The 56,319-nt window shown below is 71.3% G+C and carries 50 protein-coding genes and 4 pseudogenes (1 of these 54 only partly in view); 23 read left to right on the top strand and 31 right to left on the bottom strand.

Annotated features, from left to right (window positions below; all coding sequences use genetic code 11):
• The 4 genes from ACWCXB_RS24580 to ACWCXB_RS24565 form a co-directional block, all read right to left on the bottom strand.
• A protein-coding gene (locus tag ACWCXB_RS24580; RefSeq protein ID WP_450725640.1) for a substrate-binding domain-containing protein crosses the window boundary here: on the bottom strand, window positions 1-776 show its 5' portion. The gene continues 271 nt to the left of window position 1, outside the view; 776 of the gene's 1,047 nt are visible here — the first part of the coding sequence; the start codon lies at window positions 774-776; the stop codon falls past the left edge of the window.
• A 69-nt stretch (window positions 777-845) separates the two neighbouring features.
• On the bottom strand, window positions 846-1,877 hold the full coding sequence (locus ACWCXB_RS24575; protein ID WP_450725639.1) for an ABC transporter permease: 1,032 nt from the start codon (window positions 1,875-1,877) through the stop codon (window positions 846-848).
• The gene (locus ACWCXB_RS24570; RefSeq protein ID WP_450725638.1) at window positions 1,874-3,409 is read right to left on the bottom strand and encodes a sugar ABC transporter ATP-binding protein; all 1,536 of its coding nucleotides are present in this window, start codon (window positions 3,407-3,409) and stop codon (window positions 1,874-1,876) included. Before ACWCXB_RS24570 ends, ACWCXB_RS24575 begins: the two co-directional genes overlap by 4 nt.
• A 100-nt stretch (window positions 3,410-3,509) precedes the next feature.
• On the bottom strand, window positions 3,510-4,691 hold the full coding sequence (locus tag ACWCXB_RS24565; protein WP_450725637.1) for an ROK family protein: 1,182 nt from the start codon (window positions 4,689-4,691) through the stop codon (window positions 3,510-3,512).
• Window positions 4,692-5,008: 317 nt separating this feature from the next.
• Here ACWCXB_RS24565 and ACWCXB_RS24560 point away from each other — a divergent pair, with 317 nt between their 5' ends.
• Window positions 5,009-6,196: a low temperature requirement protein A gene (locus tag ACWCXB_RS24560; protein ID WP_450725636.1), complete on the top strand. Its 1,188-nt coding sequence runs from the start codon at window positions 5,009-5,011 to the stop codon at window positions 6,194-6,196.
• Window positions 6,197-6,273: 77 nt separating this feature from the next.
• Complete coding sequence (locus tag ACWCXB_RS24555; RefSeq protein ID WP_450725635.1) at window positions 6,274-7,113, top strand: NAD(P)H-binding protein; 840 nt, start codon at window positions 6,274-6,276, stop codon at window positions 7,111-7,113.
• A gap of 36 nt (window positions 7,114-7,149) precedes the next feature.
• Here ACWCXB_RS24555 and ACWCXB_RS24550 read toward each other — a convergent pair whose 3' ends face one another.
• From ACWCXB_RS24550 to ACWCXB_RS24535, 4 genes are all read right to left on the bottom strand, one after another.
• Window positions 7,150-9,756, bottom strand: a complete 2,607-nt coding sequence (locus tag ACWCXB_RS24550; RefSeq protein ID WP_450725634.1) for a SpoIIE family protein phosphatase — start codon at window positions 9,754-9,756, stop codon at window positions 7,150-7,152.
• Between the two features lie 220 nt (window positions 9,757-9,976).
• The gene (locus ACWCXB_RS24545; protein WP_450725633.1) at window positions 9,977-10,651 is read right to left on the bottom strand and encodes a GntR family transcriptional regulator; all 675 of its coding nucleotides are present in this window, start codon (window positions 10,649-10,651) and stop codon (window positions 9,977-9,979) included.
• A 54-nt stretch (window positions 10,652-10,705) separates the two neighbouring features.
• Window positions 10,706-11,653 (bottom strand): beta-ketoacyl-ACP synthase III, encoded by a 948-nt coding sequence (locus tag ACWCXB_RS24540; protein ID WP_450725632.1) that lies wholly within the window; start codon window positions 11,651-11,653, stop codon window positions 10,706-10,708.
• 130 nt (window positions 11,654-11,783) lie between these two features.
• The gene (locus ACWCXB_RS24535; protein WP_450725631.1) at window positions 11,784-12,161 is read right to left on the bottom strand and encodes a VOC family protein; all 378 of its coding nucleotides are present in this window, start codon (window positions 12,159-12,161) and stop codon (window positions 11,784-11,786) included.
• A gap of 114 nt (window positions 12,162-12,275) precedes the next feature.
• Between ACWCXB_RS24535 and ACWCXB_RS24530 the strand changes: the two are divergent.
• A pseudogene (locus tag ACWCXB_RS24530) lies at window positions 12,276-12,395 on the top strand (2Fe-2S iron-sulfur cluster-binding protein); the annotation flags it as partial.
• A gap of 5 nt (window positions 12,396-12,400) precedes the next feature.
• Complete coding sequence (gene fdhD / locus ACWCXB_RS24525) at window positions 12,401-13,240, top strand: formate dehydrogenase accessory sulfurtransferase FdhD (RefSeq protein WP_450725630.1); 840 nt, start codon at window positions 12,401-12,403, stop codon at window positions 13,238-13,240.
• A 57-nt stretch (window positions 13,241-13,297) separates the two neighbouring features.
• Here fdhD and ACWCXB_RS24520 read toward each other — a convergent pair whose 3' ends face one another.
• The 4 genes from ACWCXB_RS24520 to ACWCXB_RS24505 form a co-directional block, all read right to left on the bottom strand.
• Window positions 13,298-15,004 carry a PHP domain-containing protein gene (locus ACWCXB_RS24520; protein WP_450725629.1) on the bottom strand — a complete coding sequence of 569 codons (1,707 nt, stop codon included), beginning with the start codon at window positions 15,002-15,004 and terminating at the stop codon, window positions 13,298-13,300.
• Window positions 15,005-15,034: 30 nt separating this feature from the next.
• Entirely contained in the window at window positions 15,035-16,915 is a 1,881-nt protein-coding gene (locus ACWCXB_RS24515) for a LamG-like jellyroll fold domain-containing protein (RefSeq protein ID WP_450725628.1), read from the bottom strand.
• Window positions 16,916-17,044: 129 nt separating this feature from the next.
• Window positions 17,045-17,446: a (2Fe-2S) ferredoxin domain-containing protein gene (locus ACWCXB_RS24510; RefSeq protein ID WP_450725627.1), complete on the bottom strand. Its 402-nt coding sequence runs from the start codon at window positions 17,444-17,446 to the stop codon at window positions 17,045-17,047.
• A gap of 391 nt (window positions 17,447-17,837) precedes the next feature.
• Complete coding sequence (locus ACWCXB_RS24505; RefSeq protein ID WP_450725626.1) at window positions 17,838-18,881, bottom strand: bile acid:sodium symporter family protein; 1,044 nt, start codon at window positions 18,879-18,881, stop codon at window positions 17,838-17,840.
• 124 nt (window positions 18,882-19,005) lie between these two features.
• Between ACWCXB_RS24505 and ACWCXB_RS24500 the strand changes: the two genes are divergently transcribed.
• The 5 genes from ACWCXB_RS24500 to ACWCXB_RS24480 all read left to right on the top strand — a co-directional run bounded on the left by ACWCXB_RS24500 (window position 19,006) and on the right by ACWCXB_RS24480 (window position 27,257).
• A complete protein-coding gene (locus ACWCXB_RS24500; RefSeq protein ID WP_450725625.1) occupies window positions 19,006-19,902 on the top strand; it encodes a LysR substrate-binding domain-containing protein in 897 nt (298 codons plus the stop codon).
• 283 nt (window positions 19,903-20,185) lie between these two features.
• Window positions 20,186-21,985, top strand: coding sequence for an AMP-dependent synthetase/ligase (locus ACWCXB_RS24495; protein ID WP_450725624.1), 1,800 nt, complete (start codon window positions 20,186-20,188; stop codon window positions 21,983-21,985).
• A gap of 143 nt (window positions 21,986-22,128) precedes the next feature.
• A complete protein-coding gene (locus ACWCXB_RS24490; RefSeq protein ID WP_450725623.1) occupies window positions 22,129-23,388 on the top strand; it encodes an ABC transporter substrate-binding protein in 1,260 nt (419 codons plus the stop codon).
• Between the two features lie 12 nt (window positions 23,389-23,400).
• A complete protein-coding gene (locus ACWCXB_RS24485) occupies window positions 23,401-26,526 on the top strand; it encodes an ABC transporter permease subunit (protein ID WP_450725622.1) in 3,126 nt (1,041 codons plus the stop codon).
• Window positions 26,523-27,257 (top strand): ABC transporter ATP-binding protein, encoded by a 735-nt coding sequence (locus tag ACWCXB_RS24480; RefSeq protein ID WP_450725621.1) that lies wholly within the window; start codon window positions 26,523-26,525, stop codon window positions 27,255-27,257. Before ACWCXB_RS24485 ends, ACWCXB_RS24480 begins: the two co-directional genes overlap by 4 nt.
• Window positions 27,258-27,268: 11 nt before the next feature.
• On the opposite strand, the gene ACWCXB_RS24475 is transcribed toward ACWCXB_RS24480, so the two are convergent.
• Window positions 27,269-28,123, bottom strand: coding sequence for a helix-turn-helix domain-containing protein (locus tag ACWCXB_RS24475; protein ID WP_450725620.1), 855 nt, complete (start codon window positions 28,121-28,123; stop codon window positions 27,269-27,271).
• Window positions 28,124-28,224: 101 nt separating this feature from the next.
• Here ACWCXB_RS24475 and ACWCXB_RS24470 point away from each other — a divergent pair, with 101 nt between their 5' ends.
• Window positions 28,225-28,827: an NADPH-dependent FMN reductase gene (locus ACWCXB_RS24470; protein ID WP_450725619.1), complete on the top strand. Its 603-nt coding sequence runs from the start codon at window positions 28,225-28,227 to the stop codon at window positions 28,825-28,827.
• A gap of 89 nt (window positions 28,828-28,916) precedes the next feature.
• Here the strand turns inward: ACWCXB_RS24470 and ACWCXB_RS24465 are convergent, their stop codons facing one another.
• From ACWCXB_RS24465 to pqqA, 6 genes are read right to left on the bottom strand one after another with little or no spacing between them, the layout of a single operon-like run.
• The gene (locus ACWCXB_RS24465; RefSeq protein ID WP_450725618.1) at window positions 28,917-29,720 is read right to left on the bottom strand and encodes a Tat pathway signal sequence domain protein; all 804 of its coding nucleotides are present in this window, start codon (window positions 29,718-29,720) and stop codon (window positions 28,917-28,919) included.
• A 37-nt stretch (window positions 29,721-29,757) separates the two neighbouring features.
• A complete protein-coding gene (gene pqqE, locus ACWCXB_RS24460; RefSeq protein ID WP_450725617.1) occupies window positions 29,758-30,885 on the bottom strand; it encodes a pyrroloquinoline quinone biosynthesis protein PqqE in 1,128 nt (375 codons plus the stop codon).
• Window positions 30,873-31,127 (bottom strand): pyrroloquinoline quinone biosynthesis peptide chaperone PqqD, encoded by a 255-nt coding sequence (gene pqqD / locus ACWCXB_RS24455; protein WP_450725616.1) that lies wholly within the window; start codon window positions 31,125-31,127, stop codon window positions 30,873-30,875. Before pqqD ends, pqqE begins: the two co-directional genes overlap by 13 nt.
• Complete coding sequence (pqqC, locus tag ACWCXB_RS24450; protein ID WP_450725615.1) at window positions 31,124-31,831, bottom strand: pyrroloquinoline-quinone synthase PqqC; 708 nt, start codon at window positions 31,829-31,831, stop codon at window positions 31,124-31,126. Before pqqC ends, pqqD begins: the two co-directional genes overlap by 4 nt.
• Window positions 31,828-32,721 carry a pyrroloquinoline quinone biosynthesis protein PqqB gene (gene pqqB / locus ACWCXB_RS24445; RefSeq protein WP_450725614.1) on the bottom strand — a complete coding sequence of 298 codons (894 nt, stop codon included), beginning with the start codon at window positions 32,719-32,721 and terminating at the stop codon, window positions 31,828-31,830. The genes pqqC and pqqB overlap by 4 nt, the downstream gene beginning before the upstream one ends.
• A gap of 11 nt (window positions 32,722-32,732) precedes the next feature.
• Window positions 32,733-32,843 carry a pyrroloquinoline quinone precursor peptide PqqA gene (gene pqqA / locus ACWCXB_RS24440; protein WP_450725613.1) on the bottom strand — a complete coding sequence of 37 codons (111 nt, stop codon included), beginning with the start codon at window positions 32,841-32,843 and terminating at the stop codon, window positions 32,733-32,735.
• 300 nt (window positions 32,844-33,143) lie between these two features.
• On the opposite strand from pqqA, the gene ACWCXB_RS24435 reads away from it, so the two are divergent.
• From ACWCXB_RS24435 to ACWCXB_RS24425, 3 genes are all read left to right on the top strand, one after another.
• Complete coding sequence (locus tag ACWCXB_RS24435; protein WP_450725612.1) at window positions 33,144-33,986, top strand: aldo/keto reductase; 843 nt, start codon at window positions 33,144-33,146, stop codon at window positions 33,984-33,986.
• A gap of 140 nt (window positions 33,987-34,126) precedes the next feature.
• A complete protein-coding gene (locus tag ACWCXB_RS24430) occupies window positions 34,127-34,849 on the top strand; it encodes a transporter substrate-binding domain-containing protein (RefSeq protein WP_450725611.1) in 723 nt (240 codons plus the stop codon).
• Between the two features lie 386 nt (window positions 34,850-35,235).
• Window positions 35,236-35,808 carry a hypothetical protein gene (locus ACWCXB_RS24425; protein ID WP_450725610.1) on the top strand — a complete coding sequence of 191 codons (573 nt, stop codon included), beginning with the start codon at window positions 35,236-35,238 and terminating at the stop codon, window positions 35,806-35,808.
• 25 nt (window positions 35,809-35,833) lie between these two features.
• On the opposite strand, the gene ACWCXB_RS24420 is transcribed toward ACWCXB_RS24425, so the two are convergent.
• Window positions 35,834-36,739 (bottom strand): LysR family transcriptional regulator, encoded by a 906-nt coding sequence (locus ACWCXB_RS24420; RefSeq protein WP_450725609.1) that lies wholly within the window; start codon window positions 36,737-36,739, stop codon window positions 35,834-35,836.
• Window positions 36,740-36,858: 119 nt separating this feature from the next.
• On the opposite strand from ACWCXB_RS24420, the gene ACWCXB_RS24415 reads away from it, so the two are divergent.
• The gene (locus ACWCXB_RS24415) at window positions 36,859-37,572 is read left to right on the top strand and encodes a type 1 glutamine amidotransferase domain-containing protein (RefSeq protein WP_450725608.1); all 714 of its coding nucleotides are present in this window, start codon (window positions 36,859-36,861) and stop codon (window positions 37,570-37,572) included.
• Window positions 37,573-37,776: 204 nt separating this feature from the next.
• Here ACWCXB_RS24415 and ACWCXB_RS24410 read toward each other — a convergent pair whose 3' ends face one another.
• Window positions 37,777-39,993, bottom strand: a complete 2,217-nt coding sequence (locus ACWCXB_RS24410) for a WD40/YVTN/BNR-like repeat-containing protein (RefSeq protein ID WP_450725607.1) — start codon at window positions 39,991-39,993, stop codon at window positions 37,777-37,779.
• Window positions 39,994-40,113: 120 nt separating this feature from the next.
• Here ACWCXB_RS24410 and ACWCXB_RS24405 point away from each other — a divergent pair, with 120 nt between their 5' ends.
• The 4 genes and pseudogenes from ACWCXB_RS24405 (at window position 40,114) to ACWCXB_RS24390 (ending at window position 43,221) form a co-directional block, all read left to right on the top strand.
• Window positions 40,114-40,542 (top strand): RICIN domain-containing protein, encoded by a 429-nt coding sequence (locus ACWCXB_RS24405; RefSeq protein WP_450725606.1) that lies wholly within the window; start codon window positions 40,114-40,116, stop codon window positions 40,540-40,542.
• Window positions 40,543-40,611: 69 nt separating this feature from the next.
• Window positions 40,612-41,517: a LysR family transcriptional regulator gene (locus ACWCXB_RS24400; protein WP_450725605.1), complete on the top strand. Its 906-nt coding sequence runs from the start codon at window positions 40,612-40,614 to the stop codon at window positions 41,515-41,517.
• A 101-nt stretch (window positions 41,518-41,618) separates the two neighbouring features.
• Window positions 41,619-42,185, top strand: a complete 567-nt coding sequence (locus tag ACWCXB_RS24395; RefSeq protein WP_450725604.1) for a cysteine dioxygenase — start codon at window positions 41,619-41,621, stop codon at window positions 42,183-42,185.
• Window positions 42,185-43,221, top strand: a pseudogene (locus ACWCXB_RS24390) (YeiH family protein). Before ACWCXB_RS24395 ends, ACWCXB_RS24390 begins: the two are co-directional and overlap by 1 nt.
• A 69-nt stretch (window positions 43,222-43,290) precedes the next feature.
• Here the strand turns inward: ACWCXB_RS24390 and ACWCXB_RS24385 are convergent.
• Both ACWCXB_RS24385 and ACWCXB_RS24380 read right to left on the bottom strand, forming a co-directional pair.
• A complete protein-coding gene (locus ACWCXB_RS24385; RefSeq protein WP_450725603.1) occupies window positions 43,291-44,211 on the bottom strand; it encodes a class I SAM-dependent methyltransferase in 921 nt (306 codons plus the stop codon).
• Window positions 44,212-44,238: 27 nt separating this feature from the next.
• Window positions 44,239-45,204, bottom strand: a complete 966-nt coding sequence (locus ACWCXB_RS24380) for a cupin domain-containing protein (RefSeq protein WP_450725602.1) — start codon at window positions 45,202-45,204, stop codon at window positions 44,239-44,241.
• Window positions 45,205-45,298: 94 nt separating this feature from the next.
• Between ACWCXB_RS24380 and ACWCXB_RS24375 the strand changes: the two genes are divergently transcribed.
• Entirely contained in the window at window positions 45,299-46,174 is an 876-nt protein-coding gene (locus tag ACWCXB_RS24375) for an NmrA family NAD(P)-binding protein (protein WP_450725601.1), read from the top strand.
• Between the two features lie 266 nt (window positions 46,175-46,440).
• On the opposite strand, the gene ACWCXB_RS24370 is transcribed toward ACWCXB_RS24375, so the two are convergent.
• On the bottom strand, window positions 46,441-47,178 hold the full coding sequence (locus ACWCXB_RS24370; protein ID WP_450725688.1) for a class I SAM-dependent methyltransferase: 738 nt from the start codon (window positions 47,176-47,178) through the stop codon (window positions 46,441-46,443).
• A gap of 65 nt (window positions 47,179-47,243) precedes the next feature.
• Entirely contained in the window at window positions 47,244-47,549 is a 306-nt protein-coding gene (locus ACWCXB_RS24365; RefSeq protein ID WP_450725600.1) for a 4a-hydroxytetrahydrobiopterin dehydratase, read from the bottom strand.
• 49 nt (window positions 47,550-47,598) lie between these two features.
• Here ACWCXB_RS24365 and ACWCXB_RS24360 point away from each other — a divergent pair, with 49 nt between their 5' ends.
• Window positions 47,599-48,417, top strand: a complete 819-nt coding sequence (locus ACWCXB_RS24360; RefSeq protein WP_450725599.1) for a helix-turn-helix domain-containing protein — start codon at window positions 47,599-47,601, stop codon at window positions 48,415-48,417.
• A gap of 165 nt (window positions 48,418-48,582) precedes the next feature.
• Here ACWCXB_RS24360 and ACWCXB_RS24355 read toward each other — a convergent pair whose 3' ends face one another.
• From ACWCXB_RS24355 to ACWCXB_RS24335, 5 genes and pseudogenes are all read right to left on the bottom strand, one after another.
• Window positions 48,583-49,011, bottom strand: a complete 429-nt coding sequence (locus tag ACWCXB_RS24355) for a hypothetical protein (RefSeq protein ID WP_450725598.1) — start codon at window positions 49,009-49,011, stop codon at window positions 48,583-48,585.
• 226 nt (window positions 49,012-49,237) lie between these two features.
• A pseudogene (locus tag ACWCXB_RS24350) lies at window positions 49,238-49,551 on the bottom strand (site-specific integrase); the annotation flags it as partial.
• Window positions 49,552-49,638: 87 nt separating this feature from the next.
• Entirely contained in the window at window positions 49,639-50,838 is a 1,200-nt protein-coding gene (locus ACWCXB_RS24345) for an RNA-guided endonuclease InsQ/TnpB family protein (protein ID WP_450725597.1), read from the bottom strand.
• A gap of 304 nt (window positions 50,839-51,142) precedes the next feature.
• Window positions 51,143-51,565 (bottom strand): hypothetical protein, encoded by a 423-nt coding sequence (locus ACWCXB_RS24340; protein ID WP_450725596.1) that lies wholly within the window; start codon window positions 51,563-51,565, stop codon window positions 51,143-51,145.
• A gap of 308 nt (window positions 51,566-51,873) precedes the next feature.
• Window positions 51,874-52,818: a LysR family transcriptional regulator gene (locus tag ACWCXB_RS24335; RefSeq protein WP_450725595.1), complete on the bottom strand. Its 945-nt coding sequence runs from the start codon at window positions 52,816-52,818 to the stop codon at window positions 51,874-51,876.
• Window positions 52,819-52,935: 117 nt separating this feature from the next.
• Here ACWCXB_RS24335 and ACWCXB_RS24330 point away from each other — a divergent pair, with 117 nt between their 5' ends.
• From ACWCXB_RS24330 to ACWCXB_RS24320, 3 genes are all read left to right on the top strand, one after another.
• Window positions 52,936-53,748, top strand: a complete 813-nt coding sequence (locus tag ACWCXB_RS24330) for an inositol monophosphatase family protein (protein ID WP_450725594.1) — start codon at window positions 52,936-52,938, stop codon at window positions 53,746-53,748.
• A gap of 50 nt (window positions 53,749-53,798) precedes the next feature.
• A complete protein-coding gene (locus tag ACWCXB_RS24325) occupies window positions 53,799-54,443 on the top strand; it encodes an NADPH-dependent F420 reductase (RefSeq protein WP_450725593.1) in 645 nt (214 codons plus the stop codon).
• Between the two features lie 228 nt (window positions 54,444-54,671).
• Entirely contained in the window at window positions 54,672-54,941 is a 270-nt protein-coding gene (locus ACWCXB_RS24320; RefSeq protein ID WP_450725592.1) for an alpha/beta fold hydrolase, read from the top strand.
• 697 nt (window positions 54,942-55,638) lie between these two features.
• Here ACWCXB_RS24320 and ACWCXB_RS24315 read toward each other — a convergent pair.
• Window positions 55,639-56,319: pseudogene (locus tag ACWCXB_RS24315) on the bottom strand (2,3-diaminopropionate biosynthesis protein SbnB); the annotation flags it as partial.

Genomic DNA, 56,319 nt, shown 5'->3' with positions numbered 1-56,319 from the left:
TGGATGGCGCGCAGGGCGCCCACGCCCTGGTCGTCGTCGTGGTTCCACAGCGCGTCGAACTGCTTCTGCGCCTGGAGCAGCTGGGCCATCTTGGCCTGACCGGACTCGACGGTGAACTCGGCGGCCTGGCGGGCCACCTTCGTGATGTTCGGGTAGTTCTTGAGGGCGTCGTCGAAGCCCTGGGTGCGCTGCTTGGTGAGCTCCAGGTTGTCCATGCCGGCGAGCTCGATGACCTTGGCGTTCGGCTTGTCCTTGAGCTGCTCGCCGATGTAGCGGCCGGCGTTGAGGCCCATGCCGTAGTTGTCGCCGCCGATCCAGCAGCGGTACGCCTGCGGGGAGGCGAAGATGCGGTCCAGGTTGATCACCGGGATGCCGGCCTTCATGGCCTGCAGGCCGACCTGGGTGAGGGCCTTGCCGTCGGCCGGCAGGATCACCAGGACGTCGACCTTCTTGTTGATCAGGGTCTGGATCTGGCCGATCTGGGCGGCGGTGTCGTTCGAGCCCTCGGTGATCTCCAGGGTCACCTCGGAGTACTTCTCCGCACGCTTCTTGGCGTTCTCGTTGATGGCGTTGAGCCATCCGTGGTCGGCCTGGGGTCCGGCGAAGCCGATGGTGACGGGCTTGCCGGGCTTGTCGTCGGCGGCCGGGACGTTGTTCGTGGCCGTGTCCTGCTTCGTGGGCTCGTTGCTGGTGCAGGCGGTGAGGAGGGCGCCGGCGGAGACGGCTGCGGTGCCGAAGAGCAGTCCTCTGCGGCTGGTGGCCGGGATTTCTGGCATGGCGATGAGACCCTTCGGGATCGGGCGTGCGGGGGCGGGTGAGCTGGAGCGAGGGCCGTGACGGAGCGGTCAGGCCTCGCCGTTGCGCAAGGTGCTGCGCTGAACCAGTACGGCGGCCACGATGATCGCTCCCTTGGCGATCTGCTGGACGGCGCTCTCCAGGTTGTTGAGGGCGAAGATGTTGGTGATGGTGGTGAAGACGAGGACGCCGAGCACGGAGCCGACGATGGTGCCGCGGCCGCCGCTCAGCAGGGTTCCGCCGATGATCGCTGCGGCGATGGCGTCGAGTTCGTACAGATTGCCGTTGGTGTTCTGGCCGGAGCCCGACAGGATGATCAGCATGAAGGCCGCTATGCCGCAGCACAGCCCGGAGAGCAGATAGAGGTAGAGGCGCTGGCGGCGTACGTCGATACCGGCGAGGCGGGCGGCCTCCGCGTTGCCGCCGACGGCGACGGTGCGGCGCCCGAAGGTCGTACGGTTCAGCAGTAGCCAGCCGATGACGGTGACGGCGGCGAAGACCAGGACGAGTGGCGGCACGCCGAGGAGGTAGGAATCGGGGACGCCGAGGTCCAGGACCGACGTCACGCCGACGATCTGGGTCTTGCCGTCGGTGATCTGGAGGGCAAGTCCGCGGGCCGATGCGAGCATGGCGAGGGTCGCGATGAACGGCACCATCCCGCCGTACGCGATGAGCAGCCCGTTCACCAGCCCACAGCCGAGGCCGACGACGACCGCGGTGAAGAGGATGCCGGCGAAGCCGTACTCCTGGGTGGCGACGGTCGTCGCCCATACCGAGGCGAGGGCGACGATCGCGCCGACGGACAGATCGATCCCGCCGCTGGTGATGACGAAGGTCATACCGACGGTGACGACGCCGATGACGGATGCCTGGGTGAGCACCAGCTGGAGGTTGGCGGTGTCCAGGAACTGGTCGGGCTTGGTGAAGCCGCCCACGGCGACGAGTACGGCGAGGACTGCGAGGAGGGAGAGGTTGCGGACGTCGGCACGCAGTCCCACCGCCCGCCAACCGCCCTTGTCCGGGCTGGACTTGACCACGGGTGGCGGCGGTGCCTGCTGGGCCTCGAAGGCAGGCTGCGTCATGAGCTCGGGCTCCCTTCCATGACGAGGTCGAGTACGCGGTGCTCGTCGAGCTCCCCCGCGGGCGCCGTGTGCACGACGCGGCCCTCGCGGAGCACCAGCACCCGGTCGGCGAGACCGAGCACTTCGGGAACCTCGCTGGAGACGAGGAGGACGGCGAGCCCGTCGTCGGCGAGCCGGCGGATCACGGCGTACAGCTCGGCCCGGGCGCCGACGTCGACGCCGCGGGTGGGCTCGTCGAGCAGCAGGACACGGCAGCCGCGGAGCAGCCAGCGGGCGAGGACGGCCTTCTGCTGGTTGCCGCCCGAGAGGGTGCGGATGCGGGCGTCGGGGTTGTCGGGGCGCAGGGACAGCTCGCGGGTGGAGCGCCGGGCGGCCCGGCGTTCCTCTCCGCGGTCGAGCCAGCCGCCGCGCGAGAAGCGGGAGAGGGAGGAGACGGACACATTGCGGGTGACCGACTCGAGCATCAGCAGGGCCTGGGCCTTGCGCTCCTCGGGGGCGAGTCCGAGTCCGGCGCGGACCGCGGCGCGCACGCTGCCCGGTTTGACTGGGTGCCCGTCGACGGTGACCGTACCGGCGGTGGGCCTCCTGGCTCCGTAGATGGTCTCCAGGATCTCGGAGCGCCCGGAGCCGACGAGCCCGGCGAGTCCGATGATCTCGCCCGGGCGCAGTTCGAGGTCGACGGGCGCGAACTCGCCGTCCCGGGTGAGTCCTTCGACGCGCAGCACGGGGGCGCCGTCGGGAGCGGTGGCGGGCCGGTCGGGGAAGACGTACTCGACGTTGCGTCCGGTCATCATGGCAACGATGTCGCGCGTAGGGGTGTCCTTGGCGGGCAGTCCGCCGGCCACCGCCCGGCCGTCCTTCAGTACGGTGACGCGGTCGCCGATGCGGCGGATCTCCTCCAGGCGGTGGGAGATGTAGACGACGGCGACGCCGTCCGCCGTGAGGTCGGCGACGATGCGGAAGAGATTGGCCGTCTCGTCGGGGTCGAGCGCCGCGGAGGGCTCGTCCATCACGATGAGGCGTACGTCGTGGGAGAGGGCGCGGGCCATCGACACGATCTGCTGCTGAGCGGCGGACAGTTCGCCGACCGCGCGGCCGGGGTCGATCTCGGGGTGGCCCAGGCGGTGCAGGAGCGCGGCGGTGGCCTGGCGGGCGTCGCGGCCGCGGACGACGAATCCGGCGGTGGTGGGTTCATGGCCGAGGAAGACGTTCTCGGCGACGGACAGGCCTTCGACCAGGTCGAGTTCCTGGTAGATGGTGGCGATGCCGAGGCGCATGGCGGCGATGGGCGACTTCAGCGACACGGGCTCGCCGCGCCAGGTTATCTCTCCGTCGTCGGGCTGGTGGGCGCCGGCGAGCACCTTGATGAGGGTGGACTTTCCGGCGCCGTTCTGGCCGAGGAGGCAGTGCACTTCGCCGGCCTGGACGTCCAGGTCGACGCCGTCGAGGGCGCGGACGCCGGGGAACGACTTGGTGATGCCGGACATGGTGAGGAGCGGCGGTGCGGGTGGTGCCGGTGGTTCTGGTGCCATGACGAATCCCCTCGGCGGGTGCGGCCGGTGAGCGGGCAGGTGGTACCAGGTGCGCGGTGCGGGGGTGGTGCGGGCCGTTGGGTGGGCTCGACCCACCGGGTCAGGCCGGCGAGAACAGGTGGTCGCTGATGAGCCGGGCCGCGCCGATCACTCCGGCGGTGGGGCCCAGTTCGCCCAGCACGATGGGGAGATTGCCGGTGGCCAGCGGCAGTGACTGCCGGTAGACCTGGGTGCGGACGCTGGCGAGCAGGGTGTGGCCGAGCCCGGTGACGCCGCCGCCGATCACGACGAGCCCCGGGTTGAAGAAGCTGACGAGGCCGGCGATGACCTGGCCGACGCGGTTGCCGCCCTCGCGGATGAGGTCGAGCGCGGTGGCGTCCCCGGCCGCGGCCGCCGCGGCGACGTCGGCCGCGGTGAGCCTGCCGGCCGCCTCCAGTCGCGCGGCGAGTTCCGGCGACTGTCCCGTACGTGCCGCCTCGTCGGCGTCGCGCGCGAGTGCTGCGCCGCTGAAGTGGGCCTCCAGGCAGCCCCTGTTGCCGCAGGCGCAGGCGCGTCCGTCGGCCTCGACCTGGATGTGGCCGATGTCGCCGGCGCTCCCGGTCGTCCCCCGGTAGACATCGCCGCCCACGACGATGCCGCAGCCGATGCCCGTGCCGATCTTGACGCAGAGGAAGTCGCCGACGGAGCGTGCGACTCCGGCGTGCTGCTCCCCCATCGCCATCAGGTTCACATCGTTGTCGACCATGACGGGGCAGCCGAGTTCCTGGCTGAGCGCCTCGCGGACCGGGAAGCCGTCCCAGCCGGGCATGATGGGCGGTGCCACGGGGACGCCTTCGGGGAAGCGCACAGGCCCCGGCACACCGATCCCGGCGCCGTCGAAGCCCTCGGCGAGCCCGGACGCCTTGAGCTTGGCGGCCATCGCGAGTACTTGCTCGAAGACGGCGACCGGGCCCTCGCGGACGTCCATCGGATGGTTGAGGTGGCCGAGGACCTCCAGTTCGGCGTTGGTGACGGCGACGTCGACCGAGGTGGCACCGATGTCGACGCCGAGGAAGCGCAGATTGGGCGCGAGGCGGATGTTGTGCGACCGGCGTCCGCCTCGGGACGCGGCGAGCCCGTCCGCGACGACCAGTCCGGTCTCCAGCAGCCGGTCGACCTCGACGGCGAGCTTGGACCGCGAGAGGTCGACCTGATCACCCAGCTGGGCACGGGAGTTGGGCCCGCCGTCACGCAACAGCCGCAGCAGTCGCGCCTGGTGCGCATTGGCGGGTCGAGCCGTCATGCGTCTCACGTGCCCCTCCCCTCCCCCGGCCTTCGGCATGGGGAATCCCGCATGGCCTGTGCCGTCGGGCTTTCGAGGGGAAGTTAGCAGCGCCGTCCTCGGCTGGGAAGAAGTTGCGCAGGAATCCATGGCAACTTTCTCCACACCCAGGACAAAGGCGAATGGTGTCAGCCACTCGGGGCATCCGATCGCGTCAGTCGGCCGGGCCGACCGGGTCGACGGGGCCCCCGGGCCGACCGGGAGTGCCGCCGCGCCGGGGTCGCCCTGATCCCGGAATGTGATGGACAGTGGCGGCCCGGGCTGCTGTGGTGGCCCCCATGTCCGCACCCATCGGCGCCGAGGCGGTCCGGCGCGTCTCCACCCTCGAGCTGTTCTTCGACCTGGTCTTCGTCTTCACGGTCACCCAGTTGACGGTGCTGATCGCCGACGATCTGACGTTCGCGACGGCCGGCCGGGTCGTCCTGATCTTCACCGTGCTGTTCTGGATGTACGGCGGATACGCGTACCTCACCAACCAGGTGCCGCCCGACCGGCCGTCGCGCCGCATCCTGCTCATCCTGGGCATGGGCGCGTTCCTGATCTGCGCCCTGTCCATCCCACAGGCCTTCGACGACGGCGACGACAGCGGCGGGGTCGCCTTCGGCATCGGCTACCTGCTGGTCGTCCTGGTGCACGGCGCCCTCTACAGCCGCAGCCACGGCAGCCGTGTCGTCTGGTTCGTGCTGCCGAACGTGCTCTCGGCCCTCGCCGTGACGGCTGCCGGTTTCACCGAGGGACGCGCCAGGGACCTGCTGTGGCTGCTGGCACTCGTCCTGCAGTTCGCGACGCCGCCGCTGGTCCGCCGCGCTGCGCGGTCCGGGGAGGACGAGGGGCTGGGCAGCCGGATCGGCACGATGAGCCCCTCGCATCTCGTGGAGCGTCACGGGCTGCTGCTGATCGTCGCCTTCGGCGAGTCGATCATCGCGATCGGCATCGGCATCGGTGAGCTGCCGCTGACCTTCGGTCTGTTCGCCGGCGCGTTCCTCGCACTCGCGCTCACGGCGGCGCTGTGGTGGACCTATTTCGTACGGGACGAGGGCATCGCCGAGCAGGTGTTCGCCCGTACGCCTCCGCTGCGGCGGTTCAAGCTGGCCCTCAACGCGTACTACTACTCCTTTCTGCCGATGCTCATCGGGATCGCGTTCCTGGCGGCCGGGGTGAAGAAGTCGATCGGCCATCCGGGGGAGCAGTTGCCCGTCGGGCCCGCGCTGGCGCTGGCCGGAGGTGTGGCCCTGTTCCTGGCCGGCGACATCGCGTTCCGTGCGGTACTTGGCATAACTCCGGTGGTGTACCGGGCGGTCGCGGTCCTCGGCACGCTGGCGACGGCCCTGCTCGGCATGTGGCTGTCCGTCACGGCGCAACTCATCGCACTGGTCGTGGTGCTGGTTGCGATGCTGTCCGCCGAAGCACGATGGGCCGACCGCCCCTCGGCCGCCGCGGGCGCGGACGACGGTACGGGGACGTGAACGACGGTCTCCATGACGGCCTGAACGAGACCTGGACGACGACCTGAAGACGACCTGAACGACGAAGGGACCACCGCATGATTCTGGTGACGGGTGCCACGGGGAACGTCGGCTCCGAACTCGTGCGCGCACTGGCCGAAGCGGGTGCGCCGGTGCGGGCGTTCAGCCGCTCGGGTGCCACGGCCGAGCTGCCCAAGGGCGCCGAGGGAGTGTCGGGCGATCTGAACAGCGCGGAGTCGGTCGCCGCGGCGCTCACCGGCGTCCGGGCCGTCTTTCTGATGCCGGGCTACCAGCAGGCGCGCGAGTCGCTGGCCGCCATGCGCGAGGCGGGCATCGAGCGGGTCGTGATGCTCTCCGGCGGTTCGGTCGCGACCGGGGACATGTCGAACGCGGTGACCCGCTACATGACCGAGGCGGAGACGGCGGTCAGGGAGTCAGGGCTGCCGTGGACGTTCCTGCGGCCGTACTCGTTCATGTCGAACACCCTGGAGTGGGCGGAGGGTCTGCGCGCCGGGAACGACACGGTGCGGGCGCCGTTCGCCGGAGTGCCGGTCGCCACGATCGACCCGTACGACATCGCCGCCGTCGCCGCCGTTGCGCTGACCTCGTCCGGGCACGAGGGCAAGGCGTACGCGCTGTCGGGCCCCGAGGCGCTGCTGCCCGCCGACCGGGCGCGGATCCTGGGCGCCGCGCTCGGCCGCGAGCTGCGCTTCGTGGCCCTCTCCGACGAGGAGGCGCGCGTGGAGATGGAGGCCAGGATGCCGGTCGCGTACGTCGACGCCTTCTTCAGCTTCTACGTCGACGGGACGCTGGACGAGTCGCAGGTCCTGCCGACGGTCGGGGATCTGACGGGGTGGCCACCCCGCACCTTCGCCCAGTGGGCCGAGGCGCACGCCGACGCGTTCAGGGCGGTCTGAGCGGAACCGACAGGGGGCGGCGCGGCGCCGCTGTCCTCACGTGCCGCCCGGGCCGCCCAGCGTCCGTTCCGTCTCGCCGTCCGGCCAGCGGGCGGTGAGCAGCAGTGCGATGTCGTCGGGGCGGTCCGCGGCCTGGCGCGCCTCGCGGATGAGGCGGTCGGCGGCGTCGGTGAGGCTGGTCCCATAGGCCCGGGCCAGGGTGCCCCGCAGCCGCTCGACGCCGTAGTCGAGGTCCGTGCCGGGCCGTTCGATCAGCCCGTCGGTGTACAGGGCCAGCACCGCTCCTGGTTCGACGGTGAGTTCGCTGACGGGATACGTCTCCTCCGCGTCGACGCCCAGGACGATCCCGCCGGGCAGGTCGAGGACCTCGGTGCGGCCGTCGGGGCTGCGCAGCAGCGGCTGCGGATGCCCGGCGCGCACGGCCTGGGCGGCCCCGGTCTCCGGGTTCAGCCGGACGTAGCAGCAGGTGGCGAACTGGCCGGGGTCGAGGTCGATGAGCAGCCGGTTGGTTCCCCTCATCACCTCCTCGGGCTCGAGGCCGGCCAGCGCGAACGCCCGTACAGCACTGCGCAGTTGACCCATGGTGGCGGCGGCAGAGACGCCGTGGCCCTGAACGTCGCCGACGACGAGGGCGAGGCCGGGGCCGGTCTCGATGACGTCGTACCAGTCGCCGCCGACGTCCATGCCCTGTGTGCCGGGGAGATAGCGTGCGACGATCTCCACTTTCTCGGGCTCGGGCAGCCTGCGCGGCAGCAGGGCGTCCTGGAGGCCGCGGGCGAGCGCCGCCTCCGTGTCGTACCGCTGGGCGCGGGCGAGCGCCTGGGCGATGAGTCCGGCGAGCGCGGTGAGGACCGTGCGCTCCTCGGGGGCGAAGCCCCGTGGCTGGTCGAACCCGAGGATGCAGGTGCCGACCGGGCGGCCGGACGCGATGAGCGGCAGGAAGGCACGGGCGCCGATGGAGGCGTCCATCGGAATGCCGGGATACGCCACTGCGAGCTGGTCCATCGACTCGAAGAAGATCGGACGGCCGGTGGTGAGGGTCTCGACACCGGGCAGCCGGGCGTCGAGCCCGACTCCCTCGAAGGGTTCGAGGAAGCCCGGCGGGAAGCCGGTCTCCCAGGCCAGGTAGAGATGCCGCTCGTGCAGGACGTATATGGCGAGTTGGCGGCCGCCGAAGGCGGGCAGCAGTTCCTCGGTGACGACGGCCGACACCTGGCGCGCGGTGACGGCCTCGGTCAGGGCGATGGCCAGTGCGACCGGGCGGTACAGCGCGGAGGCCCGGTCGGCCGGGGAGGCGAACTGCCCGGTCCCGGCGCCGGGCCTGCTGACGGAACCGGGCTCGTAGCTGGGGTGTTCCAGGGCCGATACCTGTCCGGTCACGCCGCGGTGCCCGGGGTAGAGGGCCACGGAGATCCACTCGCCCGCAGAGCGGCGGGCCTGGAACCGGACGGGTTCGTCGGACAGCAGCGCCGCCCGGTAGTAGTCCCCGAAGGCGGGCCGGTCGAGCCAGGGCACGGCCTCCCACAGGACCCGCCCGGTCAGCTCGGCGCGGGTGCCGCCGAGCAGGGCCTGTGCGCTGCGGTTGACGTAGGTGATCCGTCCGGATCTGTCGAGGGCGAAGAGGCCGTCGGGCAACCGGTCGCCGGCCTCGCCCGCGGCCGCCGCGGCGCCGAGCTCGACGAGGCAGCCGGTCAGCCGGTGCCCGTCGTCGGCGCGGGACTCGCCGTCCCCTTTGGTGTCAGCGCCTTGGATGTCGTCGCCGGCTTCGGCGGGCAGGCGCACGGGCCGCGCCGTGAACTCCACGAGCGATGCCGTGCCGTCGGGGCGCAGCAGGCGCATCCTGCGGCTCACCGCCCTGCTGTCGGGGTTGGCCTCGTGGGCGACGGTCCACAGCTGGTACACGTCGTCGGGGGCCATGGTCGCGGCCAGTGCGTCGATGGTGCCGGGGAAACGCGCCGGGTCGGTGCCGAGGATCTCGCACAGCTCGGTGTCCGCCGTCAGGGTGCCGCTGCTGACGTCCCAGTCGAAGTGGCCGATGCGGACCGGGGGCCGGGTGATCTCCGGGGCCTGGGTGACGATCGGTTCGTCGCGCCACTCGACGTGCGCGCCGTCCGCTTCGAGCCGGGCGAGGGTGCTGCCGAGCCGCCGGGCGGATGCGTCCAGCCGGTCGATGTCGGACTGGGCGACCTGGCGGCCGGGCGTGGCGGGGCGGAGGACCACCATGACCCCGAACCGCTCGCGCCCGCTGGTGACGGGCGCGTACATCGATCCGAACGGGAACGGGAGACCGGCCATGAGCTGCGGGAAGCGGCGCATGGCCTCCTCGGTGTCGGCGAGGTTGATGCTCTGGCCCGAGCGGAAGGCCTCGGCGACGGGGAAAGGGCGGTTCACATGCATACGCCACCACGGGCGGAACAGCTCTCCCGGCAGCCCCACGAGCACGCCGAGGCGCAGGAGGCCCTGTGTCTCCGAGCGCAGGTACACCCCACCGGCGTGGCCGCCGACCGCGCCGATCGCCTTGACCGCGGCCTCGGCGAGCGCCTGGCCGAGCTCGTCCGAGCCAGGAACAGCGCTGGTGCCCGTCCCGCGCTTCGGCCCGCTGCGCCGGGATGGGCCGGGCCTGGCCGCGCCGTACCAGGTCACATAGCAAGGATGCGCCCGGATCGACCCGCCCCGCACCTGCGGGCGCGGGAAGGCCGCGCGCGGGCTGCGGTGTGCGGACCTGCCGCGCCCGGACCCCGCGGTGGGCCGCGGTGTCCGTCCTCGAGCGCCGGACGGGCTCGAAGTGCACCCCGTACCGGCAAGTCGGCCCGCCTGTCCGTCCTCGAACGCCGGACGGGCGGGAAGTACGGCCGCGTCCGGGTCAGGACTCGCGCTGGTGGTACGTGCGGCGCGTGTGTTCCGTGTGCGCGCGCATGACCTCCGTCGCGCGCTGTTCGTCGCGCGCCGAGATCGCCGCGATCAGGTCCCGGTGCTCGATCCAGGACTGCTTCCCGCGCTGCCGGGCGACCGGCGTGTAGTACCAGCGGACGCGGCGGTCCACCTGCCCCGCCAGCTCGGCGAGGACGACATTGCCGGCGAGCTCCATCACCTTGGCGTGGAACGCGGCGTTGGTCGCGACAGCCACATCCACGTCGTCGTCCGCGACGGCCTGCTCGCCCTTCGCGCAGAGCTCCTCGAGCGCCGCGATGCCCGCCGGGTCGGAGCCGGCCGCGGCCAGCCGGGCGGCCTCGGCCTCCAGGAGCGTACGGACCGAGAGCAGCTGGTCGGCCTCCTCGTCGGTCGGCTCATGCACGAATGCACCCTGCGCCGGGCGCAGATCGACCCAGCCCTCGGTGTTGAGACGCTGGAGCGCCTCACGGACGGGCTGGCGCGACACACCGAGGTGGCCTGCGAGTTCGCTCTCGACCAAGTGCTGGCCGGGGCGCAGCGCCCGGGTGGTGATGAGTTCGAGCAGCGCCTCGTACACGCGCTCGCGCAGCGGGCCCGGGCGTTCCAGCCTGGGCACGGCTCCTTGCGGCAGTCCTGCGGACAACATCGCGTCCCCTCCGTGCGATTGGCTATCGTCTGCAGTCTACCGAGTTCAATCCGGTCACGGACAGTGCACGACCTGCCCCGCATACGAAAGATTGCCGCCGAAGCCGAAGAGCAGCGCCGGTGCACCCGACGCCACCTCGCCGCGCTCCACCAGCTTGGACAGGGCCATCGGGATCGAGGCGGCCGAGGTGTTGCCGGACTCGACGACATCGCGGGCGACGACCGCGTTCACCGCGCCGATCCGCTGGGCGATGGGCTCGATGATCCGCAGGTTCGCCTGGTGCAGGACGACGGCGGCGAGGTCCTCGGGCGCGACCCCGGCCCGCTCGCACACGGTTCGGGCGATCGGCGGGAGCTGCGTGGTGGCCCAGCGGTAGACGGTCTGCCCCTCCTGCGCAAAGCGGGGCGGCGTCCCCTCGATCCGTACCGCGTGCCCCATCTCCGGGACCGAACCCCACAGCACCGGCCCGATGCCCGGCTCCGCGTCCCCCTCGCACGCCTCGACCACCGCGGCGCCCGCGCCGTCGCCGACGAGGACGCAGGTGGTGCGGTCGGTCCAGTCGGTGACGTCGGACATCTTGTCGGCGCCGATGACCAGGGCGCGGGCGGCGGACCCGGCCCTTACGGCGTGGTCGGCGGTGGCGAGGGCGTGGGTGAAGCCGGCGCAGACGACGTTGAGGTCCATGGTCGCGGGCGAGGACATGCCGAGCCGGGCCGCGACGCGTGCCGCCGTGTTCGGGGAGCGATCGGTCGCGGTGGAGGTGGCGACCAGGACCAGGTCGATGTCGGCGGGCGCGAGACCGGCCGAGGCCAGCGCCTTCGCTGCGGCGTGGGCGGCCAGTTCGTCCACCGGCTCGTCGGGACCGGCCACATGGCGGGTTCTGATCCCGACCCGGCTGGTGATCCACTCGTCACTGGTGTCGACCAGGGCCGCCAGGTCGTCGTTGGTGAGCACCTTGGCGGGCTGGTAGTGCCCGAGCGCGGCGATACGCGTGCCGGTCATGCCCAGGGACCCCCTTTGCTGTCGACGTCAGGAGCCTTCCAGTCTCGTCAGCGACTCATGGGTACGAGGGCAGGTAAACCAACAGGAATCACCCCGCGCTCTTGGAGACTCCGTCAGCCTCGGAGGCTCCTCACCCGGCCATGTCGCCCGGCGGCGGCTGGTGGACCCCGAAGAGCGAGCCCTGGTCGTCGCGGCAGAAGCGGAAGCGCCCGAAGCGGGCAACGGTGTCCGCGTCCTCGTCGTCCCCGCCGGGGCCGGGCTCGACCGTGCCGCCGAGCGCCACCACGCGGGCGAGTGCGATGTCGAGGTCGTCGACCTTGAAGAAGAGGTACGGGCTCGCCTCGGCGTCGGCGCCGTGGACACCGCCCGGGACGTTCGGCGTACGGATCGAGTAGCCGGTGCCCGGCGGGACGGCCTCGAACGTCCAGCCGAAGAGCCCGCCGTAGAACGCGCGGGCCTTCTCCGGGTCGTCCACGCCCAGTTCGAAGAAGGAGATCTCCCCGGCCATCGCTGACTCCTGTCCGGTCGGCGGAGCTGTCGTTCTCCACGCTGCCACACACCTTGTCGGCAGCAAATCCATACTGTAGACAATACATCGTCTACAGACGCACAGGGGCAGCGGGTCCACGTGCAGCACAATGAGATCGTCAAAGTCACCTCGCCGCACGACATCCCGGTGACCCACGGCAACCTCCGCATCAAGGGCCGCTTCGGCTTCCAACACGTACAGAATCGGGACTGAACACCATGGGACGGGTCACCGAGCGCCGCCGCACCATACGGATCAGGGGCGGGGTCGTGTCCGCCCGGCCGGACACCCTGGTGGCCGAGGAGCCGCTGGAGATCCGGCTGAACGGCCGCCCGCTGGCGATCACCATGCGCACGCCCGGCGACGACTTCGCGCTCGCGGCGGGCTTCCTGGTCAGCGAGGGCGTGATCGGCTCGGCGGCGGACGTGCGGTCCATCGTGTACTGCGCCGGTGCGAAGGACGACGGCTCGAACACGTACAACGTCGTCGATGTGCAGCTCGCGCCCGGTGTGCCCGTCCCGGACATCACGCTCGAACGCAATGTCTACACGACGTCGTCGTGCGGACTGTGCGGCAAGGCGAGCCTCGACGCCGTGCGCACGACCACCCGCTTCCCGATCGCCGACAATCCCCCGGTCCGGGTCGAGCCCGGGCTGCTGTCCGGCCTCCCCGACCGGCTGCGGGCGGCGCAGCGGGTCTTCGACCGGACCGGAGGGCTGCATGCCGCCGCGCTGTTCTCGGAGGACGGGGAACTGCTCGACATCCGCGAGGACGTGGGGCGGCACAACGCCGTCGACAAGCTGGTCGGCCGGGCGCTGCGCGAGGATCTGCTGCCCCTGTCGCGGGCGATCCTGCTGGTGTCGGGCAGGGCGTCGTTCGAGCTGGCTCAGAAAGCGGTGATGGCCGGGATACCCGTGCTGGCGGCCGTGTCCGCCCCGTCGTCGCTGGCCGTGGACCTGGCGGCGGAGACCGGTCTGACGCTGGTCGGGTTCCTGCGCGGTCCCGACATGAACGTGTACGCGGGCGAGGAACGCATCGCCCTGCATACGGGGGTGTGACGGGCCCGGCCGGCGGGGAGCGCCCCCTGCGCCGGCCGGGTCCTTTTCCCGTGCTTGCTATCCGGTGACGTCGATGAACACCGGGTTCGTGTAGCACCAGGTGTCCACCCACGGATCGCCGTTGCCGGGCTCGTGCGCGACCGGCCCGTGCGGGTCGACACCCGCGCCGAGCAGGCCGGGGCCGTTCCGCCGGCCGTCGCTGCCGCGGAGCCGTACGTAGCAGGACTCCTCGACGCGGCCGAGCGGGATCCGCAGGGTGTAGCGGCCGCGGCGGCCGGAGACGTCGGCGGTGTGCACGACCCTGGTGTCGGGGGCGCGCCAGGCGTCGCGGTCAGCGGCCGGGCCGCGCACGGCGCCCCGGATGACGTCGAGATGCGCGAGAGCGGGCACGTCGCCGCGGCCGCCCGGGCGGGACGCGGTGGTGACGGTGACGGTCAGCGTCACCTGCTCACCGCGGCGCACCCGCAGCCGGCCGCCGAGCGTGACGCCGCGGCCGGTCCCGTACGGGCGGTGGACGCGTACGTCGATGCCGTCGACGAGGTGACCGTGGTCGACCCAGACGCGGCCCGCGCGGAGTCCGGCCATGACCTGGCGGTAGCCGTAGCGGGGCACGCCGACGTGCGTACGGCTGAACTGGCCGGGCCACAGGTCGCTGCCGGGCTGCGGTTCGCCGGTGTCGACGGGGTCGGGGAGGCGGCCGGTGTTGTCGAAGCTCTGGCCCGGCAGCCAATCACCGTTGCGCCAGGTGTCGAACACGACCCGGTGCACGTCCGAGTTGGACGTGATCGAGAAGAGCTTGCCCTCGGCGAGCATCGCGTCCCAGAGACCGCCGACGGTCGCGGTGGCCCAGTCGAAGCCGCCGTAGGTCACATAGGCCTCGCGCGGGTAGCCGGGGAAGGAGTTCGCGGACGGGGCGTTCTCGTACTCGCCGCGGATGCTGCGCGCGCCGCGCCCGGGGTGCGCCGCGCCCTGGGCGCCGGGCGCGCCCTCCATGCCGATCATGATGCCGGGCGCTGCGTCCCGCCAGGCGCGCAGCTCGTGCGGGGAGTCGATGCCCAGGCGCAGCGGGTGGTTGGCGAGGACGAGGACGTCGTCGACGTACCCGCTGCGGCGCTGCCGGTCGAGCCATTGGAGGGCCTTGACGGCGTGGGCCTCGTTGCGGGCGGTGTCGGGGTGGTCCGGGGCGCCCGCGGTGTAGCCCAGCAGTTTGCCGTCGTACTCCTGCTCGAAGCGGGTGAGCAGGTCGACCTCGTGGCGGCCGGGGGCGGAGAAGACGGTCGCGTGCTCGGCGCCGGGGATGTACCACTCCAGGCCCTGGAAGATGAGCATGCGACGGTTCTCGGCGCGGGCCCTGAGAATCTCCCGGTGCTCTGCCTCGGCGCCGCCGGCCTGGTGGTGGCCGATGTTGCTGTGCTCGGTGAGGACCATCCAGTCCAGGCCGTAGCGGGAGGCGGCGGTGGCGAGCTGGGAGAACGTGTACTTGGCGTCATGGCTGTAGACCGAGTGCACGTGGTGGTCGCCAACAAGGTAGACGAGGTGCGGGTCGTCACCGCCTCCGGACGGGACGTGAGCCTCGGCCGGCGCGTGGGCCTCGGCCGGGGCCGGCGCCAGCGCGGACGCGCCGGCGTAGGCCGCGCCCGCGAAGGCGGCGCCGTACAGGCCTGCGCGGCGCAGGAGGCCGCGGCGGCTGAGGCCCTGCGGATCGAGCGCTTCGGCGGGGACCTCGGGGTCGGCCCAGCGCGGCAGCGGTTGGGGTCTGTGCACGGGTACTCCTCGGGTGAGCCGGGCGGGGGCCTAGGCGTTCATGAACGAGCCGACGGGGAGGGCGCGTTCGGTGATGCGGACGTCGCCGATCCAGCCGCGGAACAGCTGGTCGAGCCTGCCGTCGTACTCGTAGGCGCCGAGCAGCCAGGAGAGACCGAGCGTCGTCAGGCCGTTGGTGGGGGTGGCGGGGTTGCGGGCGACCTGGCAGCCGTCGACGTACAGCGTGGTGTGGCGGCCGTCGTTGACGACGGCGACGTGCCACCAGGTGGCGAGCGGGAGTTCATGGCCCCAGTTGGCGACGAGCCCCGGCTGGTCGAGGGGTGCGGCGGCCCACTGGAGGGCGTGGCCGTCGGAGAGGGAGAGGGTGACGACGGGCTCCGCCGGGTCGCCCGTCTTCCCGGCGGCGCCGACGGTGCCCTGGCGGCCGAGGATCCCCGACCAGGCGTTGCGGGAAGCGGTCCAGTCGGCGGGGAGCTTGAAGAACGCCTCGACGGTGTAGCCGGCGCGGAAGGTCGCCGGGTTGACCGGTGCGCCCTTCACGGTCTGCAGGAAGGCGCCGCGCAGCGGGGGCTTGCCGCCGTCGAACCAGAGGCTGCCGTGGCCCGGCTGGTCCGGGTGGTGTTCGGCCGACCAGCGCAGCGCGTCGGCGGGGCTGCCGGGGACGGCGGCGCGGACGAGGTCGTTGCCGTGGCCGGAAAGGTCGGGGACGCGGAGGGTCTCGTCGGCGGAGGTGCCGTCCTCGTGGCCCGTGTCGAAGCGCCAGTACGCGACGGTGCCGGGCAGCAGCATGCGGGAGGCGGGGCGGGAGCTGCGCGGCGGCACCGGCGCGAAGCCCGCAAAGCGCTCCTCGAAGTCGACGGCGACGGAGAACCGGTCCTCGGGGCCGGTCAGTTCGGTCTCCTGGAGCGCGAGGGCGTTGGCCTTGTCGCGGGCGGCACGCTCGAGCTGCCACGGGGAGAGGGTGGAGACGTCGATCGTGTTCCGGTCGAGGTCGAAGCGGTACAGGCGGATCATCGCGCTGCCGCCGAAGTACCGGTCCTGGTAGTTGGTGAGGTGCAGATGCACGTCGTGACCCGCGTCGTTCTTGCGGGTGGTGCGGGCGGCGGGCCAGAAGTGGCCGTTGAGGGTGAGGAATATCTGGTCGTTGGCGGCGATCAGTTCGTCCCAGAGCCGCTGTCCGTACGGGGAGAGCCTGGCCTCGTCCCCCGGCCTCTCGCCGTACACGAGATCGTGGGTGGTGAGGATGACCGGGCTCTTCGGGTGCTGCGCGATCACCTTGTTCGCCCAGGCGAAACCGGCGGCCGACATCCGCCAGTCGAGGGCGAGGACCAGCCACTCGCGGCCGGCTGCGCGGAAGAGGTGGTACGTGTTGTAGCCGTCGGGCGAGGCACCGCCGAAGGTGGGCAGCCGGCGCATCCGGCTCGGGCCGAAGGCGTCGAGATAGGGGCTGGCGCCGCGCTGGTCGTCGGTCGAGGAGAGGATGTCGTGGTTGCCGGCGAGCACGCTGTATCCGGCGCGGCGGCGGTCGAGCAGCTCGAACACCTTGCTGAGCGGGGCGAATTCCTCCGCCCGGGCGTTCTCCACGAGGTCGCCCAGGTGGGAGAGGAAGACGATGTTCTCGTCCCGGGCGTGGTCGAGGACGTAGCGCAGCGACGCCTCCACGGGCTCGGGGTTGATGCTCGTGCCGTCGAACAGGTACTGGGTGTCGGGCATCACGACGACCGTGAAGGTGCGGCGGTCGGGTTCGGGCCGCCAGCCGGTTCCGGCAACGTTGTCAGAATCTGCCGTGCCCGCGGCGGTGGCCGCGGCGGCGGTCCCGGAACCTGCGGTCGCGGCTGTCCCGGCGGCGAGGGCGGTGAGCCCGGCTGCGGCGAGGAACGTACGCCGGCCGGCGGGAAGCGGACTGCTCATGTGGGTCTCCGGGCACTGGTCGGGCTGGACGCAGTGCAGGCTAGGCCCGCCCCTTCCGCACCAACTCCCTCTCCGGGCAACGCCCCGCGGAAGTCTCGGTGAACGCCCGCCGCGTCCGGGGGCCTTGCGTCAGCGGGCGCCGCCGGGTGCCGGGGCCGGGATCATCTGCAGACCGAGCGTGGCGGGCGGCTCGGCGACCCCCGGGCCGCCGGATTCCGCCCACGCCAGAATGTCGTCCGTCGCGTCGTCGTCGAGTGCGAACCCGATCCAGACGGCGCGCGCTCCGCGCCGCCGCGCCTCGGTGGAGGGCTGCACCACAACGACGTTGGCCTGCCCGCAGGGCCCGAGACAGTCGCTGGTCCGCACCGCGATCCGCCCCCCGGAGGCGGCGGCCGCCTCACGCAGCCGCCGCAGCTGTGCGTCGTGATCCGTGCCCGGATGCTTGCGTGCATCGCCGCAGCAGCAGCCACGGCAGACGACGAGGGTGCAGGGGCGACGGGCCGCGAAGGGACGGTTGGCGTACGAGGTCACCCAATGATCTTGCCAGGTGCCCCGCGGTACGCCTGCGGCGGGCTGTGACGATGCCCGGCACCGTGCGGTGGACCGGGGTGTCCGTCCTCAAACGCCGGACAGGCTGAGTGCGTTTCCGGCGCCGATGGGGGCCCGAGTGTCCGTCCTCAAGCGAAGGACAGGCTGAGCATGCGCCCGGCACCGGCGAGTCGGCCCGCATGTCCGTCCTCAAACGCCGACGGGCCTCATCGGAGCGTCGTTCGGGCCCACGCCCGCAGGGCGTAGGGGGTCCGGGGGCGCAGCCCCCGGAAACGGGGTCTGGGGCGGAGCCCCGGTTCGGGAAGGGGCGGGTAGGGGAAAGGCCCGCCGCAGGCGCTCGCCCCGCCGGACATGCCCCCGTCCGGGCCCGGGCTCAGCGCGTCGCTGTCGCGGGCACGGACCGCGACGGGGTGACGGGCCCGGCCCCGGGCCCGTCAGGGACGTCGTCGTGGGCGCGGCGGCGCGCGATGGCCGCGCAGACCATCAGCTGCATCTGGTGGAAGAGCATCAGTGGAAGGACGGCAAGGCTCGCCTGCGCCCCGAAGAGCACGCTCGCCATCGGCAGCCCCGCGGCCAGGCTCTTCTTGGACCCGGCGAACTGGATCGCAACGCGGTCCGCCCGGCCGAACCCGAGCCGCTTCGGCACGTACCAGGTCAGCGTCAGCATCGCCGCGAGCAGCAGCGCCTCGACGACGAGGAGCGCCCCCAGTCGCCCGGGCGTGACCTGGTGCCAGACGCCCGCGACCATGCCCTTGCTGAAGGCGGCGTAGACGACGAGCAGGATCGAGCCGCGGTCCACATACCCCAGCAGCTTCCGGTGCCGGGCGAGGGAGGGTGCGATCCAGCGCCGCAGCACCTGCCCCGCCAGGAACGGCACGAGCAGCTGCAGCACGATCTTGAGCAGCGAGTCCGCGGAGAAGCCACCCGCGCTCTGCCCGAGGAGCAGGGCGGCCAACAGCGGGGTGAGGACGATCCCCGCGAGGCTGGAGAAGGAACCCGCGCAGATGGCCGCCGGCACATTGCCGCGGGCGATCGACGTGAACGCGATCGACGACTGGATCGTCGACGGCACGAGGCACAGGAAGAGCAGGCCCCCGTAGAGCTGCGGGGTGAGGACGCCGGGAACGAGTCCGTTCGCCGCGATCCCGAGCAGCGGGAAGACCACGAAGGTGCTGACCAGCACGGTCACATGCAGCCGCCAGTGCCGCAGGCCGTCCAGCGCCTCGCGGGTCGAAAGCCGCGCCCCGTAGAGGAAGAACAGCAGGCCGACCGCTCCGGTGGAGGCACCGCCGGTGACGGTGGCCGCGGTGCCGGACGCGGGGAGCAGTGCCGCGAGGAGCACGGTGCCGAGCAGCGCCATGATGTACGGGTCGACCGGAAGCCAGGACGGCGGTCGGAGGGGGGTGCGGCGGCTCATGTGCTCCACTTGCTTTCGGTACGGGTCGTGCCCTCCCATCGTCCTCGCCTCGGCGGCGATCGGGAATCCCGTACACCACTCTGACTGTCATCACGTATCGCGATGGCGGCGTTAGCCTGGTCCTGTGTACGACCCCGCGCAGCTGCGCACCTTCCTCGCCGTCGCCCAGACACTGAGCTTCACGCAGGCCGCCCGCCGGCTCGGCGTCCGTCAGTCGACGGTCAGCCAGCATGTGCGGCGGCTGGAGGAGGCGGTCGGCCGGCTGCTGTTCACGCGTGACACCCACAGCGTGGAGCTCACGGAGGACGGCGAGGCGATGCTCGGCTTCGCCCGGACGATCCTGGAGGCGCACGAGCGCGCGGCGGCGTTCTTCACCGGTACGCGGCTGCGCGGCCGGCTGCGCTTCGGGGCGTCGGAGGACTTCGTCCTGACCCGGCTCCCGGAGATTCTGGAGTCGTTCCGCCGCGACCATCCCGAGGTCGACCTGGAGCTGACGGTCGAGCTCTCGGGCACACTGCACGAGCAGCTGGCGGCGGGCCGCCTCGACCTGGTCCTCGCGAAGCGTCCCGGGGGCGGCGGTCCCGGGAGCACGCTCGGCGAGCTGGTCTGGCACGACAGCCTCACCTGGATCGGCGCTCCTCAGCTGCGGCTGGACCCGGACCGTCCCGTGCCGCTCATCGTCTTCCCGCCGCCCGGGATCACCCGCGCCCGCGCCCTGGAGGTCCTGGAGGCGCACGGGCGCGCGTGGCGGATCGTCTGTACGAGCGCGAGCCTCAGCGGACTGGTCGCCGCGGCGCGGGCGGGCCTCGGCGTGATGGCCCATACGCGCGGGCTGATCCCGCCGGGTCTCACCCCCGTCCCCGCGCGCGCCGGGCTGCCGGAGCTCGGCGACGTGGACTTCGTCCTGCTCCACGGCCACCGGGTGGGCGTACCGCGCGGCACCCAGGAGGCCGCGCACGCGCTCGCCGCCTCGATCCTCGCAGGCGGGGACCGGCTGCACCGCCCGGCGGGCTCCCTGTGAGAGGCGAGATGCGGGCCGAGCCGATGCTCAAACGCGCGTAGAGCGAGCGTGTTCGCGGCGTACAGATTCGGTGCAGATTCCCCCGGGGCGTTACTTACTCTTCAGTCAGAACGGCGCCCAAGGCTTCCGTCGGTGGTCGCATCCGGACGGCTGACCAGCAGCGATGCGATATGTGCCGAGTTGTTGAAGGCCCTCCCGTACGTCGGCTCGGTGGGGTACCGTCACCGGCGCTGTGCGGAGCGCCACAAGGAGCAGGTCATTGCGTGAGTTCACGGTTCCACCCTTGGCGATGGCACCACCTGTCGGCGGGCTGGCGGATGCCGTGTTCGACCACGCCCGGACCGATCCTGGCCGGGTCGCGCTCGGCCGCAAGGACGACGACGGGCAGTGGAGCGACCTGACCTCCGCCGAGTTCCGTGACGAAGTCCTCGCACTGGCGAAGGGGCTGCTCGCCCACGGCGTACGGTTCGGCGACAGGGTCGCGATCATGTGCCGTACCCGTTATGAGTGGACGCTCTTCGACTTCGCAGTCTGGACGGTCGGCGCGCAGTCCGTTCCCATCTACCCCACGTCCTCGGCCGAGCAGGTCTTCTGGATGCTGCACGACGCCGAGGTGTCCGCGTGCATGGTCGAGCACGAGGACCATGCGATGACGATCGGCTCGGTCATCGACCGGCTGCCGCATCTCAAGCGGCTGTGGCAGCTGGACAAGGGTGCCGTCGCCGAACTGTTCGCGGCGGGCACGCGCATCGACGAGGACGTGGTGGACCGACACCGGCGGGCGGTGACGCCGGAGTCCGTCGCCACGGTGATCTACACGTCGGGGACGACCGGCCGCCCCAAGGGGTGTGTGATCACGCACGCCAACTTCATGTACGAGACCCATACGCTCATCGGGCGCTGGGAGCCGGTCTTCCACTCCAAGCCGGGGGACGAGGCCGCGACGCTGCTCTTCCTGCCGCTCGCGCACGTCTTCGGGCGGATGGTGGAGGTCGCGGCGATCCTCGGCCGGGTGAAGCTGGGCCATCAGCCGGTGCTGCAGGCCAGCGCGCTGATCGCCGATCTCGCGGCGTTCCGGCCGACGTTCATCCTCGCCGTTCCGTACATCTTCGAGAAGGTCTTCAACGCCGCCCGACGCAAGGCCGAGGCCGAGGGCAAGACCGGCCCGTTCGACAAGGCCGTCGATGTCGCGGTGCGGTACGCGGAGGCCATGGAGCACCGGGCCTTCGGACTCGGGCCCGGCCCGTCGGCGGGCCTGCGGCTGCAGCACCAGTTCTTCGAGAAGGCCGTCTACCGCAAGGTCCGCGAGGCGATGGGCGGGCGCGTGCGGCACGCGATGTCCGGCGGCTCGGGCATGGACCGGCAGCTCGGCCTCTTCTTCGAGGGCGCGGGGGTCACCGTCTTCGAGGGGTACGGGCTCACCGAGTCGACCGCGGCGGCGACGGCGAACCCGCCGGAGCGCACCAAGTACGGAACGGTCGGGCAGCCGATCCCCGGGACGACGGTCCACATCGCCGAGGACGGGGAGGTATGGCTGCGCGGCGCCCAGGTCTTCTCCGGCTATCTGAACGACCCGAAGGCGACGGACGCGGTACTGAACGACGGCTGGCTGGCCACCGGCGACCTGGGCGCGCTGGACGAGGAGGGCTATCTGACGATCACCGGGCGCAAGAAGGAGATCCTGGTGACCTCGGGCGGCAAGAGCGTCTCGCCGGTGGGTCTGGAGGAACGGGTGCGGGCGCATCCGCTGGTGGCGCAGTGCATCGTCGTCGGCAACGACCGACCGTACATCGCGGCCCTGGTCACCGTGGACCAGGAGGCGGTGGAGCACTGGCTGGCGATGCGCAACAGACCGCCGATGCCACCGGCGGAGCTGGTGCGCGACCCGGATCTGGAGATGGAGATCCGGCGGGCGGTGGTGGCCGCCAACACGCTGGTGTCGCAGGCCGAATCCATTCGTACGTTCCGGATACTGGCGCACCCGTTCAGCGAGGAGCACGGGCTGCTGACTCCGTCGCTGAAGCTGAAGCGCAAGGCGATCGAGACGGCGTACGCGGCGGAGGTGGACGCGCTGTACCGCTGAGGTTCCGCACCCGCTCCCACGACTGACGCAGCATCAATTGATGATGCGTCAGTTATTGACGGTCCATCAGGTCGAGCACACAATCGCCGGGGGTTCGGGGGTGTCCCCCCCGAGAAGTTTCAGCCTCGACGGAGGGACCCACCGTGTTGCGACCGATCCGCACCATCGCCGCAGCCGCCGCGGCGCTGCTGCTCGCCACCGCCTGCAACTCCGCCTCCACGTCCGGCGAGCCGACCGGGAAGGGCGGGGCCTCCGCACGCGGCGTGACGGCCGACTCCATCAAGGTCGGCGGCATCGTCTCCATGACCACCGCCAGCGGCTACTCCAAGAAGGACACCGACCTCGGCGCCAGAGCCCGCTACGACCGCGCCAACGCCGAGGGTGGTGTCAACGGCCGCAGGATCGAGTATCTGGGCGCCGAGGACGACGGTCAGGATCCCGCCAGGAATCTGGCCGCCGCACGGAAACTGGTCCAGCAGGCAAAGGTCTTCGCGGTGGCACCGATGAGCTCGGTGACGTTCTCCGGCGCCGACTTCCTGGAGCAGCAGAAGGTGCCGACGTTCGGCTGGGGCACACTGCCCTCCTTCTGCGGGCCGAAGCACATCTACGGCTTCAACGGCTGTCTCGTTCCCATGCCGGGCGGAACCCTCAACCAGACCTGGCCGGAGGGTCTCGGATCGGTGCTCGGCGGGACGAAGGGCAAGTCGGTCGCGCTGATCGCCGCCGACAGCGACGCGGGCAAGTTCGGCATCCGCACCTTCACCCAGGGCTTCACGGCGGCCGGCTACACCGTCTCGTACGCGAAGGCCGTCGTGCCCGCGGCGTCGCCGCCGAGCGACTGGTCGGCATACACGAAGGAGATCCTGCGGTCGAACGGCGGCAAGGCGCCGGACGCGGTGGTGTCCGTGATGCAGACGCCGTACAACATCGGGCTGTTCACCGCGCTGAAGCGGTCCGGCTTCAAAGGGGTCATCTCCGATCCGACGGACTACGACCCGGGGCTGCTGACCAAGGACGCGACCCGGCAGGCACTCGACGGGGTGCATGTGCTGCTGCAGTTCGAGCCCTTCGAGTCGACGAGCCCTGCCATGCAGCAGTTCAAGGAGGACATCAGGAAGGCTGCGGGCGGCAAGGACGTACCTCTGAACATGCACATGATGACCGGCTACATGTCGGCGGACCTCTTCCTCGCGATCGCGGAGAAGGCCGGCAAGGACCTGACCGTCGAGTCCTTCCAGAATGCCGCCTCCACCTTCTCCGACAAGGGGACGCTGGTCGGCGACCGGGCCGAGCCCAAGGGGCAGAAGCAGAGCTTCGGCTGCGGTGCGCTCGTGCAGCTGAGGAACGGACGGTACGAGGTGTCGTCGCCGTTCACGTGCTACCCGCCGATCCCGTTCCGGTAGGGGGCGCGGACCGTGGGTGATCTGCTGGGCTTCGTGCTGAGCGGACTGGTCTCGGGTGCGCTGTACGCGCTGCTGGCGACAGGGCTCGTGCTGTCGTACTCCGCGTCCGGTCTGTTCAACTTCGCGCACGGCGCGACCGCGTACCTGTGCGCGCTCGCCTACTACGAACTCCACTCGGGCTTCGGCCTGCCGGCCGTGCCGACCGCTCTGCTGCTGGTGTTCGTCGTGGCCCCCGGGATCGGCTGGGGCCTCGACCGGCTGATGTTCCGCAAGCTCGCGCGGGTCGGCGAGACGGCGCAGATCGTCGCGACGATCGGGCTGCTGGTCGCGCTGCCCGCCGCGGGACTGTGGACGGTGGAGCTGCTGGCGGACGCGGGTGCGCCGGTGCTGCCCGCCGAGAACCAGTACGGCCTGCCGGGCGTCGGACCGAGCCCGGCCGTGTCCTGGCAGCCGCTGGACGGCGTCGGCATCGACTCCGACCAGCTGATCACGTGGCTGGCGACGGCGGTGACGGCGGTCGGCCTGTGGGTGCTGATGCGGCACACCCGGCTCGGCCTGCGGCTGCGGGCGGCCGTCGACAACCGCGGACTCGTGGAGCTGCGTGGGATCAGCGCGGACCGGCTGTCGTCGATCGCGTGGATGCTGTCTTCGGGTCTCGCGGGCCTCGCCGGTGTGCTGGCGACGCCGCTGCTGGGCCTTTCCGCGCACGACTACACGCTCTTCCTCTTCGTCTCGGCGACGGCAGCGGTGCTGGGGCGCTTCGCGTCGGTGCCGCTCGCGTTCGCGGGCGGGCTGGGGCTGGGAGTGCTGCAGAACCTGGTCGCCGGGTGCGCCTCGTCCGCCGAGGGGATCACCGGATTCCGTACCGCCGTGCCGTTCCTGATCCTCTTCGCGGGTCTGCTGGTGACGGACCGACGGCGGCGTGCGGCAGGGACGGCGGCGGCGGACGCGCCACCGGTCGACTATCTGGCGGGGCGGCCGTGGGGTCGCCGGTGGGGCGTGTGGGTGGGTGCTGCCGGGCTGCTAGCGGTTGCCTTCTACACGGTGACGACCCCGTACTGGAGCGGGATCCTCGCGCAGGGCCTGGCGATCTCGCTGGTGTTCGTGTCCTTCACCGTGGTGACGGGGCTCGGCGCGATGGTCTCGCTCGCCCAGGCGACCTTTGTGACCGGCGCGGCGCTGGTGGCGGGCCTCCTGATGAGCCACGGCTGGCCGTTCGTGGCGGCCGCGGCCGTGGGCACCTGCGTGGCGGCGGTGCTGGGCGCGGTCGTCGCGCTGCCGGCCCTGCGGCTGGGCGGCCGCTCGCTGGCCCTCGCCACGCTCGCCCTCGCCTTCCTGGCGGACCAGGTGCTCTTCCAGTTCCCGTGGCTCCGCAACGGCGACACGGGATGGGAGATCCCCCGCCCGGTGTTCGGCCCCGTGGACCTGAGCGACGACCGGGCGATGGGTGTCGCGCTGGTGGTGCTGGTGGCGGGGGTGGTGGCCGCACTGAGTGCCCTGCGGAACTCGCCGACCGGGCGCGCGATGCTGGCGGTCCGGTCCGCCCCCGCCGCTGCGCCGGCAACGGGCGTCTCGGTGGTACGCACGAAGCTCCTGCTCTTCACGCTGTCGGCGGGGCTGGCGGGCTTCGGGGGCGTGATGTACGCGTCGTACAACACCCGCATCACGGCGACGGACTTCACCGCGATGACGGGACTGGTGTGGCTGGCGGTGGTGGTCGCGGCGGGTGTGCGGAGGCCGCAGTTCGCGGTGGTGGCGGGGCTGGTCTTCGCGCTCGTGCCACAGGTGATGGCGGAGTACGTGACGGAGTCCTCCCACCTTCCGGTGATTCTCTTCGGCCTGGCGGGCCTGGCGCTGGCGAACGATCCGGACGGCTACTGCGCGGCGGTGCCGATGCGGCTGCACGCGCGGCGGGAACGGCTGCGGGGGCAGAACCCCCGGCCCCCGATGGGGGGCGATGCCGTGCAGCAGAGCTACGACGGGCGCCCCGCCGTTGGAGCGCCGTCGGGGGAAGTTCCCCCACCCCACCCCCAACGCCCTGCGGCGTGGGGGGACCCCCACTTCCCGGCTGTGTCGATGTGCGGCTCCGCCGCGTGGGGTGCGAAGCCCCGGACCCCGGCGCTGCGGGACGCGGTACGGGGGCAGAGCCCCCGTACCTCCGGGAGCGGGAGCCTCGCGCCGCAGGCAGCCCCCCGGGACGAGGAACCACCCCACGGCGGCAGTTTCGCGCCGATGCCGGACGAGGCAGGTCCCCGGACTCCCAGGAGCGGCAGCTCCGTGCCGCAGGCGGCGGCCGAACCGGAGCCGCGCAGCGCTGGGGTCGTGGGCGGGAGCCCCGACGGGGCCCGGGGCGGAGCCACGGTTTCGGAAAGTGGGGGTCCCCCTCCCCCCACGCCGCAGGGCGTAGGGGAAAGGGTGGGGGAAAAGAACCCCGCCGCACTGGAGTTGCGGGGCGTGCACGCCGGGTACGGCGGGGCAGCCGTGCTGCAGGGGGTGGATCTCACCGTGCGGGCCGGGGAGATCCTCGCCGTGCTGGGGCCCAACGGGGCCGGGAAGTCCACCGCCTGCCGCGTCGCCGCCGGTGTGCTCGCGGCCCATCGGGGGAGCGTGCTCGTGGGCGGGCGGGAGGTCACCCGCGACGGCGTCGTGCGGCGGGCGCGGCGTGGGGTGCTGCTCGCGCCCGAGGGGCGGGGGATCTTTCCCGGTCTGACCATCGAGGAGAACCTGGCGCTGCAGCTGGCGGACCGCGATTCCCGGGACGCGGTGTACGCGCGGTTCCCGGCGCTCGCCGCCCGCCGTGGCGTCCACGCCGGCTCGCTCTCCGGCGGGGAGCAGCAGATGCTCGCCCTCGCCCCGCTCCTGCAGCGCCCGCCCGCCGTGCTGGTCGCGGACGAGCCGTCGCTCGGGCTCGCGCCACGCGTCGTCGACGAGGTGTTCCGGCTGCTCACCGAGCTCCGGGCGGCCGGCACCGCACTGCTGCTCGTCGAGGAGAAGGCCGCTGAGGTGCTCGGGATCGCCGACACCGTGGCGTATCTCGCGCAGGGGCGGGTCGCCTGGTGCGGTCCGCGCGCCGGGGTGGAGACGGACCGGCTCACCGAGGCGTATCTGGGCATCGGACAGCAGGGGGTCGGGCGGTGACCGGATACGTGCTGGAGGCACGGGACATCGGGGTGCGGTTCGGCGGGGTGCGGGCCCTCCACGGGGTCGGCATCGGCCTGCGGCCGGGCGAGATCTGCGGGCTCATCGGGCCGAACGGGGCGGGCAAGACGACCCTGTTCGACGTGCTGTCCGGCATCCGCCGGGCCGACGAGGGCCGGATCGTCCTGGAGGGCACGGACATCACGCGCCGCTCCCCCGTCTGGCGGGCCAGGCACGGGATGCGCCGCACCTTCCAGCGGGAGCAGCTCTTCGGTCAGCTGACGGTGACGGACAACCTTCTCGCCGCGCAGGAATGGCGGCATGGCGCCCCGGCACAGCGCCGCGCCCGTGCTGCGACCGTCCTGCGCATCTGCGGGCTCGACGCCCTGGCCGAGACGTACGCCGGCGGCCTCCCCGTCGGCCGGGCCCGCATGGTCGAACTGGCTCGTGCGCTCGCCGACCCGCCACGTGTGCTGCTGCTCGACGAACCCGCCTCCGGTATGACGGCGGACGAGCGCGGCCAACTCGCCGCCGTCGTACGGCACGTCGCTGCCGAGGAGAACTGTGCCGTCCTGCTCGTCGAGCACAATGTGGCCTTCGTGCTGGAGCTGTGCGCCCGCGTCGTGGTCCTGGACCTGGGTGAGGTCCTCGCGGAAGGCACCCCTGCCGAGGTCCGCGCGGACCCGAGGGTCCGCGACGCGTACCTGGGTACTACGTCCCCCGGCGCGTAAGGCCCAGCCGCTCAGCCCGACACCGCCCGCAGCGCCCCCGGCCGGCGTCCGGTCAGCCGGTCCAGTGCCGCCGCTGCGGCGGCGTCGGCGGGGAGGTGGACGAGGAGGCGCTGATCGTCGTCGGCGGGCAGGTCGAGGGTTTCGTACGCGAGGCGCAGCTCGCCCGTCTCGGGGTGGACGAGCCGTGTGATGCCGCTGGCCTTCGCGAGGCCGGGCACGGTGGCCACGCGATCGGCGAAGGCCGCGCCTGCCGTGACCGTCAGCTCGTCGGCGAGTGCGGCGATGTGCCGGTCGGCGCGGAACGGGCCCTGCTTGAGCGCGGCGACCTGCTCGTCGGCGACGGCGTCCCAGTCGGGGAAAGCGGTACGCGCCCGGGCGTCGCTGAAGACGTAGCGTGCGAGGTTCGGCGGGTCGCCGTCCAGCAGCCCGAGCGGTGCCACGAGCAGCTCGTACGCCTCGGTGCGGGCGAGGATCTCGCCCAGCCGGTTGAGCAGGACGGCGGGCGTGGGCTCCAGACGGTCGAGCAGGGCCCGCACGGTGGGGCGCACGGTCCGGACCGGCGTCGCGCCGCCCATGCAGTGAAAGCCGCTGTCGGCCGCCTTGGTGAGGCGGTGCAGATGGATGCGTTCGCTCGGGGCCAGCCTGAGCGCATCGGCGAGCGCGGACAGCACCGGCGGCGACGGTCGGCGGTCGCGCCCCTGCTCGAGCCGGGTCACGTACTCGACGCTCACTCCGGCGAGCGTGGCCAGCTCGGCACGCCGCAGACCGGGCGTGCGGCGCCGCGCTCCGGCGGGCAGCCCCACCTCGGCCGGCGTCACGGCTTCCCGGCGGCTGCGCAGGAACAGTCCCAGCTCGTTGTCGCTCACCGCTCGAACGTAACAGTTGCGCCGCGCCGGATCGTGGCCCTGCCACTACCAGCCTCGGCCCGGCCTTCCTGGTCTTCCTGCCGCCCGGCAGGTTGGGCGTCATGACCTCACAGACTCTCAACCTCGCAGTGATCACCGGCAGTGTCCGGGAAGGCCGCTTCGGACCCGTCGTCGCCGAGTGGTTCGTGGAACAGGCCCGGCAGCACGGCCGCTTCACGGTGGATCTCGTCGACCTCGCCGACACCCCGCTGCCGCTGGAGCTGCCGTCCGTTCCGCCGGCGCTCCAGCCCGACCTGCCTCGCCCCGACGCGATGGCGGACCTCACCCGGCGCCTCGACGCGGCCGACGCGTTCGTCGTGGTGACCCCCGACTACAACCGCAGCTTCCCGGCCTCGATCAAGGCCGCGATCGACTGGCACTTCACCCAGTGGCAGGCCAAGCCGGTCGGCTTCGTCGGCTACAGCGGCGCGAGCGGCGGCCTCCTCGCGATCGAGCAGCTGCGGCAGGTCTTCGGCGAACTGCACGCCCACACGGTCCGTGAATACGTCAGCTTTCCGCGCTACTACGAGCTCTTCGGGCCCGACGGGGTGCTCAGGGACCCCGAGGGCCCGAACGGTGCGGCCAAGGTGATGCTGGACCAATTGTTGTGGTGGTCGGCGGTCCTCCACGACGCACGGCGCGACCGCCCGTACACCGCGGCCTGAATCCTCCAGCGGCACGACCGCCCGGCGCGGGAACGCCCTTCCCGCGCCGGGCGGCGGTGCCCCGCCCACCGCCCGATCGTCGTCCCTTCTCAGACGAGCTGGTAGGCGCGCAGGCCGGTGAGGAGCAGATGGCAGTTCTGCAAGGATCCCGAACTGTCGCCGAGGGAGCGGTAGATGCCCCACTTGGGGCGCACCCGGTCCGCGAGGAAGGTGTCGACACCCGAAGTCGACTTGTCGATCACGGTCGTCGAGCCGTTCCTCAGGATCCACCGGACCGAGCCGGACGTCCCGTTCCCGATCCTGATCCGGAAGTCGACGTCGATCCACTTGTTGTGCAGCGGCTCCAGGTTCGTCCGGCCCACCAGGGTGTCGGAGCCGAAGAGATTCAGTTCGATCGTCTGGACCCCGTTCACCCGGCGCAGGGACTGCACGACGATCGGCGAGCTACCGGTGCCGGGCTGCTTCATCTGCATGATGTGGGTGAAGGTCGTGGTCGCCTTCAGGCTGCTGGGGATGTACATCGCGTAGGTGATCCGCCAGGTCTCTCCCGGCAGCCACTTCAGGTACGAGGAGCCGTTGCGGCAGCCCGTGACCTCCTGGCGCTGGCGGTCGGTGCTGGTGTCGCGGTCGACGGTGTGCATGGTGAAGCGCCAGTTGTCGCCTTCGGCGGTGATGTGCGGCTGCCCGGCCGTATGCGAATCGGCCCGGTCGTCCTCGATCGTCTCGAAGGCCCGCAGTCCGTCGCTGCTCGCGGACGGCGACCAGCGCAGCTGCCACGAGGCCGCGGGCGCGGCGCCGGACGCGGCGCCTGCGGTGGGCAGCCCGGCCGCGACGGCGCCGCCGACAGCGGCGCCCAGGACGGCCCGACGGGATGTCCTTCGGGATTCGGTCATCGGGTATCTCACCTCACTCGGAGTTGTTCGTTCGTGATCAGAAAGGCGCCGGGGCCGTGCGGTAGGCGTACGCGGGAGCCGGTGGCTCACCCGTACCGCCGTGCGGCGCGTCCACCAGTGCGCGGACGAGTCCGTGGTCGGGCGAGAGGCGGCAGACCGGGTCGGTGCGCGCCGCGTCCCCCGTGAGCGCGTACGCCTGGCAGCGGCAGCCGCCGAAGTCCTTGGTGCGCAGGTCGCAGGTGCGGCAGGGCTCGCTCATCCACGCCTCGCCGCGGTAGAGGTTGAACGCCCTGGACTCGCGCCAGATCCACTCCAGGGAACGGTCCTTGACGTTCGGCGCGTCGAGTCCGGGCAGCGGGGCGGAGGCCGGGCAGGGGTGGACGGTTCCGTCAGGTGCGACGGTGAGCGAGACGGCACCCCAGCCGCCCATGCAGGGCTTGGCGGTCCCGTCCACGTAGTCGGGCACCACCCACACCAGGTCCATGCGGCCGTCGAGCCGGTCGCGCCACCGCTGGACGGACCGCTTGGCCCGCGCGACCTGCTCACGGCCGGGCAGCAGGGTGTCGCGGTTGACCAGGGCCCAGCCGTAGAACTGGGTGTTGGCCAGCTCGATCCGCTCGGCTCCCCAGGCGAGACCGAGCTCGACGATGTCGTCCAGGGCGTCGAGGTTGGCCCGGTGCAGGACGACGTTGAGGCCGAGCGGCAGCCCCGCCTCCCGTACGAGCCGGGCCGCACGCTCCTTCGCCGCGAAGGAGCGTGCGCCCGCGATGAGTTCGGACGCGGTGGCGTCCGCGTGCTGGACGGACAGCTGGACGCTGCGCAGCCCTGCCTCGACCAGGCCCGCGAGCCGCTTCTCGTGAAGGCCGACGCCACTCGTCACCAGCTGCGTATGGATGCCGGCGGTGTCGGCCACCGCGACGATCTCGGTGAGGTCGCGGCGGAGCAGGGGTTCGCCACCGGACACATGCATCTGGACGACGCCGAGGTCGGCGGCCTGGCGCAGGACGTCGGTCCATTCGACGGTGGTCAACTCTTCCGACCGACCGACCAGTTCGACGGGATTGGAGCAGTACGCGCAGCGCAGCGGACAACCGTGGGTGAGCTCGGCGAGCAGCGCCCAAGGAGGCGCGACGGCGGACGGGTCGACGGTGGTCACCTCAGCCATCCCTCCTCCTTCAGCCGGCCGAGGAACGCGGGCACTTCGTCGGCGACCGGCGCGCCGGGGTGGCGTGCCGCGAGCTCGGCGACGATCGCGTCGATGTCGCGCTCTCCGTCGCAGAGCCGCACCACGGAACCCGCGTTGCCCCGCAGGACGACGACGCGCTCGGGCAGGACCAGCAGGTCCGTCCCGCGGACGCGGTCGTAACGGAGCATCACCGACCGCACCAGCACCGGCTTCCAGGTCATGACCGCTCCCCCTGCTTCTCCGCAGCGTCGATGGCGTCCAGCAGCGACCACAGGACGTCGCACTTGAAGCCGAGTGCCGCGACCGCCGCCTCCTGCTGCTCGCGTGTGCGCGCCCACTCCAGAACCAGGCCGAGCGCCTCCTCGCTGTCCCGACCGCCCTGCCCGATGCGGGTGCGGAAGTAGGCGAGCCCGTCGGACTCGATCCACCGGTAGTGGCGCTCGAAGGCGGCGATGCGGGTGCGCATGAGGGTGGGGGCGGAGAGTTCGGTCAGGGAGGCGGCGACGGCCTCCAACGGCGTACGGAGTCGGCAGAAGTTGACGTATCCGTCGACCGCGAGCCGTACGCCGGGAAGGACTTCGGCGCCGGATTCGAGCCGGGTGCGGGCGATTCCGGCGGCCTCGCCGAGCCGTAGCCAGCGTTCGATGCCTCCGTCGCCGTCCTTCTCTCCGTCGTGGTCCTGAATGCGGCGCAGCCAGGCCCGGCGCAGGGACGGGTCGTCGAACTTGGCGAGGATCAGAGCGTCCTTGACGGGGATGTGGCGCTGGTAGTGGAAGCGGTTGAGGATCCAGCGGCGCAGTTCGGCGGGGGTGAGGCCGCCCTCGTGCATCCGTACGTTGAAGGGGTGGCGGTCGTGGTAGCGCTCGGCGGCGACGGCGCGCAGCCGCGCCGTGAGCTCCTCGCGGCTCCAGATCCCTGTGCTCACAGCTCGATCACCATCCGGTCGGCGGCGACCCCGAGTCCCCGGCCGGCGAGCAGCGCATGCTGTGCGGCGTCCGGGTCCACGAGGGGGTTGGTGTTGTTGAGGTGGGTGTAGAGGCAGCGGGCCCGCAGCCCGGTGAGTCGTCGCGCGGTGCCGTGGGGTCCGGTGATGGGGAGGTGCCCCATGCCGGTGGCGGTCCTGGTCGAGATCCCGGCGCGTACGGGCTCGTCGTCGTCCCAGAAGGTGCCGTCGAGGATGACGAGATCGGCGGTCTCGACGGCGTCCTGGAAGGCGTCGTTCCAGTGGGCGAGGGCGGGCGCGTAGACGAGCGACTTCCCGGTGGCGGCCTCCGTGACGCGCAGCGCGACGACCCAGTCGGGGGCGTCCTGAGCGGTCGCCGCGTACCGGGGCCGCTTCGCCGAGACGGGTACGGCGTCGATCTCGACCGTGCCGCCCTTGACGAGCGGTTCGGGTCCGGCGCCCAGTTCCCGCCATGCGAGCCGGGTGTACGGGCCGAGGATGTCGCCGAGCCGCAACAGCCCGATGAGCGCGCCCCGTACGGGCGCGGAGGCGAGGATCTCGAAGCCGTCGGCCTCGCGCAGCCGGGCGATGCCGAGGGTGTGGTCGAGTTCGGCGTCGGTGAGGACGATCCCGGCTACCGGCGTGTCGCGCCGCCCGGGTCCGGGCCGCAGCGCGGGCGTGTCCTCGATCTGGTCACCGATGTCGGGGGTGGCGTTGACGAGGTACCAGCGTCCCTCGTCCGCGCGCAGGGCGAGTGAGGCGTGACGGCGGCGCCGGTGCGGGTGTGCGCGTGCCCCGGCGCAACCGGGACACGCGCAGTTCCACTGGGGCAGCCCGCCGCCCGCCGCGGTGCCGAGCACCTGCAGCAGCATGGCGGCGGGGTCTACCGGTCGGTGAGGGCGTAGGCGGTGACCTCGAGCGCGGTGTCGACGACCACGTACTCGGGGGTCTGCCAGGCGGCCGTCTCCTCCGATGTCTCCTGTTCTTCCTTCATTGCCGTGCCTGCCTTCCTGAGAGGTGGGGTTCAGGAACTACCGATGTGTGGCACATGGTGGGACAGGACTGGACGCGGCGGTGTTCACGTGGATGTACCGCGTTCAGCGATGTGCAATAGACTTGCGCCATGACGGGACGCGGTCAATGGTTCCGACGGACAAGGTCGGAGCTGTATCGGCCAACTTCCCGACGACGTTCCGACGTCCTTCCGACGACCTTCCCCGACGACGGGAATCTGTCCGCCGGAGAGATCGTTGACCATGGGTGCACCAACCGACGACGTAAGGATCGATCGCTCGTGAGCAAGGTCCCCTCCATCACTCTGAACAACGGTGTCTCGATGCCGCAGCTCGGCTTCGGTGTCTGGCAGGTGCCGGACGACGAGGCGGCGAAGGCCGTCGGCACGGCTCTGGAGGCCGGCTACCGAAGCATCGACACCGCGGCCATATACGAGAACGAGAAGGGCACCGGCAGGGCCGTCGCCGCCTCGGGCATCCCCCGCGAGGAGCTCTTCGTCACCACCAAGCTCTGGAACAGCGCCTCCGAGACATGGACGCGTGACGCCGTCCTGCGCGCGTTCGACGCCTCACTGTCGAAGCTGCACCTGGACTACGTCGACCTGTACCTGATCCACTGGCCTCGCCCCATGCGCGACGACTACGTCACGATCTGGAAGGCGTTCAGCGAGCTGACCGAGAGCGGCCGTGCGAAGGCCGTCGGTGTCTCCAACTTCAAGCCTGCCCATCTGCGCCGGGTGATCGACGAGGTGGACGTCGTTCCCGCCGTCAACCAGATCGAGCTCCACCCGCAGTTGGCTCAGGCCGAGTCCCGCGCCTTCCACGCCGAGCACGGCATCACCACCGAGGCGTGGTCCCCGCTGGGCCAGGGCAAGGGTCTGCTCGAGGTCCCGACGGTCGTCGCGATCGCCCAGAAGTACGGCCGCACCCCGGCCCAGGTGGTCCTGCGCTGGCACCTCCAGCTCGGCAATGTGGTGATCCCGAAGTCCGTCACCCCGTCCCGGATCGTCGAGAACATCGACGTGTTCGACTTCGAGCTGGACGACGAGGACATGACGGCCCTCGCGGCTCTGGACGAGGGCAGGCGCATCGGCCCGGACCCGGACACCTTCGACTGGAACTGACCGGCGACTGGTACCGACCGGCTGTCGCGCGGCGCCCGCGCCGGCGCTCGCCTCACGCGAGCGGCGGCGCGGGCGCGCGTCGGCGGCACCGCCCGAGTTGGCGCCGCCTGCTCGCCGCAAGGTGTCCTACACTCCGGCCCATGGGGACCGTGACTGCTGCAATCACCAAGGATCTCGCGCCGAACGGCGTGCTGCGGGCCTCGATCAATCTGGGTAATCCGGTACTGGCCCAGGGCACGCCGATGGCACCGGCCGGCGTCACGGTCGACATCGCACGTGAGGTCGCCGCGCGGCTGGACGTGCCGGTGGAGTTCCTCTGCTTCGACGCGGCGCGCAAGTCGTACGAGGCGATGACGGCGGGCCGGGCCGACATGTGCTTCCTGGCCGTCGAGCCGGCACGCGAGGCCGAGGTCGCCTTCACCGCACCGTACGTCGTGATCGAGGGTGTGTTCGCCGTGCCCCGCGACTCGGCCGTCGCCACCATCGCCGACGTCGACCGCGCAGGCGTACGCATCGGCGTGAAGCGTGGGTCCGCCTACGACCTGTACCTGTCGCGCACTCTTCGGCACGCGAGCGTCGTGCGCGGAGAGGAAGGGGTCGACGTGTTCCGCGCGGAGAGCCTGGAGGTGGCGGCAGGGATCAGGCAGCCGATGACCGAGTTCGTCGCGGCGCATCCCGAAGTCCGGCTGATCCAGGGTCGGTTCATGCAGATTCGGCAGGCTGTGGGCACGACGAGAACGCGACAGCCCGAGACCGTCCAGTTCCTCCGGGACCTCGTCGAGGAGCTCAAGGCCAGTGGATTCGTCGCCGATTCCCTTCGGCGCGCGCATCAGTCCGACGCCCTCGTCGCCCCGCCCGCATAGGCGCAAGCCGTCAGGGCTGGCCCGACGCTCAGGCCTGGACCCGACGCTCAGGGCTGAGCCCGACGCTCAGGGCTGGGCCCGACGCGCCCTCTCCTGCGGACAGCCCTGGCCCCCTGATCGTGATGCCTGCCCTGAGGCGGCACCTCACCGCATCGTGTGAGGCGAGAAAGGGCTCATCGTCATCCGTCAAGTCCCGAATTCCCCTGTCACGTGATTCAGGGGCATGACGTGGTGCGACCAGCCGGGCCTAATGGAAGTCGCGGCGAAATCGCCGTTCGACATCCTCTTTCACCCTTTCTTACCCGGAAGTGATTTCCATGACTCACCGTGTCCGCCCGCAGCGCCTTCTGATACTCACTGCCTCGACCGTCCTGGCGGCAGCAGGCGTGCTGCTTCCCACCAGCTCGTTCGCCGCCCCGGCGACGCCGCACATCGGCGCCGTGATTACCACGGGAGCCGGACAGGGCGTCCACGGCCTCCATGGCAAGGACATCTCGACCGCGAAGTGGGTGGAGACCACCGATGCTCCCAGTGGTATCAAATTCAAGCTTCCCGAAAAGGCCGAGGTCCAGGAGATCTCCGAATCCGGTCTGACGCCCGCCGCCCGCGTGTACATGGTGCAGACCGCGGAGGGGATCAATAGCGCCGTCATCGTCTACGACATTCCTGGCACCCAGGCGGCTCTCAGCGAGGGGCTGCAGGAGTTCCTTCGGGGTTACAACGAGGGTCCCGGCGAGAATCTCACTGTCACCAGCAGTAAGCAGACCACGGTTGACGGCCGCCCCGCCCTCGACGCGACCCTCGCCGATGCGAAAGCCGGCGGCAAGGAGCGTGGTTCCGTTCGCCTCATCGCCGATGACACCCACGTCGTTCAGGTCGTGACCCTCGGTTCGAAGGCGAACGAGAAGGCCGTGAACGAGATGCATCAGCAGCTCGTCGCCGGCGTCCGCATCCCCTGACCCGACGGCTGCGTCCGTGCACCATCTACAGGAAATCCCACTCACGCCCTCGTTCGAGGAGATGCCGGTGAACGAGGGCGACGGACGGGTTGGTGAGACCGCCGGCGCGGGTCGCCAGGTAGAGGGTGTTCAGCGGGCGCACCCCGGCGGTGTGCACCAGCTCCACCGAGCCCGCCGCGAGCGCTGGTTCGGCCAGGTAACGCGGCAGGACCGACACCCCTGCGCCGGCAACGACCGCGGCCAGTACGGCACGCAGGTCGGGGATCGTGACGGCGACCGCATTGGGCGGGCGGCGGCCGAATTCGCTGCGCCAGTAGCGGCGGATGATGGGCAGCTCTTCCGCGTAGGCGACCAGGGGCAGGTGTGCCAGGGCCTGGACCGGGTCCCGGGACAGGCGCTCGGGGTCGATTCCGCGGGCAAGGCCCGGCGAGCCCACCAGGACGAACTCCTCGTCTGCGAGGGGCGTCGCCACCACGTTCGTGAGCTTCGGCCGCACGGCCGAGACCACCAGGTCCACCCGCGCGTTGGCGAGCGCCGAGAGGAGGTCCTCCGCGACTCCCAGGGTGATCCTCAGCTGCAGCCCACGGCCTGTCAGCGGGGCGAGGGCGGGCAGGATGCGCGTGGCCATCACGTCCGAGGCGCCCGCCAGGTGCACCGTGCCCCGGTACCCGGCGTGGTCGTCGTCGGCTCCGGTGAGGGCGTGACCGAGCGCGTCGAGGTGTGTGCCGATACGCCGGGCGAGATCGTCGGCGCGCTCGGTAGGGGTGACGCCCCGGCGCGTGCGTACGAACAACGGCTCGCCGATCCGCTCCTCCAGGCGGGCCAGCTGCCCGCTGACCGCGGGCTGGGTCATCCCCCGGCGCGCTGCGGCCGCCGTGATCGACCCGCTCCGGTAGATCTCCAGGAAGGTCGAAAGCAGGTCGAGGTTCACCGCGCAACCCTCCTTCCATAAGAGATTTTATGACGAGAGGCGGCTGACCGGAGAAATTCCGAGGACCAAGGTGTTGGACTGGACGGCAGGAACGAACAGCCAGAGAAAGAAGGAATGCCGTGGCAAAGGTCCTGATGGTCGTCTCCGGCGCCGACAGCCTCACGCTGGCCGACGGCACGGCCCACCCCACCGGTTTCTGGGCGGAGGAGGTCGCCGAGTCGCACCGGGTGCTGCGTGAGGCCGGTGTCGAGGTGGACATCGCCACCCCCGGCGGCGTACGGCCCACCGTCGACCCGATCAGCCTCGACGAGCGCGGCGGCGTGGAGAAGGCTGCTGCCGAGGAGTTCCGGGCCTATCTGGACTCCCTCTCCGACCAGCTGGCCGGGCCGCTGGCCCTCGCCGATGTGACCGCCGCCGACTACGACGCCGTCTACCTCCCCGGCGGCCACGGCCCGATGGAGGACCTGGCGCGCGACGCCGACCTCGGCCGTCTGCTCACCGATGCCGATCGGAGCGGGAAGATCGTCGCGGCGCTGTGCCACGGCCCCGCGGGCCTGCTCAGCGCACGCGGCGAGGACGGCGGCTTCACCTTCGCCGGCCGCAGACTGACCACGTTCACCGACGAGGAGGAGCGGCAGGGCGGCCTCGGCGACGCGGCCCCCTACCTCGTGGAGAGCAGGCTCCGCGAGCTCGGCGCCGTCATCGAAGCCGGTCCCGCCTGGACGAGCAAGGCCGTCGTCGACGGCAACCTCATCACCGGACAGAACCCGCAGTCCAGCGTCGACACCGCCCAGCAGGTGCTCGCCGCACTGAAGGCGCGCGGCGTCGCCTGACAGCCGGGTCGTCCGACCGGGCCACGATGATCACCGGCCCTTGGCGTGGCCGGGCCGGCGCACTGAGCTCGCTACGGTGGCGCTCGGTCCGGGTCGTCATGAGCTGATCGCGTCCGCTCCCCGCTGCCACCCGCACAGCCCCCGCCGAAGCGGGGGCCGCGGGCGGAAGCAGGGGGCGCCTGACGCATGGGACCCGGGTCGGCGTCAGGGGACCGTCAGTTCGTAGAAGCCCCGGCCGAACGTGGCGGCGACCAGCCGATGGTGGCCGGCGTCGTACTCGATGTCGTCGACGGGGACCATGGGCAGGCCGCGGCCCAGCCGGGCCCACTGCCTGCCTCCCGCCGGGGCGGTGAACACGCCGTGGTCGGTGGCGACGTGGAGCAGGTTGCCGCGGCCGATGACCAGGTCGTTGACGGGTGCGGCCGGGAGGTTTCCGGACAGGTCCTTCCAGTGCTTGCCGCCGTCGGTGCTGCCGTAGACGTGGGGCAGGGGCGAGCCCGCGCGGTAGGCGGAGTGCGTGGTGAAGACGCGGTCGCTGTCGCGTGGGTCGACGACGACGCGGGTCACCCACGGGCGGCCCTCGGCGAGCTTCGTCCATGTCGCGCCCAGGTCCCTGGTCACCCAGACCCGCCCGTCGTCGGTGCCGACGTAGACCGTGGCGCCGTCCCCGGCGGGGGCGATCGTCGTGATCGTGCCGTAGTTGGTGTAGATCGGGTCGGGGCCCGGGCCGCCGGTGAGGTCGGGGCTGATGGGCTGCCAGGTGACACCGCCGTCCGTGGAGCGGTTGAGGACGTCGGCGCCGTAGTAGAGGATCTTCGGGTCCCGGGGGTCGAGGACGACGGGCGTGAACCAGTTGCGGCGTTTGAAGGTCGTCCTGTCGGCGAAGTACGTCATGGTGTCGCCGCCGTCGCTGGACCGGAAGCAGTTGCCGTACTGGTAACAGGCGAACACGTTGTTCACGTCGGTCGGGTTGATGAGGTTCTCCTCGCCGTCCCCGCCGAGGTACTCGTTGAATCCGTCCGCTCCCCACGAGCGCAGCGACCCGTTGTCCTGCGCACCGCCGGAGATACGGGAGGTGTCCTGGGGGCTGATGGCCGCGCTGTAGAGCTGGGTGTACGGCTCGTGGCGGGCCTTGACCCAGCCGCCGTCCCCGTTCGCGTCGGAGCGGTGGACCCCTCCGTCGTTGCCGAGGTAGACGCGGCCGGGGTGGCGTGGGTCCCAGACCATCGCGTGCTGGTCGACGTGGATGCTCGTGTCGTCGTACGTCCAGGTGTCGCCGCCGTCCTTGCTGGTCATGAGCGGCACCCCGGCCACGTGCAGATGCCGGGCGTCCTTCGGGTCGGTCCAGATCTTGCCGAACCACCAGCCGAAGCTCGACTGCGAGTCGGTGAGTTTCTTGTCGGCCGGGGTCCGGCTCCAGGAGTCGCCGCCGTCGGTCGAGGCGTAGAAGCCCTCGAAGGGCCCGGTGGTCTTGTTGACGATGGCGTAGAGGCTGTCTCCGGCCACGGCGAGGCCGATGCGCCCGACGTCGGGGCCCTGTTCGGGGAGCCCGCCGCCGAGCCGCCGCCAGGTGGTTCCGCCGTCGTCGCTGCGGAAGACTCCGGACCCCACACCTCCGTACGTACGCAGCTGGGGGGTGCGCCGGTGGTCCCACATCACCGCGTACAGCCGCTCGCCCTGGACGAACACCTCGGTGGCGCCGGTGAATTCGTTGGCCCCGGCCAGGATGCGCTGCCAGGTCGCGCCGCCGTCGGTGGTGCGGTAGACGCCCCGGTCACCGCCCCCGTTGTAGAGCGAACCGGCCGCGGCGACGTAGATGCGCCGAGGGTCGGTGGGATCGACGGTGATGGCGCTGATGGCGCCGGAGTCGCGCAGCCCGATCGGGCGCCAGTGGGCGCCGCCGTCGGTGCTGCGGTAGAGGCCCGTTCCCTCGTACGTGATGCTGCCTCCGCCGGGGTTGGGCTCCCCGGTCCCCGCGTAGAGAGTGCCGTCGGGGCCGGTGGCGACCGCCCCCATGGCCTGAGTCCAGTCGTCGGGCCATGCGGACCGGAAGGTCTGGCCCGCGTCGTCGCTGCGCCATACCCCGCCGCTCGCCGCGGCGGCGTAGACGGTGTCGGCGCGCCATGGATCGAGCGCGAGCGAGACGACCCGGCCACCTATGTTGGTCGGCCCCTTCGGTGTCCATCGCCCGCCGACGGTGGGCAGTTGCCGTGCCTGCGTGGCGGCGGAGTCGTGCGCGTGGCGCGGTATGGACTCTCCCGGGAGGGTCTTCTGCAGGTAGCGGTACTCGGCCGGGGCAGCGGGTCCGCGGACGGGCCGGTACGCGTCGGGCGGGCCTGGCGGAGCCGCTGCCGCGGGCGCCATGGCGATCGCGGTGCCCACGAGCGAGGCGAGGAGGAGTGGAACCAGGCGTCTGTGCATGGACTGTGGACTCCCTCGTCGGTCGTCGTCATGACCATTTCAAGTCGACCGATGACGTTACGAGAGGCTGCGGCACAGCAGAAGGGGACGAACTCGACGACGTGCCGACGGCCGCAACGGGTGGCGAGACCTCGTCGGCCGGGAGCTGTCACACAGAACGCCTCACACAACGACGCCAAGGGCAGCGGGGCCAATGTGCAGCAGGGCAAGGAGACCGGGGCACCGGCGCAGCAGTGGGACATCTCGTTCGCCGGCGGGGGTTTCTACCACCTGGTCAACGCGAACAGCGGCAAGCGGCTCGACGTCGCGGGCGCGTCGACCGAGAACGGCGCCAACGTCCAGCAGTGGAAGGCGAACAACTTCGGCGCACAAGAGTGGCTGATCGAACAGCACCTGGACGCGCCAGGGACCGCCACGCTGGTCAGCCACATCAGCGGGCTGCTGCTGGAGGTGGAGGACGGCTCGGCCGAGGACGGGGCGAACGTACGGCAGTGGGAGGACACCGACTCGCCGTTCCAGTGGTGGCGGCTGGAGCCGGTCACCCCGTGACCACAACTGGCTCAAATGGGCCGCGTGCACGATCTCGGATCATCCCAATTTCTGCTTATGCTTTTCGCTGTGTTCGATACCCGGTACATCAAGACCTTCCATGAGGTGGTCAGGACCGGCTCCTACTCGGCCGCTGCCCGCTCGCTGGGCTACACCCAGCCGGCCGTCAGCCAGCAGATGAAGGCACTGGAACGGGATGTCGGCACACCGCTGTTCACCAGGGTCGGACGGGGGATCCGGCTCACCGAGGCCGGGGAGGTGCTGACGCGGCACGCCGGAACCATCCTCGGCAGCCTGACGGCGGCACAGCAGCAGATCGACGCCATAGCCAGGCTGCGGTCCGGGCGGGTGCGGGTGTGTGCCTTTCCGAGCGCCGGGGCGACGGTCATCCCCGAGGCCATGGCCCGGCTGGCCACGGAACACCCGGGAATCAGGGTCGAGTTGGTGGAGAGCGAGCCGCCCGAGTCCCTGCGGCTCGTGGCGGAGGGCAACTGCGACATCACCCTGGCCTTCAGGTACCCGGGTCAGTCGGCCGAGATCCCGGACGAACTGGCGGAGATCCGGCTGCTGGAGGACCCACTGACGGTGCTGCTCCCCACCGGCCACCCACTGGCCCGGCGCCGTGCCGTGCGGCTGGCCGATCTGACGCACGAGCGGTGGATCGCGGGGTGTCTGCGCTGTCGTGCGAACTTCCTGCACGCGTGCGCCGAGGAGGGGTTCACTCCCGACATCGCGTGCTCCACGGACGACAATCTGGTGATGCAGAGTCTGGTGGCGGCGGGGGTCGGCATCGCCATGGTCCCGGCGCTGGTGCTGTCGTTCCTCTGCCACAAGAAAGTCACCGGGCGGATCGTGGAGCCCCACACCCGGCGTCAGGTCTACGCGTACGCGCTCCGCGACCATCTGCGGATCCCCTCCACGGCCCTCGTGCTGGACCAGCTCACGGCAGTGGCCGAGGCGAAGACCGGCTGTTGAGCGCAGCAGTCGGACACCGCGTCGAGCCATAAGAGGACGTTGGGGGCCTTGCAAGCAATTGTCCTTGGACGCGCGGGATCCGGCGGGCGGACGCTGCCTCCATGACCCCTCCGAACGCGGCCACGACCACCGCTTCCCGGACCACCGCACGCCTGCGTGCCTTCGTGGCGGAGATACGCGAGACCGTGAACCGCGGGCTGCCACCGGAGCCCACAGCCCGGCTCGTGGCGGAACGGCTCGTCCCGCACCTGGGGATGCCCGATCTGCTCACCGCCGGGCAGTGCAAGGGCGACCCCGAGCACTACCGCCAGCATGTGCTGCACGCCGAGCACGACGGAAGCTTCTCCGTCGTTGCCCTGGTCTGGCTGCCCGGACAGGTCACACCGATCCATGACCACGTCTCGTGGTGCGTGACCGGCGTCCACGAGGGTGAGGAGAACGAACGCCGCTACGAGCTGATCCCGCACGGCACGACCGCCCGGCTCGTCGCCACCGAGGACGTGGTGAACCCGCGCGGCTCGGTCTCCGCCATCGCCCCGCCCGGCGACATCCACCTCGTACGCAACGCCGGCACCGGCACGGCGCTGTCCCTCCATGTGTACGGGGCCGACATCTCTCGCCTGGGCACCAGCATCCGGCGCGTCTACCGCCTGCCGGCCGACCGTTGATGGCCGCCCTCGACGGCTCACGCGCACATGACGTCGCAGCACACGGCAAGGCCGCCGGGGCCGGCCCCGGGCTCGCGCTGGCCGCCGCCGCTGTGGGCGCCGCCTGGCTGGTGCACAGCGCGTTGCCCGCCGTGCCGATGCTCACCGCCGCCGTCGTGCTGGGCATCGCCGCCGCGCACACGCCGTGGCTGCGCAATCACATCCGCGGCCGTTGCCGAGCCGGGCTCACGCTGGCCGCCAAGAGGCTGATGCGCATCGGAATCGTCCTGCTCGGTCTGCGGCTGGGCATGGCGGACGTGCTTGGCCTGGGCTGGGCAACGGTCGTCATGGTGCTCCTCGTGGTCGCCGCGACATTCTGGGGTACCTGGTGGCTGGGGCACCGGCTCGGGCTGCCCGGTGATCAGCCGCTGCTGATTGCCACTGGCTACTCCATCTGCGGAGCGTCCGCGATCGGCGCGGTGAGCGCGGTGCACGACAGCGACGACGAGGACGTCGTCACGTCGGCGGCGCTGGTGACCCTGTGCGGAACCCTCGCCATCGCCGTACTGCCCCTGCTGCACGGCCCGCTGGGGCTGACCGACGCCGAGTTCGGACGCTGGGTGGGAGCGGGTGTCCATGATGTGGGGCAGGTAGTGGCCGCCGCCCAGACCGCGGGAACCGGCGCGCTGGGCGAGGCCGTCCTGGTCAAACTCCTGCGCGTGACACTGCTGGCCCCCTGGTCGCAGGTCTCGTGGTCGCCGCGTGCCGCCGTGGCCGTGGCACTCGCTCGGCCCGCCGGCCTCCCCTCGTGCCGCTGTTCGTCGTGGGATTCCTCGCCCTGGTGGCACTGCGCACCACGGGTCTGGTGCCCGCGCCCGTCCTCGCGGCGGCCGGCACGACTCAGGAACTCCTGCTCGCCATGGCCCTCTTCGGTCTGGGCACCGCAGTCCATCTGCCGTCCCTGACCCGTACCGGCCTGCGGGTCGGCGTAGTCGGGCTCACCGCCTGGGTGCTGATCGCCGCGGCGTCGTACGCGGGTGTGCTGCTGACGGCCTGAAGGTGCGGCGGGTGCACCGGTCCACCGCGGGAGCCGCCGCGCGAGTGGCGGGGCGGGGCCGGACAGGGCCTAGCCGCGGCGGGCCGTGTGCACCGTGCGTGCCGCCAGCAGGTAGCAGTCCGGACGGTGCATGAGCCCCTCCTCGTCGTCCGGGTCGAGGAGCCGGTCCATCACGGCGATGTCCTCGGCGGACAGCCGCCCGTCCAGCGCCTTGCGCTGCCAGCCGAACGTGGAGACCAGCTGCTCGCGTACGGCGCCCGTGAGCGGCGCCGGGATGTCGAGGAGGAAGGAGCGGGTGGCGGTGGTGGACGCGAGGCCCGCGGCTGACAGCAGCGCGCGCCAGTCCTCGACCTCCGCCTTGGTGTCCGGCAGCCCGGCGCGCATCTCCTCGAACCATTCGGTGCTTGCCGCCTCGATACGGCTTTCGAGGCCGGGGCGGCCGATGCCGATGTCGCGGGGCAGATGGCGCGGCTGCAGCCCGCCTTCGACGAGGGCGAGCAGCCCGCCGGGGCGCAGGAGCCGGGCGAAGCCGGTGAGGGCGGCGCGCTGATCCCCGAGATGGTGCACGGAGTTGCCCGCCCAGATGAGGTCGGCCGTGCCCAAGTCATCGATTCCGTCCGGCATTTCTGCGGCGTGTGTGCGGACGCGGTCACCGAGCCCCATGCCCTCGGCCCGGGCCAGGGCGCGGTCGAGGAGCGCGGGTGTCGAGTCCACGGCGACGACCTCCGCGTACGGGAACGCCTCGGCGAGAAGGCAGGTGATCACACCCGGTCCGCTGCCGATGTCGAGGACGCGGCGCACGGCGGCGGCGGGCAGCTGTTCGCCGATCCAGGCCACGGCCTGCGCGTACTGCGGTCGCTGCAGCTCGGCGCCGCGTTCCAGGAGGGGTGCGAGCTCGTCCCAGTCCATGTGGGTCGTGCCCTTGTCGGTGCCGGTCCCGGTGCCGTCATGGCCGTGGCGCTCGTGGTGGTGATGATGAGGATGGCTCATGGCGTCAGGGTGCGCTCCGGGGTGCCCTCACGGCAAGCTCTGTTGCGGTTCCGGCAAATCGGCCGCGACGGTGCGGTGTTCCTGCGGGCTGATGCCGCGTACGCGTTTGAACGCGGCGCTCAGCGCGAACGCGCCGCTGTAACCGACCTGCCGGGCGACGGCCTCCACCGTCGCGTCCGTGTCCCGGAGCAGATCGGCGGCGACGGCGAGCCGCCAGTCGGTGAGGTACGCCATCGGCGGCTCGCCCACCAGACCGGTGAACCGGCGCGCGAGCCCCGCCCGGGAGACCCCGCACTTCGCGGCGAGCGAGGCGACGGTCCAGGGGTGCGCGGGATCGTTCTGCATCAGCCGCAGGGCCGCGCCGACGACCGGATCGCCCATCGCCCTGTACCAGGTGGGCGCCTCGGCCCCGGGCCGGGCGAACCAGGCCCGCACCACCGCGATGAGCAGCAGGTCGAGCACCCGGTCGAGCACCACACTCTGCCCCGGCTCGTCGCGGCTGATCTCCTGGTCGAGCACCGGCATCAGCGGACAGTCCCACACGTTCGCGGGGAGGTGCAGCAGCCCGGGCAGGGAGTCCAGCAGCCGCCTGCTGACCTCGCCGGCCATCTGGTACGTGCCGATGAGCATGGTGGTGGCGCCGTCGGGGGCGTTGCCCCAGGTCCGTACGCCGAGGTGCATGGACTGTGCGAGGGGTTCGCCCTGGAGGGTGGTGCAGGCGCCGCCGGGTCCGATCACCGCGTACGGCGGGGTCGACGGGGTGTCGGCGGCGAGATACGGCTCCGGGCCGCGCGCGATCGCGACATCGCCCGGCCGGAGCAGGACCGGCGCGCCGGTGTCGGGGACGATCCACGCCTCGCCGCGCGTGACGCACATCAGGCAGAGCGGGGCGCGGTCCTCGACGCGAACGGACCAGGGCGGGTCCATCACCATGCGGAGCAGGAAGGCTCCTCTGGCCCGGGGTCCGTCGAGCAGTCCCGCGAGTGCGTCCATGGTGACGAGCGTAGATGGTGCGTGTAGACGCACGCGTATGGAATCGAGCCTCTCCCGCATGGAGAGTCCAGGCCGCAGCGGTGACTCTGAAGCCATGACGGAGAACCTGAAACAGCAGAAGCAGCAGACACAGCAAACGCCGCAGACCCAGCCGACAACGGTGCTGGTGACGGCGGCGAGCGGCAAGACCGGCCGCCGGGTGGCGGAGCGGCTCGCGGGGCGCGGGGTGACCGTGCGCGCCGGTTCGCGCCAGGGGGAGGTGTCCTTCGACTGGGAGGACGGGGCGACGTGGGGTCCGGCGCTTCGGGGCGCGGACGCCGCATACGTGACGTACTACCCGGACCTGGCGGGGCCGGGCGCGGTGGACACCATGCGGGGCTTCGGCCGGCTGGCGGCGGAGAGCGGGGTACGCCGGCTGGTGCTGCTGTCCGGCCGCGGTGAGCCGGAGGCGGCGCACGCGGAGGACGCGCTGCGGGAGGCGGGCGTGCCGCTGACGGTGGTGCGGGCGGCGTTCTTCGCGCAGAACTTCAGCGAGGGCGCCTTCGCCGGCGGGGTGCTCGACGGCGAGATCCCCTTCCCCGCGGGTGACACGGCCGAGCCCTTCCTCGACCTGGAGGACCTCGCGGACGTGGTGCTCACGGTGCTCATGGAGGACGGGCACGAGGGTCTGACCCACGAGCTGACCGGGCCTCGGCTGCTGACGTTCCACGACGTGGCGGCCGAGCTCGCCGCCGCCACCGGGCGCAGGATCGAGTACGTTCCGGTCTCCGGCGACGACTACGTGGCCATGCTGCAGGAGTTGGGCTTCCCGGCCGAGGACGCACAGTGGCTGACCGAACTCTTCACGATGCTCATGGACGGCCACAACGCGCATCTGACGGACGGCGTCCAGCGCGTCCTCGGCCGTGCCCCGAGGGACTTCTCCGCCTTCGCGAAGGACGCGGCCGCTTCGGGTGCCTGGTCGGCCTGACGCCCGCGACGCGTCGCCCGACGGTTACGGGTCGACGGCGGATCCGACCGCAGTCGGCACGACCCGGGCACGGACACCGCGGCCCTGCGGCGGGCGGGCGCTGACCGGTGTGCGACCCGGCGAGGGCGCGATGGGCCGCACGGACCCTCGGACGACCGGTTGACCGGTTGACCGGCGACTGGTCACTTACGCCGCGTGATCCATCTCGGACCGTGTTCGACCGCCCGCTGGAGGTCGACCGGTCACCGGCGTCCGGGGAGACCTCGTCACCCGCTCCGCGCCGCCCTGCGCAGTGCGAGGAGCCGGTAGCGCGGCTCGGGGCGCGGCTCGTCGGGGTCGGGCAGTGCGCGCAGCTCCGCGGCGAGTTTCTCGGCGATCACCCCGCGTGCCGTGAGCCGGGACGCGTACTCCCCGCGCAGCAGCGCCTGGGCGACCTGGCGGGGGGAGCGGCCCTGGCCGTGGCCGGTGAAGTGCGTCTCCCCCGCCGGGCCGAGACCATGAACCGCGCCGAACGCCTCGATGCGGTCGGCGCGGTCGTACGCCTCGGTCGTGCGGTACGGCGCGAGGACCGCGTCGATGTCGCTGCCGATGTCGTGCCCGGCGTCCTTGTCGACGGTGGCGACGAACACTCCGCCGGGGCGCAGCACCCGCGCCGCCTCGGCGACGATCGCCCGTGCGTCCCGTACGAGATGCAGCAGCCACACCGCGCTGACCGCGTCCACCGAGGCATCGGGCAGCGGCAGTCGCCGCACGTCGGCGAGGAGGACGGTGCCGACACGTGCGGCGGCGATCCTGGCCATGCCGGGTGCGGAGTCGGCACCGAACACGCGCAGTCCTGACCTGCCGAGGCGCTCGGTGACGAGCCCGGTGCCGCAGCCGATGTCCAGGAGCGAGCGGGCGGTCTGCGGCACGAGCGAGAGCACGGCAGCGGCGGCCGCCGCGGCACGGGGCACACCGCCGCGCGTCGCGTCGTAGACGGCGGCCTCCACGTCGTAGTCGAGCAGCGTGTCCCGGCCGACGCCGGCCGCCCCCGCCGTTTCGCGGGTGGTCTCGTCGTCGTTGAGCACGGTCAGCTCGCACCGTGGTTCGGGGCGACCGTCTCGACGCGGCGCGCGAGCTCGAAGTCGCGCTCGGTGATCGCGCCGCCCGCGTCATGCGTGTTCACGGTGAGATTGACCGTGTTGTAGCCGAGCGTGAGATCGGAGTGGTGGTTCAGCTCGTCCTGGATCCGCGCGACATGCACGACGAGTGCGGTCGCCGCGAAGTGGTTGCCGAGCCGGTACGTACGGGCGATCCGGTCGCCCTCCTGGGACCAGCCGGGCAGCTCGCGCAGCCTGTCCTCGATCTCCTTCTGCGACAGCGGCTCTGTGGGCATGAGCGGGACTCCCTCCGGGATTGTCTGCGGGCGACGTTACGGTTTCCGTATGACAACTGTCGCGCCCGACACGGGAGTGGGGCCACTGCTGCGTGCATGGCGGGAGCGGCGCAGGCTCAGCCAGCTGGAACTGGCCCTGCGCGCCGACTCCTCCGCCCGGCACATCAGCTTCGTCGAGACGGGGCGGTCACGGCCGAGCGAGGAGATGATCCTCAAGCTCGCCGAGCACCTCGACGTCCCGGTCCGCGACCGCAACGCGCTGCTGCTGGCGGCCGGCTACGCGCCGCGGTTCGCGGAGACGCCCATGGACGATCCTGCGCTGGAGGCCCTGCGCGAGGGGATGGAGCGGCTGCTGCACGGGTACGAGCCGTATCCGGCGCTGGTCGTCGACGGCACGTACACGGTCGTGGCGGCCAACCGCGGGATCGCCATGCTCCTCGACGGCCTCCCCGAACATCTGCTCACTCCCCCGCTGAACGCGATGCGGATCACCCTGCACCCGGAGGGTCTCGCCCCGCGGATCCGCAACCTGCGGGAGTGGCGCGGGCATCTGCTGGCCCAGATGGAGCGCCAGATGGCCCTGGTCCGCTCCGAGGCGCTGCGTGAGCTGTACGACGAGGTCGCCGCGTATCCCGTGCCGGAGCCGGGCGACGACGCGGCGGGCCTCGAGGACCGGGAGGACCAGGCGCCCTACCCGTACTTCGCGCTTCCGCTGCGGATCGAGCACGGTGGAGTGGTGCTGTCCTTCGTGTCGTCGATCTCGACGTTCAACACGCCGCTGGACGTCACGGTCGCCGAGCTGGCCATCGAAACGTTCCTTCCGGCCGACCCGGCGACGGTGAAGTACCTGCAGTCGCTCGCGTCTTGATCTACTGAAATCTCCAGTTCTGCACGCTCGCAGGCTGAAGCAGCGCCCTCGACAAGACGGCGCCGGTGCTTGGGAAGCCTCGGCAGAGTCACAGAGGGGGCGCCGGGCCCGAGGGCCGCGTGCGGGTCACGTACCGCACGTCGGCCGCGTCGGCCGGCGCTCCCCTCACGGCGCGGGGTGCGGCGTGAGCGCGCGCAGCGCGAACCACTGAAGCCCCGCGAACCCCGCGACGGTCATCGCCTGCATCATGATCCACAGCGTCCCCGCGGTGCTGGGCTCCAGCCACGCCACCAGCGCGACGACACTGAGCACGGCCCAGGCCGCATTGGCGTCGACGACGAGCTTCACGGGCCCGGCGGGCGGCTGTTGCCGGGCGGCGAGGAACCCGACGCCCGCCGCGAACAGGGTGAGAAACACGCCCAGTTCGAGCAGCAGCGCCGCATCGACGCCGAGCAGCCGCCCGAGCGGTCCTGACGCCGCGAGATACGCGAGCCCGTTGGTGCCCGTGACGACGGCGTCGAGGGCGAGGAAGCGACGGAGCGTCGTCTGCGGCTCGGTGGTGCGGGAGAGTCCGGCGAGCAGGGCCTGGGACATGACGGATCAGCCTCCATCGAGTTCGTACACACTGGTCGGTGACCCGGAACTCGGACGGAGTGCGCCGCCCGAGCCCCGGTGACCACCACGATGCCGGTGTCCGGTGGAGGGGTCGATTACCAGCGGGGTAATGGCAGCGCCGGAGTCTCTGTGCAGGTCACGGCGGACATGCACAGAGACTCCGGCAGCAAGGGAGGGAGCCAAACAGGGAGCCACGGCCGAGAGCTCAGGCGCTCGGATCGGACTCGCTGTCCGTCGTACTGCCCTGTCCGAAGATGTCGTCCACCGCCTCGGCTCCCTCCGTAATCACGGGGCGCAGTTGCTTGCGGTAGACCTGCTCCGTGGTCCGGCTGCCGCTGTGGCCGACCACGCGGGCGATGGCCTCGATGCAATCTTTCTGCTGCCGCGTCCGATGCGCTTCCATCACGGAGGCAGCCTGCTTCGGCATCGCAAGCGAGCGACGGCTCTTCTTCGTCTTCCTGTCCCCGTTCGCCGGACAGAGCGCCACACGTCCACATGCGGTCTGGCGTCGCCCTTCTCCGTTGTCCGCTCTGCGGGCCCGGCTGGACGCCTCGGTCATGTGTGCGCTCCGTGACTCCTCCCCCACCTGAAGGTGGGGGCTTCTCGCTATGCCGGTTGGGCTTCGCGACGGGCCAGCCCGGCCCGTAGAACGTTCTGGGCGCCCACCGTGTCCGCGTGTGCCTGGTGGCCGCACGCGGTGCAGTGGAACTTCTCCTGGGTGGGCCGGTTCTCCTTGGCGGTGTGCCCGCATTCGGGGCACCGCCGGGAGGTGTTGCGGGGGTCCACGGCGATCACGTCTCGTCCGGCGCTTTCAGCCTTGGCGTGCAGGATCGCGAGGAACACCCCCCATCCGGCATCCGAGATCGATCGGTTCAGTCCGGCCTTGGCGGCGGCTCCGTTGGGCAGGAACGCGCCCGGCTGGTCGGGGTCGGGCTTCGGCGTGGGGGTCTTGACCATGTTGTGGATCTTGAGGTCTTCGTGCGCGATGAAGTCGTGTTCGCGCACGAGGCCGAGAGCGGTCTTGTGCGCGTGATCAAGGCGCTGGCGGCGGACCTTGCGGTGCAGGGTCGCGATGCGCTCGACGGCTTTGCGGCGGCGCTTCGATCCCCGCTTGCACCGGGCCAGGCCCTGCTGTGCCGCTTCGAGTTTCGCGGCTGCCTTACGGGCGTGGCGCGGGTTGGCGACGTGCTCACCGTTGGAGGTAGTGAGGAACGAGGCTATGCCCATGTCGATGCCAACCATGCTGCCGGTTGCGGGCAGCGGCTCCGGCTGGGTCTGCTCGGCGGTCAGGATGACGTACCACCGCTTGCCCTCGCGCTTGACGCTGACCGTCCTCACCTTGCCGACCACGGCACGGTGCTGGTGCACCCGGACATGTCCGACGCCCTGGAGACGGACGCGGGTCACCGGGTCATGCGGGGTGGAGTCCCAGCGGCAGCCGTCACCGTCCCTGGGGAACTCCACCGTGTCGAACCGGCCCACCCCACGAAACCGCGGATAGCCAGGCTTCTCTCCGGCTTTGACGCGGCGGAAGAACGCGGCGAACGCCTTGTCCAGCCGGCGAAGCGTCGCCTGCTGGGACGAGAACGACCACCGGCCCTGCCGCTGCGGGTCGAATGCCCGGATGTCCTTGAGCTGCGCGGACTGCTGCCCGTACCGGACCGTCGTCCTGGAGACATGCCGGTATGCATCCCGGCGCTCCTGCAACGCCCCGTTGTAGAGGGAGCAGTGATCCCGCAGCATCTCGCCGAGCGCGATCTGCTGGCCAACGGTGGGCCGCAGGAGGAACTTGTACGCACGCATCACCCGACCCACCCCCCTTCGGCCCATGTGTGATCAACCTAGCGGAGGCCACTGACAACGAAGAGAACTCCGGCGCTTCGCACCTCCGCGCCAAGGATGCGTTTCCCTCCCCGGCCGAAGCCGGGGATACCCACGCAAGATCAAGGATGGCCTGTACGTCGCCGACGCCCCGTCCCGCCCGTCCCTGTGGAAGTTCGCGGCGATGACTGCGGTTGGCTGTGTACGCGACTTACGGCTCTGGCCCAACTTCTGTGGCCCGTGACGGTGGGTCACCAGGGAGGTCAGTGTCAGCCGGCAGTGCCCGCTCTCACTCCGCTCGCGCTGCCCGTCGGCGCCGCCAGGCCAGCGCCGGTGCCGTGATGGCCAGGGCGAAGAGGACGGCCGCCATGATGAGGTGCGGGACGGTGTGGCCCTGCGCGAGCGTGTAGAGCCCGCAGGCCGCGCCGCCGGCAGCGACGCCCAGGGCGGGCGGCCATCGGTCGGCGGTCAGGCCGGTGCCGACCACGAACAGCGTGGGCATCGAAGCGAGGAACAACACCCAGCTGCGCAACTCGTAGCCGTCGGCGGCGACGCAGCCGCCCCTGGGCCCGCGCTTGCAGCCGCCTTCGACGAACCCCAGGAAGCCCCAGGTCGCGGCCGCCAGGACGACGACGACCAGTGGAATCCACCACCCCCGCGACCAGTTCTTCTCATCGAGCGACCACCTGCGCGTCGAACGCCCGCCGTCCATACCCCTACCCCCATGTCGATGACCGCCGAGATCATAGAGCGCACCCGCCGGCCGAGCGCTTCGCGGGATGGCGGATCGCCCTCACAACCACGCCTCTCCTGGCGGACCAGCAGCTCATTTACAGCGGCCTGGCGCACAGTCCGGGCCAGCCCAGCCGTCGCTCAGGGTGCCCGAACCACACAAGTTGAGTCAGAGCCCGACTTACGACGTCGTTTCGACGTGAGATTGGGAGTCGCACGCTCGCACGAATAGGTGATGTTCACGAGAACGGGAGTCAGCTGCCGCAGGCCTTTCCCCGGGCGTATCCGTCACTGCCCGGTCCGGTTGGTGAGGGGCTGTTGAGAGGCTGTCGGTGGTGTGAATAGTGCCTGGACGGTTTCGGTGGCCAGGTCTCGCAGCCAGGTGTGGGCGCGGTCGTTGTCGTAGCGCTGGTGCCACAGCAGGTACAGGGGGACGTCGGGCAGCGGGAGTGGCGGCGGCAGTGAGGCCAGGCCGAGTTGTTCCCGGGCCGTGCGGGTGACCGCGTCGGGGAGGGTGACGACCAGGTCGGTGTTGAGGGCGAGTTGCAGTGCGAAGGCGGCGGTGGGCCCGGCGGCGACGACGCGTCGTTCGAGGCCGCGGGTGGTCAGGGCGTCGTCGATCGGGTCGCGCAGGTTTCCGCGCCGCGAAACGGTGAGGTGTTCGGCGGCTGCGTAGCGCTCGAGGCTCAGCGGGCCTTCGGTGAGGGGGTGGCCTGGGCGGACGGCGACGATCAGCCGGTCCTTGCCGACGAGGCGGTGGCGGATGTCGGGGAGCGTCGGAGCGCTGGAGCTTGATTCGAGGTCGACCTCACCCCGGCGCAGCTCGGCGTCGTCCGTCCCGGGTTCGGCGGACAGGCGGAGCCGGACGCCGGGGGCCTGATGGTGGACGGCCGTGGTCAAGGCGGTGCCGCAGGCGGCGGTCAGGGCGTCGTGCCAGCGCACGGTGAACACCCGGTCCAGAGCTGCCAGGTCGAGTTCTTGCTGCGCGGAGAGAAGCTGGTGGGCCTGCTGTACGAGGGCGTGGACCTGGGCGCGCATGGCCAGCGCGCGGGTGGTGGGGACCATGCTGCGGCCGGTGCGGACCAGGATCTGGTCGCCGGTGGCCTTGCGGATGCGGCCCAGGGAGCGGCTCATCGCCGGTGCGGTGACGTGGAGGCGTGCTGCGGCGCCGGCGACGCTGCCCTCTTCCAGCAGGGCGTCCAGGGCGGTGAGCAGGTTCAGATCCAGTTGCATGAGAGTAACTCTACAAGTGACAAGCATGCACTTGTTGTTAATGGTCAGGCGGCCTACCTTCGAAGTGCGGGGGCGAGGCAACCGCCCCGCTTCTACCGATCCCCCAGGGAGCCCACCATGAGCACAGCCATGCCTTTCGACGCCGACGCGACGCTCCTGTCCGACGTGACCGCTGCGGTGAAGGCCGCTGGCGTCACGCTGCGCGACCGCTACACCTCGCACGCCCGGGGCGTGAGTCTGGACGAGGTCGTCGGCGAGATCCACGCCAACGACGACGCGGTGCTGGACGTGCTGCGGGAACCGCTGCTGCGGGCCCGGCAAGGGTCGCAGTGGGCCGAGGACGAGCTGGCCGGCGGCGCGCTCCCGCCCGGGGAGTGGTGGGTCGTCGACCCCGCCGAGGGCAACATTAACCACGTCCACGGCATGGAGGACTGGGCCGTCACCGCCACCCTGGTCCGCGACAACCAGCCGGTACTCACCGTCGTCCACCTGCCGCTGACCGGCGACACCTACACCGCCGTCGCCGGCGGCGGTGCCCGCCTCAACGACCGACCCCTGAAGGTGTCCGCCAAGACCGACCTGGGCGCCGCGCTCATCGGCACCGGCCAGGCCAAGCCCGGCGAGGACGAGCGCACCTTCCGGCGGATCGGTGACTCCGTCACCGCCATGCTCATCAACGGCCTGGTCGTGCGCGTGTCCGTTCCCGCCACGATGCAGCTCATCCACGTCGCCGCCGGACGCATGGACGCGTTCTGGCAGTTCTCCGACGTCCGCTCCGGCCTGGTCGCCGGCGCCCTGCTGGTCTCCGAGGCCGGAGGCACCGTCACCGACCTGACGGGCGAACCCTGGAACACCGGCAGCCGCGACTTCCTGGCCGCCGCCCCCGGCATCCACGGCGCCGCCCTCAAGGTCCTCTCGCCGATCGCCTGACCGGACGTCTCCGCTCTTCCCCACCCCGATACCGCAAGGAGCATCACCGCATGACCAGCATCGGCATCCTGGGCGCCGGCCGCGTCGGCGCCAACCTCGCCGGCAAGCTCTCCGCAGCCGGACACCATGTCACCATCGGTGGCCGGAGCCCCGAAGACACCGCCGCCCGCACCATTGGGCTCGCCCCGCGGATCGCCTTCGCCGACCAGCGCACCACCGCCCGCACCACGGACATCGTGATCAACGCGACGCCCGGCGACAGCTCCCTGGAGCGCCTCACCGACCTGCGCACCGAGCTCTCCGGAAAGATCCTCATCGACGTCTCCAACGCAACCCGCGACGCCGCTGACGGCCTGCCCGGCGACCTGTGCTATCCCGGCAGCAGCCTCGCCGAGAAGCTCCAGGCCGCGCTCCCCGACACCCATGTGGTCAAGACCCTCAACACCATGCTTTTCATAGTCATGACCGCTCCCGAAACCCTGGCCACCCCACCGACCGCCTATCTCTCGGGCGACGACGAACAGGCGAAGAGGGCCGTCACCGGCCTGCTCGGCGACCTGGGCTGGCAGCCCGCATGGATCGAGGACCTCGGCGACATCACCACAGCCCGCGCCACCGAGGCCATGATCCTGGTCGTGCCCCACATCCTGCGCCGACACGGCTTCAAGCCCTTCGCCGTCTCCCTCGCCCGCTGACCCACCAAGACCGGGTTCAGACCAAAACCAGGTAGCGGGCTCGTGCGAGGCAGCTGGGCGCCGGCACGGACAACGCCCGCTGGGCTGCAAGTGACGCCCGAACTCATCGACATTGATCATGCCTACTACACGCGAGGCGACTCCCGAAGTCGTCAACAAACGACTCCCATCCTTGATCTTGCGTGGGTATCCCCGGCTTCAGCCGGGGATACCCACGCAAGATCAAGGATGGAACTGGGAGCCTTCATCGAGTACCTCCCCAGCCCCCAGGAACTCGCCGGTGTGACGGTTGCGTGCCTCGTCGCGGCCGGCGCCGACAACCGCGATCCCGCCGCGCCGTACCACCACGGCTACGAGGAGTCCAAGTGGCTCGCCGCCCACATGCGCACCGAACTCATCGAGCTCCCCGGCGCCCACGCCCCCTATCTGACCCATCCGGTGGAGCTGACCGATGCGCTGCGCCCCCTGCTGCGTGCGCTTTCGTCGAATACGGGGTGATGCTCCTCACCGGGGGTCACGATCGTCTTCGTGAGGTGGCGCCCGGAGTGCACCAGTCTCAGCGGAGGGGTGGTCCGGGCACGGAGCAGAGCGTGTTCCGTCCTGGCGTAGCAGGGCCGGACCTGAGGAGATGCCTCGCCCTGCCGCGGGGGGCGGGTGAAGGGCACCGAGCGCTCTCGCGCGAGTGGGAATAGCGGGACAACCCGTAGTCCTGGGTGCCGTCACCAGGCAGGATGTTCTTGTGAAGGATCTGCCCCCCCGGCCTGCCGTCAGCAGACTCGCGCAAGTGGCACAGCCGCCGGTGGTGGGACCACTTGGGCTATATGCGTGTGCGTTCGTTGGCAAACCCGAACTGGTCCCGGGACATGCCGTGGCTGATCAGCTGGTTGCGACGTGAGCTCTCGGCATCCCTTCCGGAAGATCACTCCCTCTATGACAGGGCGATCACTGCGGCTCGGCGTTATGCGCAGACCCAGGGTCCCGCGATGGAAGCTGAACGGGCATGGGACCGCGTGCTTGAGCCCATCGACGCATTGCTCGAAAGGCGCCAGGCGAGGCACCTGGACAGGGTGCGTCGGGCTCGAATTGAGCACGGTGATGTGAGCACCTGAATGGCAGGCTTGTGCCTCACTGCCTCGTCGGACCCGGGGTGCCCACCCGCAGCTCAGGCCGTCGGGATCCTCGGCGAAGAGCATCCTCATCCGTAGCGGCGTAGTTCGTGGAAGAAGTCGTCGATGATGTGCAGTTCGTCGGTGCGGGCGAGTTCGTCGTGGACGTACTTGCCGACGGCGAGGTCGAGGACGCCGAGGCCGAAGGGTGAGAAGAGGACCGGCCGGTCGGTGGGGAGGGTGACGCGGCCGGTGATGACGTCGTCGAGGGTGCCGGTGAGGAAGTCGCGGTTGCCGGTGAGCTGTTCGGCCAGGTGCGGGGAGGTGTCGGCTTTGAGGCAGTGCTCGACGTCGTCGACGATGTTGGCGGAGCCGAGGAGGATTTCGGGTGCCAGGTCGCGCAGGGAGATGTGCAGGACCAGGGGGTTGTGGTCGAACCAGGCCCGCTCGGTGATGTGGGGGGTGGCGGCGACGGTGGCGAAGACGACCAGGTCGCTGACGCGGATGAGTTCCTCGGCGCTGTCGTGGAGGCTGATCGTGCCGGTGGTGCCCGACTGTTCCAGGTAGGTGCGGAACCCGGCGGCGCTGTCGGGGGACAGGTCGTGGATGCCGATGGTGTCGAAGGACCAGCCGGTGCCGGTGAGGTAGGTGTGGATGTAGCGGGCGATCAGGCCCGTGCCGATGAAGCCGACGCGGGTGGGGCGTGGCCGGGTGCGGGAGAGCCGGTCGGCGGCCAGGGCGGCGGATGCGGCGGTTCTGGTGGCGCTGAT

The sequence above is a fragment of the Streptomyces sp. NPDC001514 genome (genome assembly GCF_053597075.1).
The sequence above is the reverse complement of the archived record's forward strand: the minus strand, read 5'-3'. Positions and strand labels throughout refer to the sequence as shown.

Coding starts and splice junctions, on each gene's coding strand:
- ACWCXB_RS24575 (WP_450725639.1), bottom strand. CDS start 1,877: ATGACGCAGCCTGCCTTCGAGGCCCAGCAGGCACCGCCGCCACCCGTG.
- ACWCXB_RS24570 (WP_450725638.1), bottom strand. CDS start 3,409: ATGGCACCAGAACCACCGGCACCACCCGCACCGCCGCTCCTCACCATG.
- ACWCXB_RS24565 (WP_450725637.1), bottom strand. CDS start 4,691: ATGACGGCTCGACCCGCCAATGCGCACCAGGCGCGACTGCTGCGGCTG.
- ACWCXB_RS24560 (WP_450725636.1), top strand. CDS start 5,009: ATGTCCGCACCCATCGGCGCCGAGGCGGTCCGGCGCGTCTCCACCCTC.
- ACWCXB_RS24555 (WP_450725635.1), top strand. CDS start 6,274: ATGATTCTGGTGACGGGTGCCACGGGGAACGTCGGCTCCGAACTCGTG.
- ACWCXB_RS24545 (WP_450725633.1), bottom strand. CDS start 10,651: ATGTTGTCCGCAGGACTGCCGCAAGGAGCCGTGCCCAGGCTGGAACGC.
- ACWCXB_RS24540 (WP_450725632.1), bottom strand. CDS start 11,653: ATGACCGGCACGCGTATCGCCGCGCTCGGGCACTACCAGCCCGCCAAG.
- ACWCXB_RS24535 (WP_450725631.1), bottom strand. CDS start 12,161: ATGGCCGGGGAGATCTCCTTCTTCGAACTGGGCGTGGACGACCCGGAG.
- fdhD (WP_450725630.1), top strand. CDS start 12,401: ATGGGACGGGTCACCGAGCGCCGCCGCACCATACGGATCAGGGGCGGG.
- ACWCXB_RS24515 (WP_450725628.1), bottom strand. CDS start 16,915: ATGAGCAGTCCGCTTCCCGCCGGCCGGCGTACGTTCCTCGCCGCAGCC.
- ACWCXB_RS24505 (WP_450725626.1), bottom strand. CDS start 18,881: ATGAGCCGCCGCACCCCCCTCCGACCGCCGTCCTGGCTTCCGGTCGAC.
- ACWCXB_RS24470 (WP_450725619.1), top strand. CDS start 28,225: ATGACCTCACAGACTCTCAACCTCGCAGTGATCACCGGCAGTGTCCGG.
- ACWCXB_RS24465 (WP_450725618.1), bottom strand. CDS start 29,720: ATGACCGAATCCCGAAGGACATCCCGTCGGGCCGTCCTGGGCGCCGCT.
- pqqE (WP_450725617.1), bottom strand. CDS start 30,885: ATGGCTGAGGTGACCACCGTCGACCCGTCCGCCGTCGCGCCTCCTTGG.
- pqqD (WP_450725616.1), bottom strand. CDS start 31,127: ATGACCTGGAAGCCGGTGCTGGTGCGGTCGGTGATGCTCCGTTACGAC.
- pqqB (WP_450725614.1), bottom strand. CDS start 32,721: ATGCTGCTGCAGGTGCTCGGCACCGCGGCGGGCGGCGGGCTGCCCCAG.
- pqqA (WP_450725613.1), bottom strand. CDS start 32,843: ATGAAGGAAGAACAGGAGACATCGGAGGAGACGGCCGCCTGGCAGACC.
- ACWCXB_RS24430 (WP_450725611.1), top strand. CDS start 34,127: ATGGGGACCGTGACTGCTGCAATCACCAAGGATCTCGCGCCGAACGGC.
- ACWCXB_RS24410 (WP_450725607.1), bottom strand. CDS start 39,993: ATGCACAGACGCCTGGTTCCACTCCTCCTCGCCTCGCTCGTGGGCACC.
- ACWCXB_RS24395 (WP_450725604.1), top strand. CDS start 41,619: ATGACCCCTCCGAACGCGGCCACGACCACCGCTTCCCGGACCACCGCA.
- ACWCXB_RS24385 (WP_450725603.1), bottom strand. CDS start 44,211: ATGAGCCATCCTCATCATCACCACCACGAGCGCCACGGCCATGACGGC.
- ACWCXB_RS24380 (WP_450725602.1), bottom strand. CDS start 45,204: ATGGACGCACTCGCGGGACTGCTCGACGGACCCCGGGCCAGAGGAGCC.
- ACWCXB_RS24375 (WP_450725601.1), top strand. CDS start 45,299: ATGACGGAGAACCTGAAACAGCAGAAGCAGCAGACACAGCAAACGCCG.
- ACWCXB_RS24365 (WP_450725600.1), bottom strand. CDS start 47,549: ATGCCCACAGAGCCGCTGTCGCAGAAGGAGATCGAGGACAGGCTGCGC.
- ACWCXB_RS24360 (WP_450725599.1), top strand. CDS start 47,599: ATGACAACTGTCGCGCCCGACACGGGAGTGGGGCCACTGCTGCGTGCA.
- ACWCXB_RS24355 (WP_450725598.1), bottom strand. CDS start 49,011: ATGTCCCAGGCCCTGCTCGCCGGACTCTCCCGCACCACCGAGCCGCAG.
- ACWCXB_RS24340 (WP_450725596.1), bottom strand. CDS start 51,565: ATGGACGGCGGGCGTTCGACGCGCAGGTGGTCGCTCGATGAGAAGAAC.
- ACWCXB_RS24335 (WP_450725595.1), bottom strand. CDS start 52,818: ATGCAACTGGATCTGAACCTGCTCACCGCCCTGGACGCCCTGCTGGAA.
- ACWCXB_RS24330 (WP_450725594.1), top strand. CDS start 52,936: ATGAGCACAGCCATGCCTTTCGACGCCGACGCGACGCTCCTGTCCGAC.
- ACWCXB_RS24325 (WP_450725593.1), top strand. CDS start 53,799: ATGACCAGCATCGGCATCCTGGGCGCCGGCCGCGTCGGCGCCAACCTC.
- ACWCXB_RS24320 (WP_450725592.1), top strand. CDS start 54,672: ATGGAACTGGGAGCCTTCATCGAGTACCTCCCCAGCCCCCAGGAACTC.